Here is a 57671-nt window from a genome sequence, read left to right as displayed (position 1 = left end):
CCGGTGCCGAAGTCGTCGAGCGCGATCGAGACGCCGAGGTCGTTCAGTTCGTTGAGCGCCTGCACCGCGTGGCTGCCGCCGAAGACCGCAGTCTCGGTCACCTCGAGGGTGAGCCGGTCGGCCGCGAGCCCGGTCTCCGCGAGCGTCGCCGCGACGACCCGCGAGAAGCCGGGCTGCGCGAGCTGGCGGGCCGAGACGTTCACGCTCATCTTGTACGGCGCCTGCCCGCCCAGCTCGGAGTGCCAGGCGACGGCCTGCTCGCACGCCGTCCGCAGGATCCACTCGCCGAGCTCGACGATGAGCCCGTTGCGCTCGGCCGCCGGGATGAACTGGTCCGGCGGGACGAACCCGCGGACGGGGTGCGCCCAGCGGATCAGGGCCTCCACGCCCCGGACCCGGCCGTGCGGCAGGTCGACGATCGGCTGGTAGACCATCCGGAACTGGCCGGAGTCGAGGGCCACGCGCAGCTCCGCGCCGATGCGCGCCTGCTCGTCGGCCTCCTCGTCGAGATCCTCCGCGTAGCGGCAGTAGCCGTTGCCGGACTCCTTCGCCACGTACATCGCCACGTCGGCGCGGCGCAGCACCTCGAACGGGTTGGTGGTGCCGGTGCCGTCGGTGACCCCGATGCTGGCGTTGACCAGCAGCTCGTGATCCTCCACCCGGATCGGGGTGCGCAGCGTCTCGGACAGCCGGGCCACGGTGAGGTCGGCCGCCGAGTCCGTCGCCCCGGGCATCATGATCGCGAACTCGTCGCCGCCCATGCGCGCCACGAGCGCGTCCTCCTGCATGGCCGCGACCAGGCGGCCGGCGAGGACCGTGAGGAGCTGGTCGCCGACGGCGTGGCCGAGCCGGTCGTTGACGCCCTTGAAGTCGTCCAGGTCGAGCAGCGCGACCTGCACCGGCCCCGCACCAAGCGCCTCGCGCAGCGCCTGCTCCAGGCGCCGCCGGTTGGCGAGGCCGGTCAGGTCGTCCTCCATCGCGAGGTCCTCGAGCTGGTCCGCCTGCCGCTGGACCTGGGCGACGAAACCGCTCATCCGGAACACGACGAGCAGGAAGAGCACGACGGCGGCGGCCGCGATCGCCAGGCGGTCGATGTTGTCGCCGCCGATGCCGGGCACGAACAGCAGCGCGGGCGCCAGCAGCGAACTGACGGCCAGCGTGGCCAGGCGCGACCGGCCGACCCGGGAGTTGCCCGGCCGTTGCTGTGGTGTGCCGGCCGACCGCATCGACGGGTGCAGGGCGGCGGCGCCCCACGCCACGTACGAGAGCAGGAAGAAGGCGTTGAGCAGGCTGCTGTCGTCGTTCTCGGAATAGAGCGAGACGAGGGAGTAGCCCACGTCGCCGACGAGCAGGAGCACGCCGGCCAGGCCCAGCAGGTGCGCGCTCGCCGTGCGCCGCTCGGCGGAGGTGTACAGGCGGGCCAGCAGCGCCAGCAGGAGGACGTCGACCGCGGGATAGGCCACGCTGATGCCGCGCTCGAGCGCCGAGGCGGTCGAGTCGGCGGCGACCGGATGCATGACGAAGACCCAGAACACCAGGCCGAGCCCGGTGCCGATGACGGCAGCGTCGACCAGGCCGGCGAGATCCCGGCCGGTGCGCCCCCGCACCAGCAGGAGCAGGCCGACCACGAGCATCGGGTACGCGGCCAGGTAGAAGACGTCGGCGAACGAAGGGTACGGCTCCTCGTGGCGCACGAAGACGTAGTATTCCCAGGTCAGGTCCCCAAGGACCCAGGTGAGCTGTCCGGCGGCGAACCAGTACCACAGGGCCGGGCGCTCGGGACGGTGCAGCCGTACCCCGATCAGGATCGCGAGGCTCGCGGCGAGCCCGACCACGTTGTAGACGAGGTTTGAGGCGAGGCTGTCGGCCGGGAGCAGGAAGTAGCCGCCGGTCAGGGCCGCCCCCGCCACCAGCCAGATCCACCAGAGTCTGTTCTGCCGCACAAAATGCCATCGACCGTCGATGGGTTCAGCTGAGTCTTCCATGGCTCAGGCGACACCGGTCACGTCGGCACCGGGCAGGCGGGGCGCCGCGACGCGCAGCGGCGTACCCGCCGCTGTCCACGCCGCGAGCGCCCGGCCGACCCGAAAGTTCCACACGACTGGCAATCGGCGGTGACCCACGTCACCTGAGGGTTACACCGGCATCGCCCGTTCCACGATCGCCGCGGTGTCCGCGCCGCGGGGCAGCGTGCCGAAGGTGTGCCCCCAGTCGCCGCCGAGCCGGCTCGCGCAGAACGCGTCCGCCACCGCACCGGGTGCGTGCCGGACCAGCAGCGAGCCCTGCAGCACCAGGGCCATCCGCTCCACGATGCGGCGGGCGTCGGACTCCAGGTCGTCGCCGTCGCCGAGCAGCGCGGTCAGCCGCGCCGCGGCCGTGTCCAGGCGCTCGTCCGCGCCGGCGGCGGCGGCCACCTCGGCCCGGAACGCCTCCAGGCTGTCGGGGTCGCGGCGCATCGCGCGCAGCACGTCGAGGGCCTGCACGTTGCCGGAGCCCTCCCAGATCGAGTTCAGCGGTGCGTCGCGGTAGAGCCGCGGCAGGCCAGACTCCTCCACGTAGCCGTTGCCACCCAGGCACTCCAGGGCCTCACCGACCACGGCCGGCTGACGCTTACACACCCAGAACTTGGCGACCGGGACGGCCAGGCGGCTGAACGCGCGTTCCTGGGTGTCGCCGCGTACTCCTCGGTCGACGGCGCCGGCGAGGCGCAGCGCGAGCGCCGTCGCCGCCTCGGACTCCACGGCCAGGTCGGCCAGGACGTTGCGCATCAGCGGCTTGCCGATCAGCGGGCCGCCGAAGGCGGACCTGTGCCGGGCGTGATGCACCGCCTGGACCAGCGCGGCGCGCATCCCGGAGGCCGACCCGGTCACGCAGTCCAGCCGGGTCATCGCGACCATCTCGATGATGGTCCGCACGCCCTTGCCCTCGTCGCCGACCAGCCAGCCGACGGTGTCGTCGAACTCCGGCTCGCTGCTGGCGTTGCTGCGGTTGCCGAGCTTGTCCTTGAGCCGCTGGATGCGGAACGGGTTGCGCTCGCCGCCGGGCAGCACCCTCGGCACCAGGAAGCAGGAGAGCCCGGACGGCGCCTGCGCCAGCACCAGGAACAGGTCGCACATCGGCGCGCTGGTGAACCACTTGTGTCCGCGCAGCCGGTAGGTGCCGTCCCCGGCCGGCGTGGCGGTGGTCGAGTTGGCCCGGACGTCGGAGCCGCCCTGCTTCTCCGTCATGCCCATGCCGGCCAGCAGGCCGCGCTTGGTCGCGGGTGTGCGCAGGCCGGGGTCGTAGGCGCGGGCGGTCAGCAGCGGCTCGTAGACGGCGGCCAGCTCCGGCGCGTTGCGCAGGGCCGGCACGACCGCGTACGTCATCGAGACCGGGCAGGAGTGGCCGGCCTCGACCTGGCTCCAGGTGAACAGCCCGGCGGCGCGGGCGACGTGCGCGCCGGTCCGCCGGTCCGCCCAGGGGGCCCCGGCGAGGCCCTCGCACACCGCGACCTCCATGAGCCGGTGCCAGGCCGGATGGAACTCGACCTCGTCGACGCGGTGGCCGTAGCGGTCGTGGGTGAGCAGGCGCGGCTCGTGCCGGTTGGCCTCCTCGGCCCAGCGTTGCGGCTCGGCCTCCCCGCCCAGCTTGCCGAGGCGGTGCAGGTCGTCGACCGCCCAGCCGGCGCCCTCGCGGGCGACCCCCTCGAGCAGGGCGGCGTCGGCGGCGATGTCGTGGCCGGCCAGCGGGGGTGGCTGGTTCACGACCTCATGGGTAACGGGAGACATGCTCACAATCTAGGGCCGCGAGGGCCTCATGACGAGGGCGGGGACCAGGTCGCGGCCATCGCGGCGATGCGCTCGGCGACCCCGTCCGGGTCGACGACCTGATGCAGGTGCCGGCCGGGCATCCGCTCGACGGCCCACCCCCGCGCGGCGGCCTCATTCGCCACCTCCTCGTACGGCGGACCGAACAGCAGGTAGCCGCACGGCTGCCCGTCCCATCCCTCGGGCACCGGGATCTGCTGCTCGTAGTAGCTCAGCGGCAGCCGCGGCTGCTCGGCCTCGACGGCCTCGCGGGTCGCGACGTCCGGGAACATCGGGGCGACCTCGGCCTCGTCGTACCAGCTCGTCCACGGCGGCAGGACGCCGTCCTCGGCCTTCTCCCGCAGGAACTCCCGCTGCCCGGGCCCGGACACCGGGGTGGATCCCCGCCGCGCGGGCAGCGCCGCGTCGACGAAGAGGCACCCGGCGACCGGCCTGGTCAGCGCGGCGACGATGACGGGAACGAAGAGCCCGGCATTGCTGTGCGCGACCAGCACGACCGGCCGTCCCGCGGCGAGCGCGGCGACCCGCTCACCGACCAGGTCGGTGACCCGCGGCCAGAACGGCGGGGCGGACCGGGCGACGTCGAGCAGCGAGGGCACCACTGCGGTGGCGCCGCGCGCGGTGAGCCGCCCGGCGACCGGCGCCCACGTGCCGGGGCCGACCGATGGGCTGTGCACGAGAACGAAGGCGGCGTCCATGATGCACACGGTCCCGGAAACGGCCGGTCGTCGCCAGCGACACACGTGACGCCGTGAGCGAACACGTCGTGCGGGCGCGACGAAGCCCGGCACCCATGTGCGGGGCCGGGCTTCGTCGCGTGCGGATGGGTCAGCTGTCCTGGAGGTTCCGGTCGGCGAGCGAACGCGCCCGCTGCGGCCAGGTCGGCAGGCTCGCCGACGCGCGCATCCCGGCCGCCGAGATAGCGGCACGGAGTGCGGCCTCGTCGGCCGCGGCGAGCTGGGCGAACGTGGTGATGCCGGCGGTACGCAGCGCGCCGGCCATCTTCGGGCCGATGCCCTCGATGCGGGTGAGGTCGTCCGGGGTCGCCGTCTCGGCGGCCTCGGGCGCCCGCTGCGCCGGCACCGTCTCCGTCCGCGTCTCGACCGGCGCGTCGGCGACCGGCGCGGGGATCGGGAGCTCGGGGGCGGCCGCTGCGACGGGCGCCGGTTCCACGGCGGGCTCGGCCTCCGGCTCGGGCTCGGGCACGGTCTCGACGATGGCTGCCGGTGCAGCGGCGGCGGGCTCGGTCTCGGGCTCTACGACGGCTGCGGGTTCCGCGGCGGCGGGCTCGGCCTCGGGCTCGGGCTCCACGACGGCCGCTGGCTCCGCGGCGGGCTCGGCCTCCACGACGGCGGGCGCGGCCGCGCTGCCGGCGAAGCCGTTCTGGGCGCCGGTGGCGAGCAGGCGGGCCTGCTCCGGCCACGTCGCCAGGCCCGGGGCGGCGCGCAGGCCGGCCGACTTGATCGTGGAGCGCAGGCGCTCGACGTCCGTGTCGGCGAGCTCGCGGAAGGTGGTGATGCCGGCGGCGGCCAGGGCGGTCGCGATCTTCGGGCCGATGCCCTCGATGCGGACCAGCTTGTCGGGGGCCGTGACCTGCTCGGCCACGGGCTCGGGCTCGGCAGCCACGACCGGCTCGGGCTCCACGACCGGCTCGGGCTCGGGCGTGGTCTCCACGACGGGCTCGGGCGTGGTCTCCACGACGGGCTCGGGCTCCACGACGGGCTCGGGCTTGGTCTCCGCGACGGGCTCAGGCTCCACGACAGGCGCGGGTTCTGCGACGGGCTCGGGCTTGGTCTCCGCGACGGGCTCAGGCACCGCGACCGGCGCGGGCTCCGTGCTGGCCACGGGCTCGGCGACGGGCTCGGGCTTGGCGTCCGCGACAGGCTTGGCGTCCGCGACGGGCTCGGCGACCGGCTCGGCCTCGGAAGTCGTCGCGGCGACCGGCTCGCCGGTCGACGGCGCGCCGGCGGCGGGCGACTGGGCGGAGCGCCTGGCGGCGAGGATGCGACCCCGGACCAGCCAGCCCACGAACAGGCACACGAGCAGTGCGGCAACTATGGAAAGGAGCGATGCCACGGCATGCCTCCGAAGACAGGGATCGAGATGTAGCGCGCAGCTTTGCACATCTCGATCCCGCATCGACCATGGCGTGCCGTATTCGTGACCCCGAGCGGGTGAATTCGCCCGTCTGGTCAGGTGTGTGGCCTGAGCAGGGTGATCCGGTTCGCGCCCAGCTCGGTGACGTACAGGTTTCCGGTCGCGGTGTCCTGGGCGACGTCGAGCGGCTGGCTGAAGCCGGTCAGCCCGGCGAGGCCGGTCGTGCGGTTGCTCAGCGCGCCGCTCGGCGCGACGTCGAACGTCTCGATGTCCTGTCCCGCCGAGTAGCGGACCACCAGCAGTTTGCCGTCCAGCGCGCCGCCGCGGTACTCGATGGCGCCGTTGGCCGAGGCATGCAGGCCCGCGTCGTAGGTGCCGGCCAGGTCGAAGCCGGGGTCCGGCAGGGTGCCCACGGGGTACGCGCCGACCTGGAACGCGTCGGTGCCCGCGGTCGGGTTGCCCCCGGCCAGGACCCACTCGCAGCGCAGCGGGTTCGGGTGGCCGTAGTAGCGGCCCGGCTTCACGTCGAACACGTAGTCGGTCTCGGCGGTGGGCACATTGGTCAGCGCCGGCACGGCCGGCCCGGTGTAGCCGCGGCGGGCGCAGGACGCGGGCAGCGGCGTGGGGGTGGCGGGGGTGTTGCCGCCCGCCGCCGAGCCGTTGGTCGGCGCGTACAGGTGGCCGTTGCGGTGCCAGACCAGGTCGAACGCGTTGCGGACGCCGGTCGCGTGGATGGTCAGCGGCGCACCGGCGGCGTACGGGTCGTAGCCGCCGCCGTCCGCGGTCCGCACGTCGAACGGCGTACCGGTGAAGGCCGCCGGGTCGAGTCGCAGCACCGCCGCGCTGAGCAGCCGCTCGGGCCGGTTTCCCCAGGTGGAGTCGGCCGCGCCCATCGCGTTGTTGGCGCCCTGCGAGACGTACAGCGCGCCGTCGGGTCCGAAGGCCAGCGAGTTCGTCTCGTGGTCCTTGACCGAGCGTGGCAGGCCGACCACGACCGGCGCGTAGGTGCCCAGGCCGGGACCGCTGAGCCGGCCGATCCGGCCCGACCAGTCCGGCACGTTCAGCGGCCCGACGTACTCGTAGTTGTCGGTCACCCAGAGGTTGCCCGCCGGGTCGAAGGCCATGCCGATCACCGTGCGGGCCGGCGCGCCGGGCAGGCCCAGCGCCGCCGCGTTGTCGCGCACCGCGGTGATGGTCGTCGCCGCGCCGAGGGTGCCGTCGGCGTTGATCGCGAAGCGCAGGATGCGCCCGTCGAGGGTGCCCGCGTACAGGCGGCCGTCGGGGCCCTTGACCACCGTCGTGAAGGGTGCGCCGGTCGCGACGCCGACCACCTTGTCGAAGCCCGGGCCGCCGGGACCGCTGCCGGCCCCGGTCGTGAACACGATCGAGTACGGGGTGAAGGCCCGCCCGCTCACGTCCCGCACCCCGGAGCTCAGGGTGAACCGGTACGCCGTGTTCGCCGCCAGCGGGGAGTTCGGCGAGAGGTTGACGACGTCCCCGCCGCCGCTGGTGATCACGTTGGCGGGCACCGCCGCGCCGTCGCCGACCCGGGTCAGCGTCACCGTCGTGCCGTTCAGCGTCGCCTGGTCGACTCCGCCGCCCGGCAGCACCAGGTCCTCGACGACGCTGGTGGTCGGCGCCACGCCGGTGGCGCCGTTCGCGGGCGTGCTGGTCCGCACCCCGGGCAGGGCGCCGGCGCCCGGGACGCTGGCCACGTCCACATAGTTCAGCTTGGTGTTGGTGCCGCCGGCCGCGCTGAGCGTGAGCCGCCCGTCGGCGACCGTGACCGTCCGCGTCGCGATCGCGTGCCTGGTCGACGCGGCCGGCGCGAAGGCGGCGACGGCGTTCTGGTCCTCGATGCCGAGCCAGTGCACGCTGTCGAGCGCGGTGCCGGCGTCACCGACCGCGGCCGTCACCGTGTAGGTGCCGTTCGGCACGGCCGCCTCCCAGGAGCCGGGCGTGGTGACGCCCGCCGAGCCGGCGGGCAGCTGGGCGTGCACCAGCGTGGCGAGCCGCACGTCGCTCTGCCCGGCCGCCGGGTTCCGGTTGCGGCCGTTGCCGGCGAGGCTCAGCGGCGTCGTCGTGCCCGGCTGCACCCAGCCGTACCCGCGGGCGGCCGTGAACGCGTCGCCGGAGTCGCGCACGTAGCCGGCCGGTGGCGCGGTTGCGGCGTCGGAGAAGTTCACCCGCAGCGCGAAGGCCGCCGGAGTCGCGGTGACCGTCGCGGACCGCGCGGACTCGGCGCCGGCGGTGTCCACCGCCGTGACGGCATAGCCGTACGCGGTCCCGTTGCCGACCGCGGTGTCCAGCCACGACGCCCGGGTCAGCGGCGCCGGGCCGGAGACGAGCGCGCCGCCCCGGTAGACGCGGTAGCCGGCGATGTCGGCCGCGGTCGACGCCGTCCAGGCCACCGCGACCTGCGAGTCCCCGGGCGTCGCGGTCAGGCCGGCCGGTGCCGCGGGCGGCCCGACCCGGGCGATCTCCACGTAGCTCAGCTTGGTGTTGGTGCCGCCGATCGCGTCGATCGTCAGCCGGCCGTCGCCGACCGCCACGGTCGCGGTGGCGGTGCGGAACTCGGCCGCGGCGGTCGAGACGAACCCGGAGACCACGGCGACGCCCTCGGCCCGGATCGTGTGCGAGCTGTCGTACGCGGGCCGGTCGCCGACCGCCACGGTCACCTGGTAGCTGCCGGCCGGCAACGCGTACTCCCAGGCGCCCGGCGTCGCCACGCCGGCGCTGCCGCCGACGTCGCCGTACTGGAGGTGGATGAGGGTGTTGAGCCGCGGGTCGATGCCGGCCCGCGCGCGGTCGCGGGTGTTGCGGGTCAGGTCCAGCGGATCGTGGGTGCCGGCGACCACCCAGCCGGACCCGCGCGCCGCGTCGAACGCCAGGCCCGTGTCGGCGGTGTACCCGGCCGGCACCGCCGACGCCGCGGGCTGGAAGTCGACCTTGGCGACGGGCGTCAGGGCGGCCCGCGCGGGCGCCACCGAGGCGAACGGCGCGGCCAGCGCGAACAGGGCCACGATCCACAGACGACGATGCACGGCGATCCCCCAGACCGGTCCTCACCGGACCGGTGTCAAGCTCGCACGATCATCGCCCTGGGGAATCTGTCAGGAATCCGTCGAAGTCATTGCCGCAGCTCAGGCCGGGAGTCGTTTAGTCCGTGCCCGATCACTGCGCGGGAACACCGAGACCGGCCAAATGCGGAGATCAGCGGTGCCGCCGGGCGATCGCGTACAGATCGCGGGCCGGACCGATGAGCTGGTCGCCGGCCGGCCAGACCGCGCGCAGGTGCCGCTGCAGGAGCATCGGCGCCGGCACCGCGACAAGCGTCCCGGCGGCCAGCTCGGCGGTGACGGCCAGCGAGCTGAGCACCGCGGCGCCGCTGCCCGCCGCGATCGCGTGCTTGATCGCCGTCGTCGAGGACAGCTCCAGCAGCGGCGCCTCCGCCGCCAGCGGCCGCAGCGCCTCCTCGAACGCGCGCCGGGTGCCCGAGCCCGCCTCCCGCGACACCAGCGGGGTCGCGGCCAGCTCGGCCGGCGTGACGCCCCGCCGCCGCTTCGACCACGGGTGACCCGGCGCCACGACGACCACCAGCCGGTCGGCGGCGACGTCCTCGGCGTGCAGCCCGGCGGGCACGTCCGGGCCCTCGACGAAGCCCAGCTCCACCTCGCCCGCGATGACGGCCGCCGCCACCTCGGCGGAGTTCGCGGCCCGCAGCGTCACGCTCAGCCCGGGATGCCCGGACCGCAGCGCGACCAGCCACGCGGGCAGCAGATACTCCGCGACGGTCTGGCTGGCGGCGACCGCGAGGCGGCTCTCGTGGGTGGTGCGCAGCGCGGCGGCGCCCGTGGCCAGCGCGTCGGCCGCGTCCACGGCCGCCCGGGCCCAGTCGGCGACCAGGGCGCCCGTGCCGGTCAGCGTCGAGCCGCGCGGCGAGCGGTGCAGCAGGGTCAGCCCGAGCCGGCGTTCGAGCTCGCGCAGGCGGGCGCTCGCGGCCGGCTGGGAGATGCGATGCGCGGCCGCCGCGCGGCCGACGCTGCCCAGCCGGGCGACGCTGAGCAGCAGGTCGAACGGGGTGAGATCGGTGACCTGCGGCGGCAGAGGCATAACCGCAGCCTATGAGGCATGAGGGGCGGGACGGCTACCGGGGCGGCGCGGGAGACCGGACAGTGGGCATCATGACCGCCCTGCTGGAGCGACCGGCCCGCACCGTACCCACGATCGTGTTCGGCCCGAACTGGTTCGCCAGCGTGATGGGCACCGGCATCGTCGCCACGGCCGCCGCCGCCCTGCCGGTGCACGTGCCGGGGCTGCGCACCCTGGCCACGTACGTGTGGGCGCTGGCCGCGGCGCTGCTGGTCGTCCTGGTGGTCGCGGCGCTGCGGCACGCGACAACGTACGCGGACGACCCGGTCCTGGCGCAGTTCTGGGGAGCGCCGCCGATGGCGCTGATGACCGTCGGCGCCGGCGCGCTGCTGCTCGGCCGGGACTGGCTCGGCGAACCCGTCGCCGTCGCCGTCGACCTCGTGCTCTGGACGGTGGGCACGGTGCTCGGGCTGGTGGTCGCCGTCGCGGTCCCGTACCGGATGATGACCCGGCACCGCGTCGGGCCGGACGCGGCCTTCGGCGGCTGGCTCATGCCGGTGGTCTCGCCGATGGTCTCCGCCGCCGGCGGCGCGCTGCTCGTCCCGCACGTTCCGGCCCGGGCCGAGCTGCTGCTGGCCTGCTACGCGATGTTCGGGATCAGCCTGTTCGCGGCTGTCCTGGTGATCGGGCAGATCTGGGGCCGGCTGGTGCTGCACCGCGCCGGCCCCGCCCGGATGGTGCCGACGCTGTGGATCGTGCTCGGCCCGCTCGGACAGTCCGTCACCGCCGCGCACCTGCTCGGCCGCGCGTCCGATGGCGTGCTGGCCGAGCCTTACGCGACCGGCGCACAGCTGGCCGCCGTGCTCTACGGCGTACCGGCGCTGGGTTTCGCCCTGTTCTGGGCGGCGCTGGCCGCCGCGATCACCGTGCGGACCGCCCGGGCCGGGCTGCCCTTCTCGCTGACCTGGTGGAGCTTCACGTTCCCGGTCGGCACCGTGGCCACCGGCGCGAGCGGCCTCGCCCTGCGCACCGGCTCGGGCATGCTGGCCGCCCTCGCCGTCCTGCTCTACGCCGGGCTGGTCGCCGCCTGGGCGGTCGTGGCCGTCCGGACGCTGCGGGGGCTCCGGCGGGGTGACCTTCTGAAACCGGCGCCGACCGCGATAGGGTCTGAGCAGGCCCGCGTCGAGGAGTAGTGAGGGAGCCGGTTGGCCACGGACCTGCTCGCCGAGCTGGACGGCGCGCGCCGCCTGGCCACCGCAAACGACCGGCCCGACCTAGCCGAGCGGCTGGACCGGGCCGTCGAGCGCCTGCGCGCCGACGACGTCGCGGTCGCCGTGGTCGGCGAGTTCAAGCAGGGCAAGAGCACGCTGGTCAACGCCCTGCTGCGCACCGACATCTGCCCGGTCGACGCCGACATCGTCACCGCGGTCCCGACCGTGCTGCGCTTCGGCACGCCGCCGTCGGTCACCCTGCAGATCCCCGCCGAGGACGGCACCCTGAACCCCGTCGGCGTGCCGTTCGGCGACCTGCGCCGGCACGTCACCGAGGGCGCGCCCGCCGCCGACGGCGAGGCCGCCCCGCGCAGCGTCGAGGTTCGCCTGGACCGGCGGCTGCTCGGCGCCGGACTGTCCTTCATCGACACGCCCGGCGTCGGCGGCCTCGACTCCGCGCAGGGCAACCTCACCCTCGCCGCGCTCGCCACGGCCGGCGCGGCGCTCTTCGTGACCGACGCGGCGCAGGAGCTGACCGCACCCGAGGTCGACTTCCTGCGCCGCACCCTGGAACGCTGCCCGAACGTCTGCTGCGTCGTCACCAAGACCGACCTGCACGGCGAGTGGCGGCGCATCGTCGAGCTCAACGCCGGCCACCTCGCCAAGCAGGGGCTGGACGTGCCGATCATCGCCGTCTCGTCGTTCCTGCGGCTGCGGGCACAGGCCCGCGACAGCAGCGAGCTCAACACCGAGTCCGGCTTCCCCCGCCTGGTCGAGCTGCTGCGCCGCGACGTCCTCGGCACGGCCCGGGCCGGGATGCAGGCCGCGGCGCGCGCCGAGCTGGCGTTCGTCGTCGAGCAGCTGCGCGAGCGCGTGGCGGCCGAGCAGGCCGCGGCGGAATCGCCCGCCGCGGCGGCCGCGATCACCCACCGGTACGCGGAGCGCCAGCGCCGCACCCGGGCCCTGGGCTCCTGGCAGACCGTCCTCGGCGACGGCATCCAGGACCTCACCGCCGACGTCGACCACGACCTGCGCGAACGCCTGCGCGGGCTGCTGCGCAGCGGCGAGGAACTGCTCGACGAGTCCGACCCGCGTGACACCTGGCGCGACTTCCAGGCCTGGGCGGCCCGCGAGGCCACCGCCGCCGCCGTCGACAACCTGATGCTGCTGGTCACCCGCACCGAGCAGCTCGCCCGCGACGTCGCGGAACGCTTCGACCTCGAGTACGACAGCCTTGACGTCGACCTACCGTCCCCCGAGCAGGGCCTGGGCAAGGTCGGTGAGCTGGACGTCAACTTCCACAAGTCCGGCATGCAGCAGTTCCTCGGCGCGTTCACCGCCGCCCGGGTCACCTACGGCGGCTTCTACATGCTCGGCGCGCTCGGCGCGCTGTTCAACGTCGCCGTCGCCGCGCCGATCGGGCTGCTCGCCGGCATGACCCTGGGCCGCCGGCTGATCAAACAGGAGCGGGAACGCCAGATGCAGCAGCGGCGCCATCAGGCGAAGGCCGAGCTGCGCCGCTACGTCGACGACGTCACCTTCCACGTCGGGCGGGACTCGCGCGAGGCGGTCCGGCGTACCCAGCGGTTCCTGCGCGACGAGTTCGCGGCCCGGGCGGCGGCGGTCGACCGCTCCGCCGCCGCGGCCGCGGCCGCCGTACGCGAGACCGCCGCCCTGCCGGAGGCCGCCCGGCAGGAACGAGCCCGCCAGCTCGCGTCCCTGCGCGGCGAACTGGACCGGCTCAGATGAGCGCACCCACCCTGCTCTCGCAGGTCCGCGCGCTGCTCGACCGGGCGGGTGCGGAGACCGCCGATCCGGCCGTGCGCGTCGCGATCGCCGACGCCCGCCGACGCCTCGACGAGCCGCTGCGCGTCGCCATCGCCGGCAAGGTCAAGGCCGGCAAGTCCACCCTGCTCAACGCCCTGGTCGGCGAGGGCCTGGCGCCGACCGACGCGGGCGAGTGCACCCGGATCGTCACCTGGTACGCCGACGGCCCCACGTACGCGGTCACCGCGCACCTGACCGACGGCAGCACCGAGGCGCGGCCGTTCAACCGGGTCGACGGCGCGGTGCGGATCAGCCTCGGCCGCGCCGCCGAGCAGGTCGACCACCTCGAGGTGCGGGTACCCAGCGCAAGGCTGCGCCGGCACACCCTGATCGACACGCCGGGCATCGCGTCGCTGTCCACCGACGTGTCGCTGCGCACGATGGCGTTCCTCGACGCCGAGGGCGAGCGCGCCGCCAAGACCGACGCCGTCATCTACCTGCTGCGCCACATGCACGCCAGCGACGTCCGCTTCCTCGAGTCCTTCCACGGCGACGGCCTCTCCAGCGGCACCCCCGTCAACGCCGTCGGCGTGTTGTCGCGCGCCGACGAGATCGGCGGCGCCCGCCTCGACGCGATGGAGGCGGCCGCCCGGGTCGCCGGCCGGTACGCCTCCGACGAGCGGCTGCGCCGGCTCTGCCCGGTGGTCGTCCCCGTCGCGGGCCTGCTCGGCGCGGCCGGGGCGACCCTGCGCGAGGACGAGTACCGGACCCTGGCCGCGGTGGCCGCCGAACCCATGGCCGACGTGGTGGAGCTGCTGCTCACCGCGGACCGCTTCGCCACGTCGGCACCCGAGCGCCGCCAGGCCCTGCAACGGCTCGGCCTGTTCGGGGTGCGGCTCGCCGTTCGGCTGATCCGCGAGCGCAAGGTGCACGACTCCGCCGACCTGGCCGCGGCCCTGACCGAGCACAGCGGCATCGACCGGCTCCGCGAGGTCTTCACGGCCCAGTTCGTCGGCCGCAGCGAGGTACTCAAGGCCCGCTCCGCGCTGGCCGTGCTGGACGAGTTCCTCGCACCGGGCTCGCCGCTGGCCGCCGAGGCCGAGCGGATCCGGGCCAGCGCGCACGAGTTCGTCGAACTGCGGCTGCTGCACCTGGTCCGCTCGGGGCGCATGCCGGGCACCGAGGGGCAACTGGCCGACATGGACCTGCTGCTCGGCGGGGCGGGCGGCGCCGCGTACCACCGGCTCGGGCTGCCGGCGGACGCGCCACCGGCCCGGATCGCGACGGCGGCCCAGGCCGCGCTGGCCCGATGGCAGGGCGTGGCAGAGCACCCGTTCACGCCCCGGGAACTACGCACGGCCGCCCGCGCGGTCGCCCGCAGCTGCGAGGGCCTCCTCGCCGCCGTCTCCCAGTAGCGCAGGACCGGCCGTGACGACGAACGGCGTCGTCAGAGCCGGGCGGACACCTTCTCGGCGAGGTCGGTGACGCGGGCGACGTCGGCGGCCTATCGAGTTCACGGCTGAACTGCTTCGTTCTGACCGCGCCGGTCCGGTGGCCGGCCCCATCTAGTCGTCCGCGTACGTTTTCACCAGGACGCGGAGCATCTCCCGGGCCTGGGCGAGCGGCATCACCGACAACATCCGCTCGGCTGCATCTCCGCCGACGACCTGCGGAACCCGCAAGCTGCCCATCTGCTCCACGACGCGTTCCACGGCCGCCCGGTAGGGGCCCGCCAATTCGATCTCCCGGCGAAGCCGCTCCACCTCCCGCTCACCTTGCGTCTGAGTCGCGAGCCGGGCGACCTCGGCTTCCATGTGGACGATGCTGACAGCCGGCGATTGACGTTCCTGTCGCCGGATCTCCCTGATCAGCTCGACGTTGCGCCCGGCAAGGGTCCGTTGCAGATCGACGACCTCCGGTTCGTGTGCGACAGGTTCACCCACGGTCGTCTCGCCCGCGACGACACCCCAGGGTGTCAGCGCCTCACCTATCCTGCTCTCCAGCCGGGACCGCACCTCGCTGATGCCGAGGATGAAATCGATGATCTGGTACGCGCCGACCGCCTCTGCGAAGAAGCCGTCGACGGTGGCGCCGAGCACCCGACCGACGAAGCGCTGCACCGCCGCGCGACCGGCCGAGCGCGGCTCGGCGCGTTCGCCGTCTCCGAAGCGGCGGACGATCTCCGGCGCCGCCGACGCCGGAATTCTGATGGTCTGCGCCAGTTCCAGGGTGAGGCGGTAGCCCTGGATGACGACGGCTATCGGCTTGAGCGCGTGGTCAAGGCCGTCCTCGCGTACGGCGGAATGCTCCGTCCACTCGAGAAGCAACTCGCGTGTCGGGATGGTGGAGACGCGTGCGAACCACGGGTTGATCGCGTGGGTGCCCGGCTCCAGGGTTGCCGGGCGCGCCTGCCCCACGTCGAGCGCGACCACCACGCCGACGTTGCCCTCCGGGACCAGGACCTCGCGCAGGTCGTCGCGGGTGAGCCCGTGCCGGGCGAGCAGCTCCGGCCGGTCGACCGTGATCACCTCGAACAGATCCGGGTTGATGCTGTAGTAGGCGCCGCCCGGCAGATGGGCGAGCTGCCTGCCCCGTTCGCCCCCGCCGTCGAGGAACGCTGCCCCGTCCTGAAAGTGGTCGGCGCCCTCGACCCGCCTGCCGGGGTGCTCCGGAGATCGGGCAGCGCCGGCACGGGCGTCCACGAGGCCGATCGTTCCGGCCGGCACGTGGACCTGTGGAACGTAGCGCACGATGTACCGCAGCGGATTGAGCCAGCACCGGGTGCGCGGCGCAAGTGCGTTGGGCGGAGATCCGCCGCGGCTTCTCCGGCGTCGCACGATCCCCACGAAGCGGTCAGGGACGTCGACGAAGCCCGTCAGTCCTCGGAGGAATTCCGGAGACCTCGCGCCGCGCCGGGGATGGGACGGCGGGGTGGCGACCGCCTCGTCGGTGGCGACTGCGGACAGTTCGTTCAGCAACGCCGGCGAGGCGCCGTACTCGGCGAGCGTTTCCAGGAAGGAGTGCGTGACCGTCCCGGATCGGATGGGCGGCCGCAGCTCGTACCCCGGGAGGTCAGCGCCCATGCGAACCCCACCAGCCGGCGGGGGGAGCGCCGACGCGAGCCAGGCCGGTCGCCGCCCAATCCAGGATTCGGGAGATCTCCTCGCTCTCCAGATCGGCGGGTTTGAGCATGCCACTGACCAGGATGCAACCGTCCGGCCGTCCGGCGGCGTCGAACGTCGGGCTCGCGACGACGCCCTCGGGAACGCCCTCAGGCTGCGCCGAGCGGCGCAGCTGACCCCAGCTCAATCCCAGTCGCTCAGCCGCGCTCCGCTGGTTCCACGCGGCCGGGCCACGCCGCGTCGCCTCCCGGACGAACTCCCGCCACTCCATGGTCAGGATCATCTCCGTCGAGAAGGACGTGCCGACCACCCCGACGCCGATGCGCACATCGGTGGACAGGTCGGCGACCTCCGAGCCCGCCATGAACGCACCGATCAGGGACAGCCGCCGGCCCCGCACCCGCCGGCGCAGGCGGTAGTAGCGGACCGCGACGTTGTTGAACGGTGCACCCGTGGCTTCCACGACCCGGAAGGCCGTGCCGCTCAGCACGACGCGCAGATCGTTGTCGAACCTGCTGATCCGGCGCGCCTGGACAGCGCTGTTGACCGACCTCACCGCGTCGTAACAGACGGCCACCGCGACCACCGCCACGCTCATCCACTGCAACGCCGTTCGCTGCGCCCAGAACGAACGGCTGGGCAGCTCCAGCTGGGCGAGGGTGACCACCGCGCCGGCCGCGGCCAGGACGGCGGCACGGGCCAGCTGGACGATGAGCACCGCTGTATTGTGGACCACCGCGATACGCAGCGTAAACCTGGCAGGACACCGAACCGGCCAGGTGAGTCAAGGGCCGTCGCCCGCCGCGTCCTGGGGCAGCACGGACCAGGCCCGGCTCGCAGGCGGACCGCGTGCGAGCGGCGGCCGGCCGTGCTGTTCGCTCGCAATGAGACATTGCCGCGCACTCTCCTAAACCGGTTTGCGGGGGCCCGGTGGTTGCACGATCATCGCCCGATGGCCGTCGATTTCTCCGTCAAACCCATCCTCACCGGTGACAAGGTGAGGCTGCGGCCCTTCGCCGCCGGTGACTTTCCGGCGATCAGGGCCGCGCTGCTCGATCCGGAGGTCGTCCGGCTCACCGGCAGCCGGCCCGTGACCTGGGACCGGGAGACCGAGGAGCGGACCCGGGACTGGTACGACACCCGCGGCGCGCAGGACGACCGGCTCGATCTCGCCGTCGAGGACCGGGCGACGGGCGGCTGGGCCGGCGAGGTGGTCCTCAATCAGTTCGACCCGGACAACTCCTCGTGCAACTTCCGGGTCATGTTCGGCCCGGGCGGCAGGGACCGCGGGCTCGGCACCGAGGCGGTCCGGCTGACCGTCGGGTACGGCTTCGCGCGGCTCGGCCTGCACCGGATCGCGCTCGAGGTGTACGACTTCAACCCGCGGGCCCGCCGCGTCTACGAGAAGGCCGGCTTCGTCGCCGAAGGCGTGCTGCGCGACGCCCTGCGCACCCCCGAGGGCTGGGTGGACGCGACGGTCATGGCCATCCTCGCCGACGACTGGCGTGCGCTGCCGGAGGAGCGGCGGGCGCGGCTCGGCTGATCCGGGCGCGGCGGGTGCCCGCGCCCGGTCGGCTCAGGACCAGCAGGGGTGACCCTCGCGGGCGTCGCCCTGGGTGAGGGTCTCCTCCTGGCTGCCGTCCGCCTTCATTACGGTGATCTTCGGCTTCTCCAGCACGCCGCGGGTGAACGCCAGCCACTCGCCGCCCGGCGCCCAGGACGGGTCCATCTCCCGCTCCTCGTCGAAGGTCAGCTGCCGGGGGTCCGTGCCGTCGCTGTCGATGAGCCAGATGTCGGAGATGCCGGGCCCGGTGCCGTGGGTGTAGGCGATCGTCTCGCCGTTCGGTGACCACGCCGGGTCGTACGCGGGACCCTCGTCGCCCTTGGTGATCTGCTTGCCGGGCTCCTCGGGGTTCTCGACCGTCAGCAGGTAGATCTGCCGTTCGCCGTCGATCTCGGCCCAGTAGGCGATCGTCTTGCCGTCAGGGGACCAGGCGGGGTCGTCCTTGACGACGTTCGACGAGGTCAGCTGGGTCGGCTCGGACTCGCCGATCTTGATGACGAAGATCTGCGCCTTGCCGTCGACCTTGCGCATGAACGCGAGCTTGGTGCCGTCGGCGGACCAGGTGGTCCGGCCGCCGGTGACGTCGCCGATCACCTTCTTGGCGTTGCTGCCGTCGGCGTCCATCACCCAGATCTCGTTGGTGTCCCCGTCGAGTCTGCGGGTCAGGGCGAGCTTCTTGCGGTCCCGGGACCACTCGGGGAGCACGTCGTCGCCGTTGTCGGAGATCAGGGTGCGCTCCGGGCTGCCCGGGGTGAGCAGCTTGATGGCGGTCGTGCCCTTCGGCCAGTCCTCGCCGGTGTCGACGCGGATGAGCATGGTGTCCGTCGGATACGGCGGCGGCGGTGCGACCGACGGCGAGGCCGGGGGCTGTGCGCGGGTTCCGGTCTTCCCGTCGTCGCCGCGGTTCAGGGCGATCACGGCCGCCGTGGTGCCGGCGATGACGGCGAGAGTGAGGGCGCCGGCCATGATCAGGAGGCGGCCGTTGCGCCTCGGCGGCTCGTCCTCGCCCGCCCCCGGCGGCATCGGCGGGTAGGTGACGGGGGAGCCGGGCGCCACGGGCGGGGCCGTCCCGCCCGCCGGTACCGAGCCGAACGCCTGCGTGGTGAACGGCGGGCCGGGCGACGTCGGTGCCGCCCCGGGCACGGAGGCCGCGCCGCGCGAGAAGGCGACCGGCGTCGCCGAGCCGTAGGCGGTGCCGCCGCTGACCGGTTTGTCGGCGACGGGTGCGGCGTGCGGCTGGGCACCCGCGGCGGCCCGGCCGGGGACGACCGTGGTGGGCGGGCCGCCGGCCCCGGGCATGACCTGTGTCGCGGCGACGCTCGCGCCGTTCGCGCCGGGCTGGTGCGGCACCCCGGCCGGGGTGCCTGGAGCGGTCCGAGGCGCCTGATCGCTCGCGCCCGCGCCGGACGAGGGCCGCGGTGTCCCGGCGGCGCCCGGTGTGGCCGTTGCCGGTGCCGCTGCCGGGCCCGGGGCGGCGGCCGGAGTGGTCTGTGCCGGTGTCCCACCTGCGGCGGTGACCGGCATGGCCTGGGTGCCGGCGCCATCCGCGGCGCCACCCGCGGCGGCGGCCGGAGCGGCGCCGCCGCTGCCCGCTGCGGTCCGGGCGGCCGCCGTTTCGGCGGCGGGGGCCGGTGCGGTGACTCCCGCCGGCGTCGCCGCGGCGTTCGTGCCCGCCGGCGTTCCCGGCGCGGACTGCGGTGCCGTCTCCGTCGCGGTGCGCGGCCGGGTGGCAGGCGCGACCGCGGCGGCGAACGGCGAGACCCCACCGGTGATCAACGCCGTCGACACCGCGGCGCCCATCGCGATGCTGTGCTCCGGGTGCGGGTCGGCCACCACCGGCCGGTCGAACGCCGTCGACAGCAGCTGGCTGACCAGCGGAATCCGCGACGAGCCGCCGGCGAGCAGCACCGCGTCGAGCTCGCCCGGTGCCACCCCGGCCACGCGCAGCGCCCGGTGCATCGCCGTCACCGTGTCCTCCAGTGCGGGCGCGATCATCGACTCCAGCTCGGAGCGGTTCAGCCGGACCCGGGTGTGCAGCCCGGGCAGCGCCACCGGGATCATCACCTCGGTGTCGAAGGACAGCGCCTCCTTGGCCTCCACGCAGTCGCGGCGCAGCCGGGCCAGGGCCGTGATCACGTCCGGTTCGTCCGGGTCGAGGCCCTCGATCATGCCGCCGAGGACGCCGAGGACGTGCCCGAAGACCGCCTCGTCGAAGTCGGCGCCGCCGAGCTGCTCGACCCCCTCCGGCTCGCCGAGCAGCTGGAAGCCCTCGCCGTCGCGGCGCAGCACGGCCGCGTCGAACGTGCCGCCGCCCAGGTCGTACACCGCGACGGTCTCGCCCGGCGCGATCCTGCGGGCGGTCGCGTGCTGCAGCGCGGCGGCCTCGGGCTCGGTGCGCAGCAGTACCGGCCCGGTGTCGGCCAGCCGCAGGGCCTGGTCGAGCTGCTCGCGCTTGTAGGGCCCCCAGTTCGCCGGGTGTGTCACCGTCAGCACCGCCGGTGGGCCGGCCTGCAGCTGGGTGACCGTGTCGAGGACGTGGCGCAGCAGCTTGGCGGTCAGCGCGTGCGCCGAGAACGGCACCCCGCCGACCAGGATCGGCACCGGGTCGCCGATGCGGCGCTTGAACTCTCGCGCCAGCCGGCCCGGCTCGGTCTGCCCGCGGCGCTCGGCCGCCTCGCCGATGAGCAGGCCGCCGTCGGGGCGCACGAAGACCAGCGACGGGATCTCGGCCCGGCGTCCGCCCAGCCGGACGATCTCGACGCGCCCGTCGACGCGGACCGCCGCCGCCGTCTGGGTCGTGCCGAGGTCGACACCCAAGCCGTACTGCATCACCACAGCTCCAGACCTTAAGGGCAGCGCGCCAGCGGCGGCACCGCCGGACGGCCTGTGTCGGGGGTGGTCTTCACGGTGTGACCGTGCACTTGGGCGCCACCGCCCGCCACTGCGTGCAGAATTCCTGTGCCGCGCCGGGCGACGCGAACCCGTCGTGCAGCAGCACCCAGAATCCGGCGCCGTCGTCGGCGAGCTCGTCCGAGGCGAGGCTGTCGACCATCCGCAGGGGCATGCCCGCGGCGGCGAGCTTGGCGCGCTGGGCGTCGGCGGCCGCCCGTCCGCCGTCGGCGCCACGGTGCGGGAAGACGTCGACCAGGACGAACGGCCGCCCGACGGCCGCGGCCGCCACGGGTGCGGACGCCGCCGCGCTGGGCGGTGGGGCGGCGCGGTCGCGGCCGGGCAGCGGCATGCGCACGCCGGAGACGGCGACCGCGGCGGTGGCGCCGAGGGCGAGCACGACGGCGGCGGTCCCGGCGGCCCAGTTCGGCAGCCGTGGTCTGCGCGTGCCGGTCCCCACGGCGGTCAGCAGCGGCCGCCGGTCCTCCCCGGCGCCGTCGTGCACGGTGACGATCAGCGCGTACGGTCTCGGCGCGCCCACGAGGGGCCGGGTCGGCCTGGCCCGCAGGACGACCGAGAGCGACGCGCCCGCGTCGATCCGGGCGGCCTCGGGCCGCGCCTCGGCGCTGCCGCCCGGTGGGTCGAGCTTGGCGCTGATCCGCACGTCGGCGGCGAGTCCGCCGTCGTTGCCCAGGCGCAGGTCGAACGTCTGCGCGGCGCCGGGCCGCGGCGTCAGATCCCCGGTCACCGGCACCGGCAGTGCGACCGTGAGTAGCCCGGTGGCGAACCCCGCGGTCGCGCCGCTGGCGGTGTCCTCAGCGTGCACGGTGAACGGCACCAGCGACGCGCTCGGCGGCTGGTCGGCCGGGGCCTGCAGCACCACGTCGACGGTCGCCGTCGCGCCGGCGGCCAGCGTCGCGGTCGGCGGGTCTACCGAGGCCCAGCCGGAGGCGCGCCCGCGGGCGATGGTGATCCGGACGTCGCGCGCGGCGAGGCTCGGATTGTGCAGCGCGACCGGCACCCGGACCGCGACGCCCGGTGGCAGGGTCACGGGCGTCGCCGGCAGGGTCAGTTCCACGCCCATGATGGTTTCACCAGCGCGGTCACGGCAGGTTGGTCGGGTCGCCAACCTGACCGGCGCCGACCTGGCCGGCGGCCAGCTGGTCGGCGCCGAGCTGCTCCCCGCCGGGCAGCGGGGCCGGCTGCGGTGCGCCCGGCGCGGCGGTGCCGTGCAGCAGCGGGTTGTCCCGCGCGTCGAGCGGGTTCGATCCGGAGTTCACCTCGAGGGCGTCGCTGAAGCCGTCGGCGTCGCTGTCGCTGAGCCTCGCGTCCAGGCCGAGCACCCGCTCGAGGGCGTCGTCGAGGCCGTCGCGGTCGGTGTCGGCCTGCAACGGCGCGAGACTGCCGTCGAGGTGCCCGTCGGCGTCGCTGTCCGGCGAGCGCGGGTCGAGGCCCTGCGCCAGTTCGAACGCGTCGTTGAGCTGGTCGCCGTCGGTGTCGGCCTTGCGGGCGTCCGTCCGGTAGGTGACCATCTCCTGCGCGTCGGTGAGGTTGTCGCCGTCGGTGTCGGCGCGCAGCGGATCCATGCCCTGGCGGCGTTCGAGCGCGTCGCTTAGCCCGTCCCGGTCGCTGTCGGCGCCGCCCAGTTCGGGCGGCGGCAGGACGGCGGGCAGCGGGGCCGGTAGCGGGGTGGGCCCGGGCGCCGGCAGCGCGGCCGGGGTGGCGAGCGGGGTGCCGGTGCCGTCGGAGATGCCGGGCAGCACCGCCGCGTACTCGAAGCGGTTGGCCGCGTTCGACTCCCGCACGCCGGCCCGGCGGTTCGCGGCCTCGACCACCCGGCCGTCGCCGAGGCTGATCGCGACGTGCGCGCCCGGGGTCCGGCCGTCGCCCGGCCGCGGCTCGCGGTCGAAGGAGAAGAGCAGCGCGCCCGGAGTGTCCTTGGCCTCGGAGACCGGGATCAGCAGGCCCTTCTCCTTCAGGTGCAGGTATTGCGCGGTGGCGCCGTCCGGGATTGTCGTTCCGGCCTGATGCGCGGCCCACTGGGTGAATTCGGAGCAGTCGAAGACGTCCGGATCGTCGTCCTTCAGCTTCACCTCCGCGCCGAAGACATAACGGTCTCCGACCTGCGCTTTGGCGACCCGCAGGAATTCGTCGAGGGCCGCGTTGCCGCCGCCCTCCGCGGGTTGTACGAGATTGTTCGCCGTCCCGCCGGCGCGGTCGGCGGAGACCGTGTGGCCGTAGCCCGGCGTCCCGGACCAGACGCCGCGGCCCGGACCGTCCCCATAGGAGATCGCCGCGCTCTGCGCCTCCTCCCGGTGGCGCAGATAGCGGGCGCTGCTGCCACCGTGCGTGACCGTCCACGGTGAAATGTCCGCGCCGTGCCGGGAGACCTCGTAGGCCGCTTTCGCGTTGTCCTGTGGGTCGTAGAGGTTGTACTTGGCCATCAGGCCGGGGTGCGCGCGGCCGTTGATCTGCCACAGCCCGCGGGAGTCCTCGCCGTGCGGGTTGTGCGCCCTGCTGTTGCCACCGGACTCGGCAAGGGAGATCGCGGTCATCGTCGCGGCCTCGTCGGGGGTGAACCCGGCACGACGGGCGAAACCGTAGATCTGTTCCGCGGAGTATCTCGGCATTGCCCGAGCGTAGGGCCCCGGATCCACCGCTGTATAGCGTCATTCCGCTACCGTCCTGTGCGCAAGGCGACAGTGACGGAGTTGGATCTCCGACTAGACGAATGCCCTATTGTTCAGATCGACTTCACCGGCGCATCATGTGCCTGCGGTCGACCCGGGTTCACCGCTGATCTGGGGGGATCATGCTTTCAACAAGGCCGCCGACGGTGTGGATAGACGACAGCCACGCGATCGTCCGGCGGGGCATGGCGGCATGCCTGCAACAGGCCGACTTCGTCGTCCGGGGCGAGAGCTCGGCGCTGGCGCCGGCCCCGGTCGCGGCGGGCCTCGACGTGCTGGTCTTCGAGTACGTCGGCCCGACCCTGCGCCGCGCGGTCCGCATGGTGGAGGGCCGGACCACCCGGCTGGTCGCCACCGTCCGCGACGTCAACGAGCAGGCCGTTCGCGAGCTGGTCGACGCGGGCGTCGGCGCGGTCCTGCCGCACAGCACCCTCACCCCGGAGAACCTGATCGCCACCCTGCGCGCGGTCGTCGCGGGCTCGGTCGCGCTGCCCGGCGACCTGCTGGCGCGCCTGCTGCTGCACGTCACCCAGACCTCGAACCTCGGACCGACCGGGCTCAACACCCGGGAGCGCTCGGTGCTGCGGCTGCTCGCCGACGGGATGGACACCCGCGGCATCGCCGAGGACCTGTGCTTCTCCGAACGCACGGTGAAGAACGTCGTGCACGATGTGCTGACCAAGCTCAACTGCCGGACCCGCGCGCAGGCCGTCGCCGTGGCGACCCGCGAGGGTGTCATCTGACGTGTGGGCCCCGCTGGCGGACCCGCTGTTGCAGCGCGAGGCGCTGATCTGCCGCATGGCCGAGGGGCGGGCGCCCCGCGACTTCGCGGGTCTCTACGTCGGCGACGACGAGATCGACGGCCTGCTGGCGGGCCTGCCCGGCCTCGACGGCCCCGGCACGGACCGGGTCGCCGCGGTGCGGGCGATCGTCGCCGAGCGGATCGCCGCGGCGCGCACCGCGTTCGCGGCCGCGCTCGGCGGGTCGTCGCCGTTCGCCGCCCTGTGCCGCTCCGCCGGCCTTTCGGTGGGCGAGGCGGAGGTGCTCGCGCTGCTGGTCGCCGTCGAGCTGTCCCCGGCCCGGCAGCGGCTGGTCGCCTACGTACAGGACTCGGTGCAGCTGCCGAGGGTCACCCTGACGAGCCTGGCCAGGATCTTCTTCGAGGCGGACCACCCCGCCGACCGGGCGCTCGCGCCGGGGTCCGGGCTGCGCCGCGCCCGCCTCGTCCGGCTCGCGGGCGAGGGGCCCTGGGCGACGCTCACCGGCGAGCCCGCCGAGCGGCTGATCTGGCACCTGCGGGGCGACCCGGCGCCCGACCCCGCGCTCCCGGCGGGCACGGTCCTGGCCCCGGCGGCCGGAGCCGCGCCGAGCCGGCCGGGCGGGCTGCTCCTGGTGCACGGCGGCGACCGCGAAAGCCGGCTGCGCGCCGTGCGGTCCCGCTGGCCCGGCGCGGGCCTGCTGATCTGTGGCGCGACGGCGACCGACGCCATCGTCCGCGAGGCCACCATCGGCAACCTCGTCGTCGTGCTGCAGCTGGACGCGCCGCTGACCGCCGCCGACTCCGACGCGGTGGCCCGGGCCGGCCACCTGTGCTGGGCGTTGTCGTCGCCGGGGGAGCTGCCGCTGGAGAGCGTCCCGGCGCGGCCCTGGCAGGAGGTGCACGTGGCCGACGGGGAGGCCGACGCCGCCGACTGGGAGGCGCTGCTCGGGCGCGAGCCGGACCCCGCCTACCGGCTCAGCCGGGAGCAGCTGCGGCTCGTCGCCGCCGCGGCCGCCGCCGACTCGGGACAGCTCGCTCCCGCCGTACGGCGGCTCGCGGGTGGCCACCTCGACCGGGTGGCCGTCCGCATCAGGCCGCGCCGCACCTGGCCGGACCTGGTCCTGCCGGCCGACGAGGAGAGCCAGCTCCGCGAGCTCGCCGCGCGCCACCGCGGCCGGGAGACCGTGTACGGCAGGTGGCGGTTCAGCCCGGTGCCGTCGGTCGGCGTGGTCGGCCTCTTCGCCGGCCCCTCCGGCACCGGAAAGACCCTCGCCGCCGAGGTGGTGGCCGGCGACCTCGGGCTGGACCTGTACAAGGTGGACCTGTCGGCGGTGGTGAGCAAGTACATCGGCGAGACGGAGAAGAACCTCGAACGGATCTTCGGCGCCGCCGCCGCGGGCGATCTGGTGCTGTTCTTCGACGAGGCGGACGCCCTGTTCGGCAAGCGGTCCGAGGTCAGCGACGCACACGACCGGTACGCGAACATCGAGGTGGCGTACCTGCTGCAGCGGCTGGAGACCTACGACGGCCTGGTGATCCTGGCGACGAACCTGCAACGCAACATCGACCCGGCGTTCCTGCGCCGGATCTCGGTGGCGGTCGACTTCGTGGCACCCGAGGAGGCGGAGCGCCGGGCCATCTGGGCCCGTGCCTTCCCGGCGACGGCCCCGGTCGCGGACGTCGACCTGGACTTCCTGGCCCGCCAATTCAAGATCACCGGCGGGGTGATCAGCAACGCGGCCCTCGGCGCGGCCTTCCTGGCGGCGACCGACGGCGGCCCGATCACGATGCGCCACGCGATCCTGTCGGTGAAGCGCGAGTTCCAGAAGCTGGGCCGGCTGCGCACCGAGAAAGAGTTCGACCGCTACTTCGACCTGGTGAATCGAGACGCCGATGCTGCACCTGCTCGATGAGGCCCTGGAGGCCTTCCTGCGCGCCGAGGTCCCGCTGCCGGCCCGGGACGTGGACGTGGCCTTCGCCGCGCCGGACGGCGAATGGGCCGCGGCGCTGTCCTCGCGCCCGACGGTGGACCTGTACCTGTGGGACATCCGGCCGAACCTCGCGGAGCGCGACTACGGCGAGGTCATCGTCGAGGAGCCCGACGGCCGCCGGTTCCGCCGCGACCCGCTGCCCAGGGTGGACTGCCGCTACCTGGTGACGGCGTGGACGAGCGAGGTGCGCGACGAGCACTCGCTGCTCGGCGACGTCCTGTCGGCGCTGCTGCTGCACCCGGTGATCGGCAGCGAGCATCTGCAGGGCGCGTTCGCCGCGGTGCGGCCGCTGCCGAGCCTGCGGTTGCGCAGCGGGGACGGCTCGGAGAACTCGGACTTCTGGTCGGCGCTCGGCGGCCAGCTGAAGCCGGGGCTGGACCTGGTGGTGACGGTGACGATGGACGCGGCGATGCGCGCGACGGCGGGCCCGCCGACCGAGACGGTCACCGTCGGCGCGAACCTGCGGTAGGGGTTGCACCTTCGTCTGCACCGCCGCACCTTCTTCTGTCGCGGGCACGCGAGCAGGCTCGGCTGGTCGGCGGTGACCGGGGAGGTGCGCGCGATGACTCGGGTCCTGATGGGGGACTTCAGCGCACTGCACCGCCTCGGCCTGGAGGACATCCTGCGGATCGACGGCATCGAACTGATGGACACGGCCGGCACCGACGTGCTCGCCCGCCTGCTGGAGGCGCTGCCGGACGTGATCGTCCTCGACCTCGACAAGCGCGCCACCGAGGAGCTCGTGCACGTGATCGTGCACCGGTTCCCGGCGGTCAAGGTGGTCGCCTGCTCGTCGCGCCACCCGCTTATGCGGATCTTCCCGCCGCTGCACTACGGCGAGTTCTACGAATCCGATCTTGACCCCGCGCTGCTGGCCAGCGCGGTGCAGGCCTGACAGGGGGCTCTTACATGGCCGCGTCGTACGGCGCACCGGGCGTCTACATCGAGGAGCAGCCGAGCGGCTCCATGCCGATCGAGGGGGTGGGCACCGCCGTCGCCGCGTTCGTCGGCTTCACCGAGCGTTACGACGGCGAGCAGGGCGACCCCACCGACCCCGCCGGCGTGCGGCCGCAGCTCGTCACGAGCTGGCCGCAGTACGAACGGGTCTACGGCGGCTTCGTGCGCGGGGCGATGCTCCCGCACGCCGTCCGCGGCTTCTTCGAGAACGGCGGCAGCGCCGCGTACGTCTGCCGGATCCCCGGCACGAACGGTGCCGGCGGCGGTAACCCGACGCTCACCCTGCCCGCCGCCGACAATCCGGAGACGGCCAGCGTCAAGCTGTCCGCGGTGGACCCGGCCGCGCACCTCGAGGTCGAGGTCGTGCCGCCGCCCGCGCCCCCGGCCGACGGCGACGGCACGCCCGCCGAGTACACGCTGCGCGTCTACTCCGACGGCGCGCTGCAGGAGGAGCTCGGCGGCCTGCAGTTCAGCGGCCGCAGCGCCCGCGCGGTCGAGAGGACGGTCAACGAGCGCTCCAAGTTCATCCGGCTCGAGGTGCAGCCGCTGCAGGGTGCCACGCTGGCCGAGCGGACCCCGGCCGCCGGCCGCTACCCGCTCGAGGCGCCGCCCGTCTCCACGGTCTCGGTGACCCCGGCGGACCTGGTCGGCAACGAGAGCGAGCGGACCGGCTACCAGGGGCTGGCCATCGCCGAGAACGTCACAATGGTCGCGATACCCGACCTGGTCACCGTGGCCACCCGCGACGACGGCAGCCTCGACGAGGAGATGTTCCTCGGCGCGCAGAAGCAGCTCATCGACTTCTGCGAGGCCGCGCACAACAAGATGGCCATCCTCGACACGCCGCCCGGGCTCAACGCCTCCCAGGCCCTCGAGTGGCGCTCCCGGCTGGCCCGCGACTCGGCGTTCGCGGCGCTCTACTATCCGAACGTCGTGATCAGCAACCCGCTGGCCCGGCCCGGCGCCAACAACGGCGAGCTCTACCTGACCGTGCCCACCGCCGGGCACGTCGCCGGGGTCTGGGCCCGCACCGACGCCGCCCGCGGCGTGTGGAAGGCGCCGGCCAACGAGGCGGTGCGCGGCATCGTCCGGCTCGAGAACGACGTGACAAACGGCGAGCAGGACCTGCTCAACCCCGAGGGCGTCAACTGCATCCGGTCGTTCGGCAGCTACGGCACCAAGATCTGGGGCGCCCGCACGCTCGCCAAGACCGATCCCAGCTGGCGCTACATCAACGTGCGGCGGCTCTTCAACTTCGTCGAGGAGTCGATCCAGCGCGGGACCCAGTGGGCCGTCTTCGAGCCGAACGACTTCGACCTCTGGCAGCGGGTCAAGCGCAACATCACCTCGTTCCTGCGCGGCCTCTGGATGCAGGGCGCGCTGGTCGGCACCACGCCCGAGCAGGCGTTCTACGTGATGTGCGACGAGAGCAACAACCCGGCGTCCTCGGTGGACGAGGGCAAGCTCATCGTCGAGATCGGGATCGCCCCGGTGAAGCCCGCCGAGTTCGTCATCTTCCGGATCAGCCAGTGGCAGGGTGGCGGATCCGCGAGTGAGTAAGGGAGAGATCTGATGCCGGATTTGATGGCAACGTTCAACTTCGTCCTGGAGATCGGCGGAGTGGAGATGGCCAGCTTCCGCAAGTGCTCGGGCGTCGAATCCGAGACCGAGATCATCGAGTACAAGGAGGCGACGAAGGACGGCAAGATCCGAATCGCCAAGATGCCCGGCGCGATGAAGTGGAGCGACATCACCCTCGAACGGCGCATCGACGAGTCGAAGGCGCTCTGGGAGTGGCGCAAGCAGGTCGAGGACGGCGACATCGACACCGCCCGCCGCGACGGCTCCATCGTCATCAAGGACTCGATGAAGGCCGAGGTCGCCCGCTGGAACTTCGAGCGCGGCTGGGTCTCCAAGTGGACCGGCGCCGAGCTCGACGCCGGCAGCAACGAGGTGGCGACCGAGAAGGTGGTCATCACCCACGAGGGGCTGCACCGGGCATGAGCTTGCAGACAGAGTTTCCGTTCACGCTGCCCAAGGGGTATGTGGACGAGCACGGCACCCTGCACCGGACCGGGATCATGCGGCTGGCCTGCGCCCGCGACGAGATCGAGCCGCTGCGCGACGGCCGGGTCAAGGAGAACGAGTCGTATGCGACGGTCATCGTGCTCTCCCGGGTGGTCACCGAGCTCGGCACCGTGTCGCGGGTGACGACCAAGACGATCGAGTCGTTGTTCGTCAGCGACTTCGGCTACCTGCAGGACCTGTACCGGATCGTGAACTTCCAGGACCCGAGCATCCTCGAGGCCCTGGAGCCCGGCGCCCCTTTCCCCCGGACGTCAGTGGAGGTGGGCTAGGGCACTACGCCCACGACGAGCTGTGGCAGGAGATCGCCTTCCTGGCGTACCACCTGCACTGGGACCTCGACCGGCTGCTCGACCTCGAGCACGGCGACCGGATCCGGCTGCTGCGCGAGGTCGGCGGCCTGAACGAACGCGCATGGACAGGAGTGCAGGGTGGCTGAGGCGCACACCAAGGACCCGCCCTTCGTCGGCAACTTCGTCCTCGAGATCGACGGCGCGACGATCGGCGCGTTCACCGAGGTGTCCGGGCTGGCGGTCCAGCTCGAGGTCGAGGAGCTCGCGGAGGGCGGGCAGAACGCGTACACGCACAAGCTGCTCGGCCGGATGAAGTGGCCGAACCTGGTGTTCAAGCGCGGGCTGACCGACACGAACGCGCTGTTCGAATGGCTGCTCGAATGCTCGGGCGAGGGGCTGTCGGGCAAGAACAACGTGGTGAAGCCGCGCGACGGGAAGATCACCGTGATGGCGCCGGACCGCACACCGGTCCGCACCTGGACGATCGCCGAGGCGAAGCCGGTGAAGTGGACGGGACCGAAGCTGGCGGCCTCGTCGCGGGACCTGGCCGTCGAGGAGCTGGAGGTGTGCCACTGTGGCTTCCGCGCCTCGTAACAGGCTGTTCCGGGTGCTGCGCCTGCTGGTCCGCCGGCCGGCGCCGGGTCCGCGCGCCTCAGCCGGCATCACCGCGGACCTGCGAGTGCGTGCACCCTGGAACCTGGTCCATTGGTGGCAGCGTCGCCGAGGCCGCGTCGCGTCGCCGTCCAACCCGGTCGACGCCGACGCGCCGGTCCTGACCCGGCCGCTGTCGGTCCGCCGCCGGCCGCTGACCGCACGCCGCCGCGGCCCGGAGGTCGCACCCGGCCACGACCTGATCATGCGCCCACCTCCGATGCTCCCGGGCTCGGTCCACGCCCTTGCGCCGAGCCCGGGGTTTTCCGAGACCTCCCGGACGGGCATTTCAGGATCCTTTTCCCGGACGGGCGCACTGAAGTCCACACTGCACCGCGCGGCCGGACTGCCCGGACCGGGCCGTTACGCGGCCGCCGGGCTGGACAGCGTGGATCCGGTCGCGCTCACCGGAAGACCCACCCTCGCGCGGAGCCATGCGGCCAACGGCCCGACGCTGCGCCCGGGACACCAGCTGACCCCTCGACTGGTGCAGTTGACGCCTCCGCCGGTGCCGGGTGCCGCCCCAGTACAGGAAGTTGGACTCGCCGGTGGTGCGCCGCCGACCGAGCTGCCCTCCGCTGCTCCGGCGGTGCACCGGAGTCCGGCGCGGCGCTCGGCGACGCCCACGCGCGTGAAACCCGGTCGCGGCTTTGCGCCGACGGACCGGATGTCGGCGAGCCCGGCCGGTGGCGGTCTGGCGAAGCGGCCGGGCGACGAAGGCCTGGTGAGGCGGCCAGGTGGCGGCGGCCTGGCCAGGCGGCCGGGGGAGGGGCCGACCGTGCACAATCCGGTGCCGGCCGAGGACATGCGGGTGCTCGGGGGTGGTGGGCTGCCGCCCGGCAACGTGCCGGACCCGACCGGTGCCGTGCAGCTCAGCCCGGCGGTCGCGCGACGGCCCGGACCACGCACCCGGCCCGCGCCGCGCGGCATGGACTTCGCCGCCCCCGTACGGGAAAAGGTCCCGTTGTCTCCGGTCCTGATGTCTCCCCGGGCTCGCTGGGAGGCCGCAGTCGCCGCCCGGCCGCTGGAGGCCCCTCGTCCGTTGCCGAATGCGCTGCACGCGATGGCGGCGGCGATCAGCGGGCGGACCCGGGCGCCGCTCTTCACGACTGGTCCTGCCACCCGGAATGCGTTGGCTGCTGCCGGTGCGCTCGGCGCGACCACCGGCACCGTCGTCCACCTGCCGGCCGTGCCGACCACCGCCCCGGCCGCCGCTGCCGTCCTGGCGCACGAGCTCACGCACACGCGCAACCCGGTGCGCCGCCCCCGCTTCCTGCTCGGTGGCATGTCCGGCCTCCTGGACGACGACGAGCGCTCGGCGCTGGCCGCCGGCGCGGACCGGCTCAAGGCCGTGCCGGACGCGGCGGCCGGGATCGTGGACCGGCTGCCCGTGGGCGGCGGCATCGGCGCCGTCGGCGACGTGGCGACGCGGGCCGCCCGGGCGGCCGTCCTCGAGGCCACCGCGTCTCCGATCGCCGCGGCCACCGGATGGGCGCAGAACGCCCGCTCGACGGCGACCGAGGCGATGTCCACGGCGACCGGCATGGTCGACGGCGCGACCGACGCGGCGACCGGTGCCGTCGACGCGGCGACGGGTGCTGTTGATGCGGCGACCGGCGCGGTCGGCACGGCCGTGAACGCCGTCGGCACCGCCGCCTCCGGTCTGGCGGGTAAGGCGGCGGCCGCGCTCGACCCGGACAAGGTAGTCGAGATCGTGGAAGCCCGTCTGCTGCGGGAGATCGAGCGGCGCGGCGGCCGATGGGCGGGTGTCTTCTGATGGGCAATCCCGAGAAGGCCGTCCTGCGCACCGAGCTCAAGACCGAGATCCCGTTCCTGTTCAACCCGGCCGAGCTCACCATCACCAAGTCGAACAGCTGGCAGGCCTCGGAGAACAAGGGCGGCAACGCGCCGCAGCTGCGCTTCCAGGGCGGCCAGTCCGGCACCCTCGCGCTGAGCCTCACCCTCGACACGACAAGCGACGGCTCCGACGTCACCGTGCACACCAACAAGCTGCTCGACCTGCTGAAGGTCGACATGAGCCTGCCCGGCGCCGACCGGGCGCGCAACAAGGGCCGGCCGCCGTGGGTGGAGTTCCACTGGGGCAACCTGCACTCGTTCCGGGCGATCGTCGAGCGGCTGCAGATCAAGTTCACCTACTTCGCCAGCAGCGGCATGCCGCTGCGGGCCAAGGCGGACCTGTCGCTCAAGCAGTACGAGGACGAGGCCGTCCGGCCCCTGCAGAACCCGACCTCGCACACGCCGACGCTGCACAGCGTGCACCGCCTCGGCTTCGGCGAGACCCTGGACCGGGTCGCCGCCCGGCACTACGCGGATTCGACCCGGTGGCGGCTGATCGCCGACGCCAACAACGTGGTCGATCCGCTCGCGCTCGCCCCCGGGACGCTGCTGGTGATCCCCGAGCTGCCGGTGCGCCGCCGTGGCTGAGGCGACCCGCCGCCTCGACGGGGTGGTGCTGACCGTCGACGGTCGCCCGCTGCCGCCCGAGCTGTACCCGCGGCTCGTGCTGGTCCGCGTCGAGGAGTCGGTGCACCTGCCGGACTTCTTCACCGTGCACTTCGACGACCCGCACTTCGAGCTCTTCGACAGGGCCACCTTCACCCTCGGCACCCGGATGGAGATCGCCTTCCGGGCCGAGGGCGACCCCGTCGTGGTCACCGCCGGTGAGGTGACCGCGATCGTCGTCGAGCCGGGGGCCTCCGGGCGCCACGAGCTGGTGCTGACCGGGTTCGACCTGACCCACCGGATGGCCCGGGAGCCGAAGTCGCGCAGCTTCCAGCGGGTCACCGACGCCGACATCGCGGCCCGGATCGCCGGCGAGTACGGCCTCGACGCGGACATCGACGGCACCGGCGCCACCCACGACTACGTGCTGCAGGCCGGGGAGACGGACTACGCGTTCCTGCGCCGCCGGGCCGCCCGGATCGGCTTCGACGTGTGGGTCAGCGACCGCACGTTCTTCTTCAAGCGCGGCCCGCGGTCGGACGCGACCCCGCCGACCCTGAAGTACGGCGGCAACCTGAACGGCTTCACCGTCAGGTTCTCCGCGGCCGAACGCTGTGACGAGGTGCAGATCCGCGGCTGGGACCAGCTCGGCAAGCAGGCCATCGAGGGCCGCGCCGACGAGACCGACCCGGGCACCGACGCGCCGGCCGCCCGGGAGATGGCCGACGCGGCCCGGCGGGCGTTCGGCCGGGTGCGGCGCAACGCCGGCCAGTTCCCCGTCACCGACCAGTCGGAGGCGGACGCCCTGGCCTCGTCGCTGCTGCTGCGCGCGTCCGGCGAGGAGGTCGTGCTGCGCGGGCAGTGCGCCGGGGATCCGCTGATCGGCGCGGGCGCCCGGGTCCGGATCGAGGGGGTCGGCTCGCGGCTCACCGGCGGCTACCGGGTCACCGGCGTCGAGCACACGTACGGCGCCGGCAAGCCCTACCTCACGCGGTTCGTGTGCGGCGGCAAGGAACCCGGCGGGCTCGCGGACCTCACCGGCCCGGGCGGCGCGGGCGGCGACCGGCGCGGCTGGACCGGCCTGGTCGTCGGCATCGTCACCAACAACGACGACCCGGAGGGCCTGGGCCGGGTTCGGGTGCAGTTCCCGACCCTGTCCGCCGACGACGAGAGCGCCTGGGCCCGGCTGGCCACGCCCGGCGGCGGCGCGCAGCGCGGCCTGCAGTGGCTGCCCGAGGTGGACGACGAGGTCCTCGTGGGTTTCGAGCTCGACGACCACTCCCGGCCGGTCGTGCTCGGCGGCCTGTGGAACCGCAAGGACGGCCCGCCGGCGGGTACGGCCCGGGCGAAGGAGCGGTTCCTGGTGAGCCGGGGCGACTCGCGGCTGGTCTTCACCGACGAGCCGTCGCTGTCCGTCGGGCTCACCCTGGGCGGCAGCCCGTGCGCCCTGACGCTCGAGCAGGCCGAGTCGTCGCTGGCCGGCGACCAGAAGCTGGTCCTGTCCGCCACCCAGATCGAGATCAAGGCGACCCAGAAGCTCACGCTCAGCGGCGCCCAGGTCGAGATCGCCGCGTCCGGCCCGCTGACCGCGTCCGGCAAGCCGATCAGGCTGAACTGAGGAGGTACCGTGCCCCAGCCCGCCGCTCGCCAGAACGACCCGGTCACCGGGACCGATGTGCACATTCTGCTGGTGCCGTCGCCGGGCGGCCCGGTGCCGACGCCGACGCCGCTGCCGTTCACCGGGCAGCTGCTGACCGGGCTCTGTTCGGACGTGCTCGTCAACGGCCTGCCCGCGGCGGTGCAGGGCAGCGTCGCGCAGAACCTGCCGCCGCACCTCTGCCCGCCGCCGGCCACCTTCAGCCGCCCGCCGACCAATCAGGGCCGGGTCATGACCGGCTCGCCCACCGTGCTGGCCGGCGGCAGGCCGCTGGCCCGGATGGGCGACCCGGTCATGACCTGCAACGACCCCGCGGACCTGCCGGCGTGCACGATTACCGCCGGCTCGCCCGACGTGCTGGTGGGCTGAGCCGTGCGGCGCGACGACTTCATCGGCACCGGCTGGGCGTTCCCCGCCGCGATCTCGCGGACCGGGTCGGTGCGGCTGGTCAGCGGCGTCGACGAGATCGACGGCGCGATCCGGATGATCCTGTCGACGGTGCCGGGTGAGCGGGTGATGCGCCCCGAGTTCGGCTGCGCGATGTGGGAGCTGCTCTTCGCGCCGCTGACCGCCGGGACGCTCGGCCTGGTCGAACAGGCCGTCCGGGAGGCCCTCGAACGCTGGGAGCCGCGGATCGACCCGCAGTCGATCGTCGCCACCGCCCAGCCCGGCACCGCCACCGTCCAGATCGCGATCGCGTACCGGATCCGCGCCACCAACGACGTCCGGAACCTGGTCTTCCCGTTCTACACCATCCCCACCGAGGAGCCGGCCCCGTGAGTCTTCCCGCGCCCGATCTCGACGATCGTCGGTTCCAGGACATCGTGGACGAGGCGAAGCGGCGGATACACCGGCTCTGTCCGGAGTGGACCGATCACAACGTCTCCGACCCCGGCGTCGCGCTCGTCGAGCTCTTCGCCTGGATGACCGAGATGACCCTGTACCGGCTCAACCAGGTACCCGACCGGCTGTACATCAAGTTCCTCGAGCTGGTCGGCGTCGAGCTCTTCTCGGCCGTGCCGTCCCGCGCCGACCTGCTCTTCACCCTCACCGCCCCGCGCGCGGAGGTCGTCCGGATCCCCGCCGGCACCCAGGTCAGCACCGAACGCCGCGAGGACGAGGAGCCCGTCGTCTTCCTCACCGACTCCGAGCTGCGGGTCGTGCCGCCGGAGCTGATCGCCTGCGTCACGCACACCGGCGACCGGTACGCCGACCACTGGGAGGACCTGCGCCGCGAGGCCTCCTCGGTGCGGCTCTTCCCGAGCCTGAGCGCCGGCGAGGCCGTCTACTTCGGGCTGGCCGAGCCGGCGCCCGGCAACCTGCTGCGCCTGGACGTCACCACCGGGCCCGAGGGCGCCGGCGTCGACCCCCGCCGGCCGCCGCGCTGCTGGGAGGCCTGGGACGGGCACCAGTGGGCGGACGTGCGGATCCTCGGCGACACCAGCGCCGGCTTCAACAGCCCCGGCCAGGTCACCCTGCTGCTCCCGGCCCGGCACGAGGCCCTCGCCATCGGGTCGCGCCGGGCGCACTGGCTGCGCTGCCGGCTGGTGCAGGCCGCCGAGGGGCAGCCCGGGTACACCAACCCGCCCGAACTGGAGTCGCTGTCCGCGGTGGCGCTCGGCGGGGCCGTGCCCGCGCACCACGCCGAGCCGGCCCCCGCCGAACTGCTCGGCACCAGCGACGGTCGCCCCGGACAGGTCTTCGCCGTACGCCGGGCGCCCGTGCTGCCGCGCCGCCACGACGAGACCGTGCGGGTGGTGCTGCCCCGGCACGAGCGCACCGGCGAACCCGAGGAGCAGGAGTGGACCGAGGTCGCCGACCTCGCCGACGCCGAGGCGGACGACCGGGTGTTCACCTGGTCCGGCGCGACCGGCGAGATCCGCTTCGGCCCGCGCGTGCTCGACCGCGAGGGCCGGTCCTGGCAGCACGGCGCGATCCCGCCGATCGACGCGCAGATCTCGGTGACCGGCTACCGTTTCGGCGGCGGCCGGCGCGGAAACGTCGCCGCCGAGCGGCTCACCGTGCTGCACACGTCGATCCCGTTCGTGGCCGGGGTGACCAACCTCGACCCGAGCGCCGGCGGAGTCGACGCGGAGAGCGTGGAGAACGCCAAGGTGCGCGGCCCGCTGCTGCTGCGCGGCGGGCGCCGGGCGGTGACCGCCGAGGACGTGGAGCGGCTCACCCTCGACGCCGCGCCGAGCGTCGCCCGGGCACGCTGCCTGCCGCCGGACGCGCCCGGCGAACCGGCCCGGCTGCTGGTCGTGCCGCGGGTCGACATCGCGCCCGAGGAGCTCACCCTGGACGACCTGGCCCTCACGGACGAGCTCGAGGAGCAGATCAAGGCCTATCTGGAGCCGCGCCGGCTGCTCACCATGCGGCTGCGCATCGAGGCGCCGAGGTACCAGGGCGTCAAGGTCGTCGCGGAGGTGCGCGCCGGTCCGGGCGTCCGCACGGAGACGGTACGCGAACGCGCCGAGCGTGCCCTCTACGAGTACCTGAACCCGCTGACGGGCGGCCCGAGCGGGCAGGGCTGGCCCTTCGACACCGACCTGCGGCTCGGCGACGTGTACGGGGTGCTGCACGGCTCGTTCGGCGTGCAGGGTGTCGAGGCGGTGCACTTCTTCTCGGCCGATCTGCGCCGGCAACGAACCCTCGACCAGGTCGAACAGCGGCTCCGGCTGCTGCCCGCCGCGCTGTTCATGTCGTACGAGCACCGGGTGGTGGTGCAGCAATGAGCGAGCTTGCGAGCGAATCATCAACTCAGTACCAGACTCATGTCGTCGCCGGAGCGCCAGCGGAGGTGACGGCATGAGCGAGCTTGCGAGCGAATCATCAGCTCAGTGTCTGACTCATGTCGTCGCCGGAGCGTCAGCGGAGGTGGCGGCATGACCTGGTTGGTGGATCAACTGCCTCGGACGATGGCCACGGATCCGGTGCTGCGTGGCCTCGTGACCGCGTTCGAGGAGGTGGCCGACACGGTCCGCGAGCGCATCGACGGCATCGAGCACCAGATGGACACCGGCCTGGCCAGCCCCGAGATGCTGCAGTACCTGGGCTCCTGGCTGGGCGTGGAGCTCGAGCCGACCGACCCGCCCGAGTACCGGCGCTCGATGGTCCGCGAGGTCGGCCGGCTGCTCGGCTGGCGCGGCACCCGGTACGGCGTCGAGGCCCTGCTGGAGGCGGCGACCGGCGCCCGGGTAACCGTGACCGACACGGGCGGCGTGTACGGCCGCGCCGACGAGATACCGCCGGTGGACGCCGTGGTGGTCGTGCAGATGGACCACACCGGCCACCTCACGGAGCGCCAGGTGCTGGGCTTCCTGCAGAGCGAGCTGCCGCTCGGTGCCCGCGTACGCCTGGATGTGCGGTTCCAGCCGCGGCCGGCCCGCGGCCGGGCCCGCCCGGTCTCCGGGGAGGGCGGCGGCGATGGCTGACCGGCAACTGCCGTGCCCGGACTGCGGCTCCCCGGTGCGCCCGGACGTGGAACAGCTGTGCCCCCGCTGCGGCTACCCGCTGATGTTCCTGCGCCAGCAGCCGGCGGAGCACGACGCCCGTGCGGTGCCGCGCTCGCCGAACGAGCGCGACGACGGCACCGGCACGATGATGCCGGCGCCGGTGGCACGGACCCAGCGGACGGCACCCGCGCCGATACCGGGGCAGTACCCGTGCCCGCAGTGCGGTTACGGCAACGAGCCGGTCCGGATCCGCTGCGAACGCTGCGGCTACGAGCTGCGGGCGGCCCGCCCGCAGGCCGTGGTCCTCGGGCCGCCTCCGGCCCGGCCGCCGCACGCGCGCGGCGGCTGGGGCTGGGTCATCGCGGTGCTGGCGCTCGCGGCGATCGCGGTGCTGGCCCTGGTGGCGGTGCTGCTGTTCGCCTGAACTAGGGGGTGTCTCCGCGAGACACCCTCTAGCGCCGGGCCCGCCACTCGTCGGCCAGGATCGCGAAGATCAGCTCGTCGTGCCAGGCGCCGTCGAAGCGGACGCACTGCCGTAGGTGGCCCTCCTGGCGCAGGCCGAGCCGGCGCAGCGCCCGGGCGGAGGCCTCGTTGCCGGCGTTGGTGCCGGCGGTGACCCGGTGCAGTCCCATCCGGTCGAAGGCGAGGTCCAGCAGCGCGGTCGCGGCCTCCGCCGCGTATCCGCGGCCCTGCGCGTCCGGGTGCAGGATGACGCCGATCTCGCCGTGCCGGTGCTCGGCGCTGACCAGGCTCAGGTCGACCTCGCCGACCAGGCGGCCGGTGGCACGCTCCTCGGCGGCCAGGACCAGGCAGTCGCCGTCCACGGCCAGTCTGGTCATGGTCAGGCGCTGCCGGACCACATCGCGTACGCCGTCCAGGGTGGCCGGCGGCCAGTAGAGGTGGCGCAGCACCTCGGGCCGGCTCCGGAGGTCGAAGAGCGCGTCGGCGTCGGCGGTCCGGAACGGCCGCAGCAGCAGGCGGGGCGTGTTCAGGGGCTCCTCGAGGTCCAGCACCCGCACATGGTGGCGCGGATGAGCCCGAGGGGCACCCGGATTTCCGGTTCTCACCTGACGTATCGAAAGTGTTGACACCCCGTGACGCGAGCACCACCATATCTTCACCAGTCAATGGAAGCGCTCCCAAGGAGGAGACCCTCCCGTGATCCGTACCCTCGGTGCCGCCGTTCTGCTGACCGTGACGCTCACCGCCGTCGGGCCCGCGACCGCGGCCGCCGCCGACGAGGTCGAGCAGGTCGTCAACGGTGGCTTCACCGCCGGCACCGACCCGTGGTGGTCCACCGCGGGCATGCCGATCACCCTGCGCGACGGCCGCGCCTGCGTGGACGTTCCCGGCGGCACCACCAACCGGTGGGACGCCGCGGTCGGCCAGAACGACATAGACCTCGTCGCCGGCGAGACCTACCGCTACTCGTTCACCGCGACCGGCGACCCGGACGGGCACATCGCCCGCGCGATCGTCGGGCTCTCGGTCGCCCCGTACGACACATACTTCGAGGCCTCGCCGGCGCTGACCGTCGCGGGCGACACCTACTCGTACACCTTCACCTCGGCGGTGACCACCGCGCAGGCGCAGGTCGCACTCCAGGTCGGCGGCAGCGCCACCGCGTGGGGCCTCTGCCTCGACGACGTCTCCCTGGTCGGCGGCGTGCCGCCGGAGGTCTACGTGCCCGACACCGGGCCGCGGGTCCGGGTCAACCAGGTCGCCTACCTGCCGCGCGGCCCGAAGAAGGCGACGCTGGTCACCGAGGCCACGACCCGGCTGCGCTGGCAGCTCAGGAACGCCGCCGGGAAGACGGTCGCGCGCGGAGACACCGTGCCGCGCGGCGTCGACGCCTCCTCCGGCCAGAACGTGCAGTCGATCGACTTCGGCGGCTACCGCGGGCGCGGCACCGGCTACACGCTTGTCGCCGACGGCGAGACGAGCCGGCCGTTCGACATCGACGCCGCCGCCTACGAACGGTTGCGGCTCGACGCGCTGAAGTTCTACTACCCGCAGCGCAGCGGCATCGAGATCCGCGAGGACCTGCGGCCCGGCTACGCCCGCCCGGCCGGCCACGTCGGCGTCGCGCCGAACCTCGGCGACGACGCGGTGCCGTGCCAGAGCGGCGTCTGCGACTACACCCTGAACGTCACCGGCGGCTGGTACGACGCCGGCGACCACGGCAAGTACGTCGTCAACGGCGGCATCTCCACGTGGGAACTGCTCAACCAGTTCGAGCGCACCGCGGAGCCGGGCAGGCTCCGCGACGGCACCCTCGCCATCCCGGAGAGCGGCAACCGGGTGCCGGACATCCTCGACGAGGCCCGCTGGGAGCTGGAGTTCATGCTGAGCATGCGGGTGCCGGCCGGCAAGCCGCACGCCGGCATGGTGCACCACAAGATCCACGACGCCAACTGGACCGGGCTGCCGCTGCTGCCGCACCTCGACCCGCAGCCGCGCGAACTCCACCCGGTCTCGACCGCGGCGACCCTGAACCTGGCCGCCACCGCAGCGCAGGCCGCCCGCATCTACAGGCGCTACGACCCCGCGTTCGCGAAGCGGGCCCTCGCGGCGGCCCGGACCGCGTACGCGGCGGCGCTGGCCGAACCCGCGCGCCTCGCGCCGGCGTCCGACGGCGTCGGCGGCGGCCCGTACAACGACAGCAAGGTCGACGACGACTTCTACTGGGCGGCGGCCGAGCTCTACCTGACGACGGGGGAGAAGAGGTACGCCGACGACGTGCTGGCGTCGCCCGTGCACACCGCCGACATCTTCGGCCCCGGCGCCTTCGACTGGGCGAGCACGGCCGCGGCCGGCCGCCTCGACCTCGCCCTGCTGCCCAACCGGCTGCCCGGGCGGGCGGCGATCCGCGCCTCGATCGTCCGCGGCGCGGAGAAGTACCTGGAGATCCAGGCCGGGCACCCGTACGGCGTCCCGTACGCCCCGCCGAACAACATGTGGGACTGGGGCTCGAACAGCCTAATCCTCAACAACCTGGTCGTGGTCGCGGGCGCGTACGACCTGACCGGCCGCGACCGGTACCTCGACGCCGTGCTGGAGGGCATGGACTACCTGCTCGGCCGCAACGCGCTCAACCAGTCGTACGTGACCGGGTACGGGGAGGTCAGCTCACGCAATCAGCACAGCCGCTGGTACGCACACCAGCTCGAGCCGGCCCTGCCGAACCCGCCCCGGGGCTCGCTGGCCGGCGGCGCGAACTCGTCGATCCAGGACCCGTACGCGCAGAGCAAGCTGACCGGCTGCGTCGGCCAGTTCTGCTACATCGACGACATCCAGTCGTGGTCGACAAACGAGCTGACCATCAACTGGAACTCGGCGCTGGCCTGGGTGGCATCGTTCGTCGCGGACCAGACGTAGGCCACGCCTTAGACTCCTTTCATGATCGACGTCGGGAGGCCCGTGTGGCTTCTCGACGTCGACGGGGTCCTGAACACGGTCCGGCCCGGCTGGGGCGGTCCGCCGAGAAAGGCGCTGGTCTGGTCGGGCGCGGACAACACGTCGTACCTGATGCGCTGGGCGCCGGCCCTGATCGATCGCATCCGCGCGCTGCACGCCGCGGAGAAGGTCGAGCTCCGCTGGTGCACCACCTGGTGCCCGGATGCGGACCGCCTGGAGCGGCTCTGGCGCCTGCCGGAACTGGCCCGCGGCCTGCACGCCGACCCGATGCCCCGCGGTTCGGACTGCTGGCCGCTGAAACAGCAGGCGGCCCGGTCGGTCCTGGCCGAGGAGGGCCGCCGCCTGATCTGGACCGACGACGATGCCCTGCCGCCGCCGGGGCCGCAGCGCGAGGAGCTGACCGCGCGGGGCCGGGCCCTGCTGCTCGCGCCCCGGTCGGCGCGCGGGCTGCAGCCGGCCGACCTGGACCTGATCGAGAAGTTCGCCGAGGGCCGGCGCCTGCCGACCCACCGGGTGGCCGGCCGGCACCGGCACACCGTCGACTGAACGGATCGTCACCGCGCGGATTCGCACTGTTCGGTCGCCCACGGGCGGCGTGCCCACCAGCCGGGCCGCGATCGGCACCCGCGTTGTGTGGTCAGGCCGCGTTGTGTGGTCGGCCCGCGTTGTGTGGTCAGTCTGCGCTGTGCTGTCAGGCCGCGTTGTGCGGTCAGCCTGCGTTGTGTGGTCGGCCCGCGTTGTGCGGTCAGCCTGCGCTGTGCGGTCAGGCCGCGCTGCCCAGTGAGCCCGGGCGCCGGACGTCGGCCGTCCGGGCGGCGGCGCGGGCGTCCTGCGGTGCCACGCCGGGCCCGGTGTGCGCGTGCACCCGGTCGAACGTGGTGAGCCACCGGATCTGCTCCCGCGGCGGCACCCCGCACCCTCTGAGGAAAGCCACGAGGGTGTCGCGCCGTGAGGCGCCGGTGCCGGCGATGAGGTTGTAGACCGTGGCGCGGGAGATCGGTGTCCCGGCCTCCCGGCTACGCCGGGCGACGCTTTCGACGGATCTCCGGCGCGCGTGTATCAGCGCTTGTAGACGCCGCCCGAACTCAGCCGGTGTGACAGCACCGGTGGGATCCGCGGGGACCGCCGTGGTTTCGGCGCTCATCGCCCTCGCCTCTTCTTCGCGTTAGGGGAATGCAGCTCCAGCCACCGTCGATCTTTCAAGTGCGGCAGGCCGCGAACAAGTGCGCACCTGCGTACTAGTTTCGGGCTACCGGGACCCTGTCGAAGAGCTCGGCCGGTGAGGGCCGCGCCGTTCACCGGGCGGGATGCCGTCGCCGCCGGATCGCGCGCCCTCGGCGTACCGGAATTGCTTGAAGGAAATCCGCAGGCGGTGTCGGATCGGGGGAGAGGCGTTCGTTGCAGGGGTGAGCGGCCGCCCGCCGGGGGCGGCCCGAACCACAGGAGATGATCCGAGATGCAGTACCTGGTTTCCGTGATCGACGACGGCGCCGGCCTGGCCACCCCGACCGAGGAGGCCGCCATCGACGCGTTCAACGACCGGCTCCGGGCCGAGGGGCACTGGGTCTTCGCCGGCGGACTCGGGTCGCCGGACCCGGCCACCGTCGTCGACAACAGGGGTGGTGAGGCGGTGTTCACCGACGGACCCTTCCTGGAGTCGAAGGAGTACCTCGCCGGCTTCTGGATCATCGAGGCCGCCGATCTCGACGTGGCGCTCCGGCTCGCCGCCGACGGGTCGAAGGCCTGCAACCGGAAGATCGAGGTGCGGCCGTTCCTGGGCGGGTGAGCCCGATCGACGCCGGCGAGGCGGTCACCCGCGCCCTCCGCGAGGAGTGGGCGCGGGTGGTCGCCGCGCTGACCCGGCGTTTCGGCGACCTCGACATCGCCGAGGAGGCGGCGGCCGAGGCGTTCGCGACCGCCGTCGAGCGGTGGCCGGCCGACGGCGTCCCGCCCAACCCCGGTGCCTGGCTGACGACCACCGCCACCCGCAAGGCCATCGACCGGATCCGGCGCGAGAACAAGCGCCTCGACAAGCATAAGGAGGCCCGGTTGCTGTACGACGACCACCCGCCCGAGCCTCCCGGCGCCATCGACGACGAGCGGCTCCGGCTGATCTTCACCTGCTGCCACCCGGCGCTCGCGATGGAGGCCCGCATGGCGCTGACGCTGCGCATGGTCGGCGGCCTGACCATGCCCGAGATCGCCCGTGCCTTCCTGGTGCAGGAGTCCACCATGGGGCAGCGGATCACCCGGGCGAAGGCCAAGATCAAGACAGCCCGCATCCCGTACCGGGTGCCGTCCGCGGAGGATCTGCCGGCGCGCGTCTCCGGCGTGCTCGCCGTGCTCTTCCTCGTCTTCAACGAGGGCTACCTGGCGACCGGCCCCGGCACCGATCCGGTACGGCACGACCTGACCGCCGAGGCGATCCGGCTGACCCGCCTGATCCGTGCCCTCGTGCCGCAGGACGGTGAGGTGGCCGGGCTGCTGGCGCTGATGCTGCTCACCGAGGCCCGCCGCACCGCCAGGGTCTCCGCGACCGGCGAGCTGGTACCCCTCGGCGAGCAGGACCGCGGTGCCTGGGACGCGGCACTGGTCGCCGAGGGGCACCGGCTGGTGCGCGAGCGCCTGGCCACCGGGGTGGCGCCGGGCCGCTACCAGATCCTCGCGGCGATCAGCGCCGTGCACACCTCCGCCCGCGACGTGCGCGACACCGACTGGTCGCAGGTCGTCGCCCTCTACGACCAGCTCGTCCGCCTCGACCCCTCGCCGATCGTCGCCCTCAACCGGGCCATCGCGGTCGCCGAACTGGACGGCCCCGAGGTGGCACTGGCGGCCGTCGACCGCCTCGGGGACAGGCTGGCGGGCTACCACGCCTACCACGCGACCCGCGCCGACCTGCTGCGCCGGCTGGGCCGCAGCCAGGGGTCGCGCGCGGCGTACGACAGGGCCATCGAGCTGGCGGGCAACACCGCCGAGACCGCCTACCTGACCCGCCGCCGCGACCAGCTGGGGTAAGGCCGCAGCACCCCGGTCACGAAGCCGACCAGGTCCGCGCACCGCGACCCCGGCCTCCGCGAGAACCTGCCAGCGACCAGGTGCCGTTCGAAGCGCGACGCCGCCTGCATCCGCCACTCGTGCTCCGCGGGGCCCGCGGCCGCCCGTTCCAGATCGCGGCGCAGGCCGGCATGGATGGCGCTTACGATCCCGGCCGGTGGTCGCCGGCCGGTCATGGCGACGAAGTCGCTCACCCCCGGCCGGTAGTCACCCAGCGCGACGGATCCCTGGTGGTAAAGCCCCTCAACGAGTCCGGGCGCGAGCCGGTCGGCCAGCTCCAGGTAAGCCGCGCAGAACCGGGGAGACCCGTCATCCGACGTCGCGATCACCTCGCCACCCTGGGGCGTGTCCTGCCGGCCCGCGCCGGGCCCACCCTCCGCCTCGCGGCGCGGGCCGGGAGACCTGGACCTCGGCTCGGCAACGACAAGATCGGCCGTCTCCCCATAGGACGAGGGCCACCCGGAAGATGCCCGCGTGCGGTGGTTCTACGGCGCGAAAGTGATCGCGGTCAGCGCGACGGGCTCGGTCGCGGCGCCGTCGGACGAACGGGGCCGGACCAGGAGGAGGTCGATGCCGCCGTGCTTCGCGCCGTCGGGTGCCTTCAGGTCCCGCTTCACCTCGCGGGTGAGGTCGCGGTACACGACCTCCATCTCGAGGGCGTTCCTGGTCGCGGGCGTCAGCACGACCGAGCCCGCGGGCGCGTCCGGCAGGAAGTCGATCATCAGCGGGACGGTGTGGCATTTCGCCGGGTCGTCGGCCGAGGACGAGGTCAGGAACCTCTTGCCGTCGGGGTCGGTGACCACGGCCGCGCTCCGGGCGTCCTCGCAGCCGGGCACGGCCAGCGTGCCGGGGTCGGCCCCGGCCAGGAAGCCCTGGCTGCGGAAGGCGTCGCTGGCCAGCACGCCGTCGCCGGGTGCGGTCAGGTCGACCTCCCGCGCGCCGACGGTCGCGGGTGGTGCCGCGGACGGCGGCGCCGACGCGGCGGCCGACGGTGGTGGCGCGGCGGGTGCCGACGCGGCGGGCGGGGGAGCGGCCGCGGAGGACGCGGCCGGGGGAGGCGGCACGGCGGCGGTCGGCTGCGCGGCGGGCGGCTGATTCTGCTGTACGGCCGCGGGATCCGGATCCTCGTCGTCGCCCGCGCGGGCCAGCAGCGCGGGCACGGCGATCGCGGCCGCGAGCACGACGACGGCCGCGCCGATCCCGGCGACCTTGGCGAACTTCGAGGCGAACCGCGGCCGTTGCACGAACGTGGCGCTCGCGGTGGCGGGCACCGCGCCGGGCGTCTGCGGCGACGCGGCGATGGTAAGTTGCCGCTGCTTCTCCCTGTTCCACGGCAGCGGCGCTTGCACGCTGAGCAGCGCCTGCGCGGACGTCCCGGGAGGCAGGTCGACCATCTGCGGCTGGAACTCCGTCCGCACCCGGCGCTCCGGGTCTGTGGCGCCGAGGTGCAGGCGCACGGGTGCGTTGCCGCCGTTGGAGATCTCGACCGTGTACCGCCCGGCGCGCCCCCCGGTGACGACCTCGGGCGCGGCCCGCACGGTGACCTGGTCGACCGCGGCGAGATCCACCGGCACCTCGACGCAGCGGGACACGTCGTGCCGGTACTTCGAGCGGACCAGCGCGCCGAGCACGTAGGTCCCCGCCGGTGCGGGCGGCTGCACCGGCAGGGTGACGCGCACGGTCATGGTGGCGGACTCGGCCGGGCGCAGCTTGGCCACGTCCGGCTCGGCGCGCACGGTGGCGCCGTCCGGCAGGCCGAGCAGTTCGACCCCGTAGTGCTCGACGATGTCGCTGGCGTTGCGCACCGTGACGTCGAAGGCCAGGTTGTCGCCGGGTGCCGCGTCCGCCCGCTCGGGGACGACGGTCACCCGCAGGGGCAGGGTCATGGCGCCTCCCGATCGGGTTTGGAGCATGGTCATGTTCGCACCCTCCGGAGTCCCCGGACAACCACCCGCGCGTCCGATCGGCGACAGTGGACACCCCGGCGCCGCCTTTGGCCGAGGAGGCGGAATTCCGCCGGGCGAGGTGGGCTCACAGCTAACGGTTCTGCCGCCGCCGACCTTCCGGGTGATCAGCCCGCGCGCGGCGGTCGGGTCACGCAGACGAAGCGGGATACGGCCGTTCAGTGGTCGGCTGCCGGCATGGCCTGCCGGACGCGCTCCGCGAGGAGGCGGGTCTGCTCGTCGAAGAGCACGAGCCGGGCCACCTCCACGGCGGTCCCCTCGCCCTGCAGTGCCGTCAGCGCCTGGAGGATGGCGTCGTCCTTCGGCCAGCGGTACACGCCGGAGGAGATCAGCGGGAAGGCGACCGACCGCGCGCCGAGGCCGGCGGCGATCGCCAGCGAGTTGGCGTAGCAGCTGCGCAGCAGCGGGGAGCGGTCCTCGTCCGCGCTGAACACCGGCCCGACGGTGTGCACCACCCAGCGGGCGGGCAGCCGCCCGCCGGTGGTCGCCACCGCCTGCCCGACCCGCAGGCCGCGCCCGTACCGGCTGGCCCGCAGCGCCCGGCACTCCTCCAGGATCGCCGGGCCGCCCTTGCGGTGGATCGCCCCGTCAACGCCGCCGCCGCCCAGCAGCGACGAGTTCGCCGCGTTGACGACGACGTCGACGTCTTCGGCGGTGATGTCGCCCGTTGCCAGCTCGATCCGCACGTTTACCTCCGGCTGGGCACCCGCCGCCGGGTCGCGGTGGTCAGGCGGCGGTGGACAGGTCCTCGAGGGTGGCCCGCGCACCCCTGGTGTGCAGGGAGGCCAGCACCGAACGGTACGCCGATACGAACCGCTCGTTGTCGACCAGGTCCCCGAAGAGGTCCCGGTCACTGATGAAGGCCAGCGGGTCCTCGCGTGAGCGCCGCGCCCTGTCGACGAGGGTGTCCCGGAGCCGGTCGACCACCTCGATGGGCCGGCCCTGCTCGTCGACGCCCTCGGCGTAGCGGGCCCAGCTCGCCACGACGGCGGTGGCGCGCAGGATCTCGCCGCCGGTGTCGAGGTTGTGCCGGATCACGGGCAGCAGCCACTTCGGGATGCGGTCGGAGCTCTCCGCGCAGAGCCGCGCCACGGTGTCCTTCACCCGGGCGTTGGAGAACCGGTCGATGAGCTGGTGCCGGTACTCGTCCAGGTCGATGCCCGGCACCGGCGCCAGCGTCGGGGTCGCCTCGGTGTACATGTACGCCAGCAGGAAGTCCGCGAACAGCCGGTCCTGTGCGACGTCGTGCACCAGCCGGTAGCCGGCCAGGTAGCCGAAGTAGCACAGCGCCTGGTGGCTGGCGTTGAGCAGGCGCAGCTTCATCAGCTCGTACGGCTCGACGTCGGGGACGACCTGCACCCCCGCGTCCTCGAACGGCGGACGGCCGAGCGGGAACCGGTCCTCGAGCGCCCACTGTGCGAACGGCTCGCAGACCACCGGCCACGCGTCGTCGACGCCGAACCGCCTGCGTACCTCGTCGCGGTCGTCGTCCGTGGTCACCGGGGTGATGCGGTCGACCATGCTGTTGGGGAAGGCGACGTGCTCCTGGACCCAGGCGCCCAGCCCGGGGTCGAGCAGGGTGGCGAAGGCGACGAAGCTGCGGCGGGCGACGTGGCCGTTGCCCTGGATGTTGTCGCAGCTCATGATCGTGAAGGGTGCCAGGCCGCGTTCCCGGCGCCGGGCCAGCGCCGCGGTGATCAGGCCGAACGTGGTCCGTGGCGCGTTGCCGGGGTCCAGGTCGTGCCGCACGCCGGGGTCGTCGGCGAGGAAGTCCCCGGTGACCGCGTTGATGTTGTAGCCGCCCTCGGTGACCGTCAGCGAGACGATCCGCACGGCGGGGGAGGCCATCTTCTCGATCACCGCCTCCGGGTCGTCCGGCGCGAAGAGGTACTCCCTGATCGAGCCGATGACCCGCGGCTCGAGCGTGCCGTCGGGCGCCTTGACGACCAGGGTGTACAGCCCGTCCTGTGCGTCGAGGACCTCCTGCATGCGCCGGTCGGCCGGCATGACACCGACGCCGCAGATCGCCCAGTCCAGCGCCGCGCCCGCGTTCATCAGGCGATCGAGGTACATCGCCTCGTGTGCCCGGTGGAAGCCGCCGACGCCGAAGTGGACGATGCCGGTACGCAGCGCGCCGCGGTCGTAGGCCGGTGTTGGCAGGCCGTCCGGCAGGGACGACAGGTTCTTGGCATTGAGCGGCAACATCGTTGTTTCCTCCCAGCGCTGACGGGTCGGGCGATCCCAGCATTACGTGGGCCCGCGCGTCGGGCACCTCGTACCAAGATCTTTCTCACTGTCCGTCAACACGGGCACACGGCCCGGTGGCAGGAAGCCACCGGGCCGTGCGGAAGGGCCGTACCGGCTACCGGATCAGACCGGCACCGCCGGCGCGAGCTTGCCGCCGGTCATGTGCCGCAGGTACGCGGGCAGCGTGAGGAACTCCGGGCAGGTCCGCTCGGAGAGCAGGACCGTGAGCAGCGTCCGGGCCTGCCCGTAGCGCCGTGCCGAGTCCTCGTCCAGGGCACCCGTCTCGGCCAGCACGTCGAGCTCCTCGCGCAGCATCCGGGTGACCAGGCCGGCCGTGACCGGCACGCCGTAGTCGGTCGGGGTGCCCGTCGAGATCCACTGCCAGAGCTGGGTCCGGCAGATCTCGGCGGTCGCCGCGTCCTCCATCAGGCCGCCGAGCGCCACCGCGCCGCGACCGCCCAGCCAGGCCGCCACGTAGCGCAGCGCCACGCTGACGTTGGTCCGGAGCGCGACCTCGCTGACCGTGACGGCGGTGGACCGCACGTCCAGCAGTTCCTTGGCCGTGACCCGGACGTCGTCGCGCTTGCGCACGATCTGGTTCGGCTCGAAGCCGAGCCACTGGTCGAAGACCTCCTTGCAGGTCTCGACCAGGCCGGGGTGCGCGACCCAGGAGCCGTCGAAGCCGTCGCCGACCTCGCGCCGCTTGTCCTGGCGGACCTGGTTCAGCGCCCGCTTCGCGGCCACCGGGTCGCGGCTCGGCACGACGGCGGCCATGCCGCCGATCGCGTGAGCCCCGCGCCGGTGACAGGTCTTGACCAGCAGTTCCGTGTACGCCCGCATGAACGGTGCCGTCATCGTCACCTGCGAGCGCTCCGGAAGCACCACGTCCGGGCGGTTCTTGATCATGCTGAACAGGTAGTCCCACCGGCCCGCGTTGAGCCCCGCCGAGTGCTCACGCAGCTCGTAGAGGATCTCGTCCATCTCGAAGGCGGCCGTGATCGTCTCGATCAGCACCGTCGCGCGGATCGTGCCGCGGGGGATCCCCAGCAGGTCCTGCGCGAAGACGAAGACGTCGTTCCACAGCCGCGCCTCGAGGTGGCTCTCGAGCTTGGGCAGGTAGAAGTACGGGCCGCTGCCCCGGTCGATCTGCTTCTGCCCACAGTGGAACAGGTACAGCCCGAAGTCGAACAGCGACGCCGAGACCGCCCGCCCGCCGATGCGCACGTGGCACTCCGGCAGGTGCCAGCCGCGCGGCCGCACCATGATGGTCGGCAGGTCGAGTCCGACCTTGTACTCCCGGCCGTCAGGTGCGGTGTAGTCCAGTTTGCCGTCCAGCGCATCGCGCAGGTTGCGCTGACCTGAGACGACATTGTCCCAGGTCGGCGCGGTGGCATCCTCGAAGTCGGCCATCCACACCTTGGCACCGGAGTTCAGCGCGTTGATCGTCATCTTGCGCTCCGGCGGGCCGGTGATCTCCACCCGCCGGTCCGTCAGGTCCTCGGCGGGGGGTGCCACGGACCAGGTGTCGTCGATGCGGATCTGCTTGGTCGACTCGAGGAAATCCAGCTCCGTGGTGCGGACCGTGCGGCGCCGCCGGCGCCGTTCGAGGAGCTGGACCCGTCGCGCGCCGAACTCCCGGTCCAGTGCCACGACGAATTCGATCGCTTCGGGGGTGAGGATGTCGGTGTAGTCGGACGACGCGACGGTGACGGTTTCCATCAGAATTGCTCCGCTTCGGTCGAGCCGGACAGCGCGGTGGTGGAGCTCTCCGGGTTCAGCGCCGTCGAGACGGCGTCGAAGTAGCCGGTGCCGACCTCAGCCTGGTGCTTGGTCGCCGTGTAGCCGTTGGCCTCGGCCGCGAACTCGGCCTCCTGCAACTTGACGTACGCGCTCATGCCGGTCTCGCCGTAGCCCTTGGCCAGCTCGAACATCGAGTGGTTGAGGGCGTGGAAGCCGGCGAGGGTGACGAACTGGAACTTGTAGCCCATCGCGCCGAGCTCCTTCTGGAACCGGGCGATGTCGGCGTCGTCGAGGTTGCGCTTCCAGTTGAACGACGGCGAGCAGTTGTACGCGAGCATCTTGCCCGGGTGCTCCTTGTGCACGGCCTCGGCGAACGACCGGGCGAACTCGAGGTCCGGCTTGCCGGTCTCGCACCAGATCAGGTCGGCGTACTCGGCGTAGGCGACACCGCGGGCGATCGCGGACTCCGGGCCGCTGCGCACCCGGAAGAAGCCCTCGGCCGTGCGCTCGCCGGTCAGGAACGGCTTGTCGCGCTCGTCCACGTCGGTGGTGAGCAGGTCCGCCGCCAGGGCGTCGGTGCGGGCGATGATCAGGCTGGGCACGCCGGCCACGTCCGCGGCGAGGCGGGCGGCGTTCAGCGTGCGGATGTGCTGGGCCGTCGGGATCAGCACCTTGCCGCCGAGGTGGCCGCACTTCTTCTCCGAGGCGAGCTGGTCCTCCCAGTGCACGCCGGCCGCGCCCGCGGCGATCATGGCCTTCATCAGCTCGAACGCGTTCAGCGGGCCGCCGAAGCCGGCCTCCGCGTCGGCGACGATCGGGGCCAGCCAGTCCCGCTCGTTCTTGCCGGCGGCGTTGTCGATCTGGTCGGCGCGCAGCAGCGCGTTGTTGATCCGGCGCACCACCGCCGGCACCGAGTTCGCGGGGTAGAGGCTCTGGTCCGGGTAGGTGTGCCCGGACAGGTTCGCGTCCGCCGCCACCTGCCAGCCGGAGAGGTAGATCGCCTTGAGCCCGGCCCGGACCTGCTGCACGGCCTGGCCGCCGGTCATGGCGCCGAGGGCGTTGATGTAGTCCTCGTTGTGCAGCAGATCCCAGAGCCGGCGGGCGCCCCGCTCGGCGAGGGTGTGCTGCTCCTGGACGGTGCCACGCAGCTTGACGACGTCCTGCGCCGTGTAACTGCGGCGCACGCCCAGCCAACGGGGATCGCCGGCCCACGCCCGAGTGAGGTCCGCGGCGGTACCGCCCCTGACTTCGGTCAGCTGATCAGTCATGTGAATAGCCCTTCGTGCTTTGCTTTGGTGCCTTGGTGGAAGAAGTTCACTGTCACGCAGGGTGCAAGCCCTCCAGAAGGCAGATGTGAGGAGAAGAATCGAGAATCTTCTGCTAGCGTCAAAACCTATGACGGCTTCACCTTCGGACGCCACGGTCGATCTCGTGACACTGGGGCAGCGGCTGCGGCATCAGCGCCGGGCCAAGGGCATGACCCTCGACCAGCTCAGTGCGGCGGTCGGCCGGGCGCCCTCGCAGCTCTCGCTGATCGAGAACGGGAAACGGGAGCCGAAGCTCAGCGTGCTTCAGGCGATCGCGGGCGCTCTGGGCGTACAGATGCAGGATCTGCTGCGACCGGAGGCGCCGAGCCGGCGCGCCGGGCTCGAGATCGAGCTCGCCCACTTCCAGCGGGAACAGGCCTATGCGGCGCTGGGCCTGCCGACGGTCCGCGGCGGGCGGCGGCTGCCGGCCGACGCGCTCGAGTCGCTGATCGGCCTGCACCGCGAGCTGACCCGGCTGCTGACCGAGCAGAGCGCCACCCCGGAGGTGGCCCGCCGGGCCAACCAGCAGCTGCGCGTCGAGATGCGCGAGCGCGACAACTACTTCGAGTACATCGAGCAGGCCGCGGCGAACGTGCTGCAGTCGGTGCGGCACACCACCGGCCCGCTGTCGCAGCGCGGCATCCTCGACATCGCCGCGCAGCTGGGCTTCTCGTTGCACTACGTCAGCGACCTGCCCGGCTCGGCACGCTCGGTGACCGACCTGCGTAACCGCCGGATCTACCTGCCGCAGGTGGCCAGCGGCAAGGGCCACGACCCGCGCGCGGTGGTGCTGCAGACGCTCGGGCACTTCGTGCTCGGCCACAACGACCCGGGCGGCTACCGCGACTTCCTGCGCCAGCGGGTCGAGGTGAACTACTTCGCGGCGGCGCTGCTGATGCCGGAGAAGTTCGCGACCGAGTTCCTGCGCGACGCCAAGGCGGACCGGGCACTCGCCATCGACGACTTCCGCGACGCGTTCGGCGTCTCCTACGAGACGGCGGCGCACCGCTTCACCAACCTGGTGACCCACCACTTCGGCATCCCGGTCCACTTCGCCCGGGTGCACGAGAGCGGCACGGTCTACAAGGCGTACGAGAACGACGACGTCCGCTTCCCGACGGACGTGACCGGGGCGATCGAGGGCCAGCACGTGTGCCGCAAGTGGGCGTCACGCACCGTGTTCGCCGCCGACGACCCGTACTCGTCGTTCTACCAGTTCACCGACACCGGCTCCGGCACGTACTGGTGCACGGTGCACGTGGAGTCGACCCGCTCGGGCGAGTTCTCCGTGACGGTGGGCACGCCGTACGAGCACGCGCGCTGGTTCCGCGGCGGCGACACCACCCGGCGTACCGTCTCGAGCTGCCCGGACCCGAACTGCTGCCGCCGCCCGCCGGCGGAGCTGGTCGAGCGCTGGGGCGGGCAGGCCTGGCCCAGCGCCCGGGTCCACTCGCACCTGCTGGCGGCGCTGCCGCCGGGCACGTTCCCCGGCGTCGACGCGCAGGACGTCTACGAGTTCCTGCAGCGCCGCTCGCTATGACGCGGCCGCCGGGGACGCGGTGATCAGCAGGACCTCGATCGGCGCGGCGACCGCGCCGTCCGGGCCGACGAACCGGGCCATCGCGGTGCGGCACCCGGCCACGACCCGGTCGTGCACCGCCGGGTCGACGCCCGCCGCGATCGGCAGCAGCTCGGCCGTGAGGAAGGTGTCGAGGCAGTCCGTCCGGGTCGCGTCCAGCCACGTCCCGCGCTCCTCGACGCGCAGGCCGGCCGCCGCGAACTCCTCCGGCCGGCCGGCGCCGAAGTAGCCGCCGATCAGCGAAACGGCCTCGGGGCCGGCGTGCCGGGCCACCACCTCGGTCAGCGCCACGTAGCCCGGGCTGGCGGCCAGCCGCCCCGGCACCTGCACCACGACGCGCCCCCGCGGGCCGGCCACCCGGCCCATCTCCCGCAGCGCGGCCACCGGGTCGGCGAGGAACATCAGCGCGGCCTGCGACGCCACCACGTCGAACGAGGCGTCGCGGAAGGGCAGGGCGCCCGCGTCGCCGATCAGCCAGGACAGGTCCGGCCGGAGTCGGCGGGCCACGGCGAGCATCGCCTCGCTGCGGTCCAGCCCGACGACGGTGCCGCCGGGCCCGGCCCGGCCGGCGGCGGTCCGCGCCACGATGCCGGTGCCGCACCCGACATCGAGGAACGACGACCCGGGTACGGGCGCGGCGGCGGACACCAGCCGTCGCGCCCAGCCGGCGAAGAGCGCCGGCACGAACGTCGACTCGTAGAAGTCGGCGGCCTGCGCCGACAGTGCATAGGTCTGTTCGGACATACCGCTACGCAACCACCGTCCGCACGGGGGAGATAGTTCGAAGAACGAACTTCCCCTGCCCGGCCGCGGGGCGCAGGGTGAGGGGATGCGAGGCTACGGGCAGTACTGTCCCCTGGCGCTGGCCGCCGAGGTCTTCGCCGAACGCTGGACGCCGATCATCATCCGGAACCTCTCGCTCGGCTGTACCCACTTCAACGAGATCCTCGACGGGGCGCCGGGGCTGTCGCGCAGCGTGCTGTCCCAGCGGCTGCGCCTGCTCGAGCGGACCGGTGTGGTCGGCCGGGCGCGGGCCGGCAGGTCCACCGCGTACCACCTGACCGTCAGCGGTCAGGAGCTCGCCGGGGTCTGCCTGGCGCTGGGCGCCTGGGGCGCGCGCTGGCGTGAGGTCCGGCCCGAGGACCAGGATCCGTACCTGGCACTGTGGACCATGTCCCGGATGATCGACCCGGCCACGCTGCCGCGTCCGCGGGTGGTGGTCCTCTTCCACGTCACCGGCCACTGCGCGCCGAACCGCTTCTGGCTGGTCCTGACCGCCGCCGGCAACGAGGTCTGCGTCAGGGCGCCGGGCTACCCCGAGGACGGCCAGGTCACCACGGATGTCGCCGGCCTGATCCGCTGGTACGCGGGTGAGGCGACCCTGGCCGCGTTGCGGCGCGGCGGCGGCATGACGGTGCAGGCGCCGGGCTGGCTGGTCCGGGAGCTGGCCGGCTGGGGAACGCTCAGCCCGTACGCCCGGGCCGGCTGAGGGGGCCGCCGGGCCGGTGCGGGATGTAGTCCTCCAGTAGGGCGGGGGTCAGGCCGGCCCGGTGTATCGCGCGCAGGGCGGCCAGGAAGTCCTTCACGAACGCCGGGCGGAAGTGCATCAGGATGATGTCGCCGCGCTTGACCGTGCGCCCCTCCTGGTAGCGGACCTTTCCCCGGTGGACGGTCTCCTTCCACATGAAGGCCGCGTCGATTCCGCAGTCGTGCGCGGCGCGCAGCGTGGTGGCGTCCCGGGCGCCGAACGGCGGCCGGAACAGCACCGGCCGCCGTCCGTACCGGTCGCCCAGCCGGTCGGCCGAGCCGCAGATCTCGCGGCGCTGGAACGCGTACGGCCGGCCCCGCAGCTCGGTGTGGGTGATCGTGTGCGCCTCGATCACCGCGCCGTGCTGCTGCAGCCGGGCGAAGTACGGCTCGTCGTCGCGGATCGCGTCGGTGGTGAGGAAGAGGGTGACCGGGACGCGCGCGGCCGCGAGCAGCTTCGGCGCCTCGGGTGACCGGACGAAGCCGTCGTCGATGGTGAGGAACGCGACCGGCTGGTCGGTCGGTATCCGCGACAGGTACGGCACGCTCCCGGATTTCGGCAGCGTGATGGGCCGCGGCGGCGGGGCCGGCGGGAAGACCGGGATGTCGGAGAGGGCCCAGCCGACCGGCGGCGGCGACGGAGGCGCGGGCGGGACCGCGGGAGCCGGGCCCCGGCTCGCCGCCGGGCTCGAAGAGGCGGCCGGCTTCGGCGGCGCGGCCGCCTGCGTCCCGTGCCGGCCGGTGGAACAGGCGGCGGCCGGCAGCACGGCGAGAGCGGCGATCAGGGCGAGGGCTCGGCGGGTCAAGATCACGCTGGCAAGCTAGCAACGCCCTCAAAGCGCGCAGCGCAGGCAAATCGGTACGGAACGCGATCACGGCTGGTAAGGCATCGAAAATCTTCGTTAGCTCTATTTACTGTTAACAAGCTTTAACTTATGTTGAACGAACAGCCAACGGAGCTTTCCCATCGGGTGATGTCTATGCCCGCGGCAGGCCGGGAGCCCCCACCCCGGCCTGCCGGCCCCCCATGAAGAGGAGCGCTTCATGAGACGAAGACTCACCCTGCCGATGCTGACCGTGGCCACGGTCGGCGCCTCGTTGTTCATCGCCGTGTCACCCGCCTCGGCGCACGGCTACATCTCCTCACCCCCCAGCCGCCAGGCCAACTGCGCCAGCGGCGCGGTGGCCAACTGCGGCGACATCATCTACGAGCCGCAGAGCGTCGAGGCGCCCAAGGGCTCGACGCAGTGCAACGGCGGAGGCAGCCGCTTCGCCGTGCTCAACGACAACAGCAGGAACTGGCCCGCCGCGTCGGTCGGCCAGTCGGTGACGTTCAACTGGGTGCTCACCGCCCGGCACGCCACCAGCACCTGGGAGTACTTCATCGGCGGCACCAGGCTGGCGGTGTTCAACGACGGCGGCGCGCAGCCCGGCGCCACCAAGTCGCACACGGTCGGCATGGGTGGCTTCAGCGGCCGGCAGACCCTGCTGGCCAGGTGGAACATCGCGGACACCGCCATGGCGTTCTACTCCTGCGTGGACCTGAACATCGGCGGTGGCGGCGGCAACCCGCCGCCGACCACCCCGCCGACGAACCCGCCCACCAACCCCCCGACGACGTCGCCCACGACGCCGCCGCCGGCCGGTGGCACCTGGCGGGCCGGCACCGCGTACGCGGTCGGCAACGTCGTCACCTACGGCGGCGCCTCGTACAGCTGCCGGCAGGCGCACACCGCGCTGGCCGGCTGGGAGCCGCCGAACGTTCCGGCCCTCTGGGCCCGGATCTGACACGCACCATCGGACGGGTCCACCGCCGCCGGCGTGGACCCGTCCGGCTTTCCGCACCGGGAGGTTCTTCGTGCGCCGCCTCTTCGCCGCCGTGCTGCTGCTCGTCGCCCTGGCGGGCTGCTCCGCCGAGGCGGACCCGCCGCCCGCCTTCAACTCCACCGACGTGATGTTCCTGCAGATGAGCCTCGACTACATCGGACAGGGCGACCCGGTGGTGGCGCTGGCCGAGCGGCGCGCCGGCGACCCGCGGGTGCGGGCCCTGGCGATCGAGCTGCGGGGCCAGTGGCAGGGCGAGTCCGCGACGATGCGGCGCTGGCTGGACGGCTGGCAGCAGTCGCCGTCGGCGGATCCCGCGGCGGGTGCCCACGCGGGCCACGGCGACCTGCACTCCCTGCGGCCCGCCGACCTCGCCGAGCTGGAGGCCGCCAAGGGCGCCGACTTCGACCGTACGGCGGTCAGCCTGCTCCTCGGGCACCTGCACAACTGCGTCGAGGTGACCAGGATGGAGGCGACCGGCGGGCGGTACCCGCCCGCGAAGGCGCTCGCCGAGACGATGACGAGGCAGCGCCAGCAGCAGATCCAGCGGATGCTCGCACTTGCGGCGTAATCCTTTTCAGCATCCGTCCACCCCTGCTTGAAGCTTCAATTTCGCAGTACGATGATGCGCGTGAGCGTCGAATCCGCCGGATCGCCCCGCTGGCTGAGCGCGGGCGAGCTGCACGCCTGGCTGCCCATCGGCGGCCTGCTCCTCAAGCTGCCGGCCGCCCTGGACGCGCAGACGCTGCGCGATTCCGGCCTGAGCCACTTCGAGTACCTCGTGCTCGCGAGCCTCTCCGAGGCGCCGGAACGCACCCGCCGGATGAGCGAGCTCGCCGCCCTGGCGAACGGCTCGCTGTCCCGGCTCTCGCATGTGGTGAAGCGCCTCGAGAAGCGGGGCTGGATCGAGCGCAAGGCCTGCCCGTCGGACGGCCGCTACACCAACGCGGTGCTCACCGCGGACGGCTGGGAGAAGGTCGTGGCCAGCGCGCCCGGGCACGTCGCGGCGGTCCGTGCGCTGATCCTCGACGCCCTGTCGCCCGCGGAGATCGAGCAGTTCGGCGAGATGGCCCGGCGGATCCTCGACCGCCTCGACCGCCTCGACCCCGGAGACGCCCGCACCGCGTTCCCGGGCTGACCGATATCGTCACCGGCATGGCTGAGCTGATCGCGCCCACCGCCCGCCTGCACCGCGCCTGGCTGGAGTCCCGGGACGAGTGGGGGCACGGCGTGCACCAGGACGGTGCCGGCCTGCGCGCCGACGACGAGGTCGACACCCCGGAGGCCTTCGCCGCCTGGGTGCGCCGCCTGCTGGGCGAGTCGGACCCGGCGATCCCGCTACCCGAGGGCCGGGTGCACTGCACCTACTGGTGGATCGTCGAGGACGACGAACTGCTGGGCGCGATCGCGCTGCGCCACGAGCTCAACGACTTCCTCCTGCGCGCCGGCGGTCACATCGGCT

At 73.3% G+C, this 57671-nt stretch carries 51 protein-coding genes and 1 pseudogene (2 of these 52 cut by a window edge); 31 read left to right on the top strand and 21 right to left on the bottom strand.

The window, feature by feature from the left end; all coding sequences use genetic code 11:
- The 6 genes from AB0B58_RS17720 to AB0B58_RS17695 form a co-directional block, all read right to left on the bottom strand.
- Window positions 1-1943, bottom strand: partial view of a bifunctional diguanylate cyclase/phosphodiesterase gene (locus tag AB0B58_RS17720; protein ID WP_360224519.1) — the 5' portion only. Its footprint begins 286 nt before the window's first position; 1943 of the gene's 2229 nt are visible here — the first part of the coding sequence; it begins with the start codon at window positions 1941-1943; its stop codon lies beyond the left edge, outside the window.
- A gap of 192 nt (window positions 1944-2135) precedes the next feature.
- A complete protein-coding gene (locus tag AB0B58_RS17715) occupies window positions 2136-3767 on the bottom strand; it encodes an isovaleryl-CoA dehydrogenase (RefSeq protein ID WP_360224517.1) in 1632 nt (543 codons plus the stop codon).
- Between the two features lie 26 nt (window positions 3768-3793).
- The gene (locus AB0B58_RS17710; RefSeq protein ID WP_360224515.1) at window positions 3794-4504 is read right to left on the bottom strand and encodes an alpha/beta hydrolase; all 711 of its coding nucleotides are present in this window, start codon (window positions 4502-4504) and stop codon (window positions 3794-3796) included.
- Window positions 4505-4634: 130 nt separating this feature from the next.
- On the bottom strand, window positions 4635-5882 hold the full coding sequence (locus AB0B58_RS17705; RefSeq protein WP_360224513.1) for a helix-hairpin-helix domain-containing protein: 1248 nt from the start codon (window positions 5880-5882) through the stop codon (window positions 4635-4637).
- Between the two features lie 116 nt (window positions 5883-5998).
- Entirely contained in the window at window positions 5999-8947 is a 2949-nt protein-coding gene (locus AB0B58_RS17700; RefSeq protein ID WP_360224511.1) for an Ig-like domain-containing protein, read from the bottom strand.
- Between the two features lie 169 nt (window positions 8948-9116).
- Window positions 9117-10016, bottom strand: a complete 900-nt coding sequence (locus tag AB0B58_RS17695; RefSeq protein WP_360224509.1) for a LysR family transcriptional regulator — start codon at window positions 10014-10016, stop codon at window positions 9117-9119.
- Between the two features lie 71 nt (window positions 10017-10087).
- On the opposite strand from AB0B58_RS17695, the gene AB0B58_RS17690 reads away from it, so the two are divergent.
- From AB0B58_RS17690 to AB0B58_RS17680, 3 genes are read left to right on the top strand one after another with little or no spacing between them, the layout of a single operon-like run.
- Window positions 10088-11188 (top strand): TDT family transporter, encoded by a 1101-nt coding sequence (locus AB0B58_RS17690; protein WP_360224507.1) that lies wholly within the window; start codon window positions 10088-10090, stop codon window positions 11186-11188.
- 12 nt (window positions 11189-11200) lie between these two features.
- Window positions 11201-12955 (top strand): dynamin family protein, encoded by a 1755-nt coding sequence (locus tag AB0B58_RS17685; RefSeq protein ID WP_360224505.1) that lies wholly within the window; start codon window positions 11201-11203, stop codon window positions 12953-12955.
- Window positions 12952-14388 (top strand): dynamin family protein, encoded by a 1437-nt coding sequence (locus AB0B58_RS17680; protein ID WP_360224503.1) that lies wholly within the window; start codon window positions 12952-12954, stop codon window positions 14386-14388. Before AB0B58_RS17685 ends, AB0B58_RS17680 begins: the two co-directional genes overlap by 4 nt.
- 150 nt (window positions 14389-14538) lie before the next feature.
- On the opposite strand, the gene AB0B58_RS17675 is transcribed toward AB0B58_RS17680, so the two are convergent.
- Entirely contained in the window at window positions 14539-16056 is a 1518-nt protein-coding gene (locus AB0B58_RS17675; protein ID WP_360224501.1) for an SPFH domain-containing protein, read from the bottom strand.
- Window positions 16046-16813, bottom strand: a complete 768-nt coding sequence (locus AB0B58_RS17670) for a hypothetical protein (RefSeq protein WP_360224499.1) — start codon at window positions 16811-16813, stop codon at window positions 16046-16048. The genes AB0B58_RS17675 and AB0B58_RS17670 overlap by 11 nt, the downstream gene beginning before the upstream one ends.
- A 234-nt stretch (window positions 16814-17047) precedes the next feature.
- On the opposite strand from AB0B58_RS17670, the gene AB0B58_RS17665 reads away from it, so the two are divergent.
- Window positions 17048-17638, top strand: coding sequence for a GNAT family protein (locus AB0B58_RS17665; protein WP_360224497.1), 591 nt, complete (start codon window positions 17048-17050; stop codon window positions 17636-17638).
- Window positions 17639-17671: 33 nt separating this feature from the next.
- Here AB0B58_RS17665 and AB0B58_RS17660 read toward each other — a convergent pair whose 3' ends face one another.
- From AB0B58_RS17660 to AB0B58_RS17650, 3 genes are all read right to left on the bottom strand, one after another.
- Window positions 17672-20488, bottom strand: a complete 2817-nt coding sequence (locus AB0B58_RS17660) for an Hsp70 family protein (RefSeq protein WP_360224495.1) — start codon at window positions 20486-20488, stop codon at window positions 17672-17674.
- 73 nt (window positions 20489-20561) lie between these two features.
- Window positions 20562-21626: a hypothetical protein gene (locus AB0B58_RS17655; protein WP_360224493.1), complete on the bottom strand. Its 1065-nt coding sequence runs from the start codon at window positions 21624-21626 to the stop codon at window positions 20562-20564.
- 25 nt (window positions 21627-21651) lie between these two features.
- Window positions 21652-23178, bottom strand: a complete 1527-nt coding sequence (locus tag AB0B58_RS17650) for an NlpC/P60 family protein (RefSeq protein WP_360224491.1) — start codon at window positions 23176-23178, stop codon at window positions 21652-21654.
- Between the two features lie 182 nt (window positions 23179-23360).
- Between AB0B58_RS17650 and AB0B58_RS17645 the strand changes: the two genes are divergently transcribed.
- From AB0B58_RS17645 to AB0B58_RS17565, 17 genes and pseudogenes are all read left to right on the top strand, one after another.
- A complete protein-coding gene (locus AB0B58_RS17645) occupies window positions 23361-23981 on the top strand; it encodes a response regulator transcription factor (protein WP_360224489.1) in 621 nt (206 codons plus the stop codon).
- Window position 23982: 1 nt separating this feature from the next.
- Complete coding sequence (locus tag AB0B58_RS17640; RefSeq protein ID WP_360224487.1) at window positions 23983-25911, top strand: ATP-binding protein; 1929 nt, start codon at window positions 23983-23985, stop codon at window positions 25909-25911.
- Complete coding sequence (locus AB0B58_RS17635) at window positions 25892-26458, top strand: DUF4255 domain-containing protein (protein WP_360224485.1); 567 nt, start codon at window positions 25892-25894, stop codon at window positions 26456-26458. The genes AB0B58_RS17640 and AB0B58_RS17635 overlap by 20 nt, the downstream gene beginning before the upstream one ends.
- 93 nt (window positions 26459-26551) lie before the next feature.
- The gene (locus AB0B58_RS17630) at window positions 26552-26884 is read left to right on the top strand and encodes a hypothetical protein (protein ID WP_360224483.1); all 333 of its coding nucleotides are present in this window, start codon (window positions 26552-26554) and stop codon (window positions 26882-26884) included.
- 14 nt (window positions 26885-26898) lie between these two features.
- Window positions 26899-28506 carry a phage tail sheath C-terminal domain-containing protein gene (locus tag AB0B58_RS17625; protein WP_360224481.1) on the top strand — a complete coding sequence of 536 codons (1608 nt, stop codon included), beginning with the start codon at window positions 26899-26901 and terminating at the stop codon, window positions 28504-28506.
- A gap of 12 nt (window positions 28507-28518) precedes the next feature.
- Window positions 28519-28950, top strand: coding sequence for a phage tail protein (locus AB0B58_RS17620; protein ID WP_184993462.1), 432 nt, complete (start codon window positions 28519-28521; stop codon window positions 28948-28950).
- Window positions 28947-29303: a hypothetical protein gene (locus AB0B58_RS17615; RefSeq protein ID WP_184993464.1), complete on the top strand. Its 357-nt coding sequence runs from the start codon at window positions 28947-28949 to the stop codon at window positions 29301-29303. Before AB0B58_RS17620 ends, AB0B58_RS17615 begins: the two co-directional genes overlap by 4 nt.
- Before the next feature lie 17 nt (window positions 29304-29320).
- Window positions 29321-29470 (top strand): annotated as a pseudogene (locus AB0B58_RS17610) (DUF6760 family protein); the annotation flags it as partial.
- Window positions 29463-29918 carry a phage tail protein gene (locus AB0B58_RS17605; protein WP_360224478.1) on the top strand — a complete coding sequence of 152 codons (456 nt, stop codon included), beginning with the start codon at window positions 29463-29465 and terminating at the stop codon, window positions 29916-29918. The pseudogene AB0B58_RS17610 and the gene AB0B58_RS17605, both read left to right, overlap by 8 nt.
- A 781-nt stretch (window positions 29919-30699) precedes the next feature.
- On the top strand, window positions 30700-31752 hold the full coding sequence (locus AB0B58_RS17600) for a DUF4157 domain-containing protein (RefSeq protein WP_360224476.1): 1053 nt from the start codon (window positions 30700-30702) through the stop codon (window positions 31750-31752).
- The gene (locus AB0B58_RS17595; RefSeq protein ID WP_184993470.1) at window positions 31752-32420 is read left to right on the top strand and encodes a LysM peptidoglycan-binding domain-containing protein; all 669 of its coding nucleotides are present in this window, start codon (window positions 31752-31754) and stop codon (window positions 32418-32420) included. The genes AB0B58_RS17600 and AB0B58_RS17595 overlap by 1 nt, the downstream gene beginning before the upstream one ends.
- The gene (locus AB0B58_RS17590; protein ID WP_360224473.1) at window positions 32413-34056 is read left to right on the top strand and encodes a VgrG-related protein; all 1644 of its coding nucleotides are present in this window, start codon (window positions 32413-32415) and stop codon (window positions 34054-34056) included. Before AB0B58_RS17595 ends, AB0B58_RS17590 begins: the two co-directional genes overlap by 8 nt.
- Window positions 34057-34065: 9 nt before the next feature.
- Entirely contained in the window at window positions 34066-34464 is a 399-nt protein-coding gene (locus AB0B58_RS17585) for a PAAR domain-containing protein (RefSeq protein WP_360224471.1), read from the top strand.
- A gap of 3 nt (window positions 34465-34467) precedes the next feature.
- Entirely contained in the window at window positions 34468-34875 is a 408-nt protein-coding gene (locus AB0B58_RS17580; protein ID WP_360224469.1) for a GPW/gp25 family protein, read from the top strand.
- A complete protein-coding gene (locus AB0B58_RS17575; protein WP_360224467.1) occupies window positions 34872-36830 on the top strand; it encodes a putative baseplate assembly protein in 1959 nt (652 codons plus the stop codon). Before AB0B58_RS17580 ends, AB0B58_RS17575 begins: the two co-directional genes overlap by 4 nt.
- A 150-nt stretch (window positions 36831-36980) precedes the next feature.
- The gene (locus tag AB0B58_RS17570; RefSeq protein WP_360224465.1) at window positions 36981-37529 is read left to right on the top strand and encodes a phage tail protein; all 549 of its coding nucleotides are present in this window, start codon (window positions 36981-36983) and stop codon (window positions 37527-37529) included.
- The gene (locus AB0B58_RS17565; RefSeq protein ID WP_360224463.1) at window positions 37522-37974 is read left to right on the top strand and encodes a hypothetical protein; all 453 of its coding nucleotides are present in this window, start codon (window positions 37522-37524) and stop codon (window positions 37972-37974) included. Before AB0B58_RS17570 ends, AB0B58_RS17565 begins: the two co-directional genes overlap by 8 nt.
- A 28-nt stretch (window positions 37975-38002) precedes the next feature.
- Here the strand turns inward: AB0B58_RS17565 and AB0B58_RS17560 are convergent, their stop codons facing one another.
- A complete protein-coding gene (locus AB0B58_RS17560) occupies window positions 38003-38563 on the bottom strand; it encodes a GNAT family protein (protein WP_360224461.1) in 561 nt (186 codons plus the stop codon).
- A gap of 181 nt (window positions 38564-38744) precedes the next feature.
- On the opposite strand from AB0B58_RS17560, the gene AB0B58_RS17555 reads away from it, so the two are divergent.
- Together AB0B58_RS17555 and AB0B58_RS17550 are read left to right on the top strand one after the other, a co-directional pair.
- Window positions 38745-40928, top strand: coding sequence for a glycoside hydrolase family 9 protein (locus AB0B58_RS17555; protein WP_360224790.1), 2184 nt, complete (start codon window positions 38745-38747; stop codon window positions 40926-40928).
- Window positions 40929-40949: 21 nt separating this feature from the next.
- Entirely contained in the window at window positions 40950-41513 is a 564-nt protein-coding gene (locus tag AB0B58_RS17550) for a hypothetical protein (protein ID WP_360224459.1), read from the top strand.
- A gap of 217 nt (window positions 41514-41730) precedes the next feature.
- On the opposite strand, the gene AB0B58_RS17545 is transcribed toward AB0B58_RS17550, so the two are convergent.
- Window positions 41731-42111, bottom strand: coding sequence for a helix-turn-helix transcriptional regulator (locus tag AB0B58_RS17545; protein ID WP_360224457.1), 381 nt, complete (start codon window positions 42109-42111; stop codon window positions 41731-41733).
- 312 nt (window positions 42112-42423) lie between these two features.
- On the opposite strand from AB0B58_RS17545, the gene AB0B58_RS17540 reads away from it, so the two are divergent.
- Together AB0B58_RS17540 and AB0B58_RS17535 are read left to right on the top strand one after the other, a co-directional pair.
- Window positions 42424-42753, top strand: coding sequence for a YciI family protein (locus tag AB0B58_RS17540; protein ID WP_360224455.1), 330 nt, complete (start codon window positions 42424-42426; stop codon window positions 42751-42753).
- Window positions 42750-43982: a DUF6596 domain-containing protein gene (locus tag AB0B58_RS17535; protein ID WP_360224453.1), complete on the top strand. Its 1233-nt coding sequence runs from the start codon at window positions 42750-42752 to the stop codon at window positions 43980-43982. The genes AB0B58_RS17540 and AB0B58_RS17535 overlap by 4 nt, the downstream gene beginning before the upstream one ends.
- Here AB0B58_RS17535 and AB0B58_RS17530 read toward each other — a convergent pair.
- The 6 genes from AB0B58_RS17530 to aceA form a co-directional block, all read right to left on the bottom strand.
- The gene (locus AB0B58_RS17530) at window positions 43949-44350 is read right to left on the bottom strand and encodes a hypothetical protein (protein WP_360224451.1); all 402 of its coding nucleotides are present in this window, start codon (window positions 44348-44350) and stop codon (window positions 43949-43951) included. The genes AB0B58_RS17535 and AB0B58_RS17530 overlap by 34 nt on opposite strands.
- A 156-nt stretch (window positions 44351-44506) precedes the next feature.
- Window positions 44507-45907, bottom strand: a complete 1401-nt coding sequence (locus AB0B58_RS17525) for a hypothetical protein (RefSeq protein ID WP_360224449.1) — start codon at window positions 45905-45907, stop codon at window positions 44507-44509.
- Window positions 45908-46143: 236 nt separating this feature from the next.
- A complete protein-coding gene (locus AB0B58_RS17520) occupies window positions 46144-46671 on the bottom strand; it encodes an O-acetyl-ADP-ribose deacetylase (RefSeq protein ID WP_360224447.1) in 528 nt (175 codons plus the stop codon).
- A gap of 40 nt (window positions 46672-46711) precedes the next feature.
- Window positions 46712-48190, bottom strand: coding sequence for a mannitol dehydrogenase family protein (locus tag AB0B58_RS17515; RefSeq protein WP_360224445.1), 1479 nt, complete (start codon window positions 48188-48190; stop codon window positions 46712-46714).
- A gap of 165 nt (window positions 48191-48355) precedes the next feature.
- Window positions 48356-49951 (bottom strand): malate synthase A, encoded by a 1596-nt coding sequence (gene aceB / locus AB0B58_RS17510; protein ID WP_360224443.1) that lies wholly within the window; start codon window positions 49949-49951, stop codon window positions 48356-48358.
- Window positions 49951-51240: an isocitrate lyase gene (aceA, locus tag AB0B58_RS17505; protein WP_360224441.1), complete on the bottom strand. Its 1290-nt coding sequence runs from the start codon at window positions 51238-51240 to the stop codon at window positions 49951-49953. Before aceA ends, aceB begins: the two co-directional genes overlap by 1 nt.
- A 127-nt stretch (window positions 51241-51367) precedes the next feature.
- On the opposite strand from aceA, the gene AB0B58_RS17500 reads away from it, so the two are divergent.
- The gene (locus tag AB0B58_RS17500) at window positions 51368-52819 is read left to right on the top strand and encodes an XRE family transcriptional regulator (RefSeq protein WP_360224439.1); all 1452 of its coding nucleotides are present in this window, start codon (window positions 51368-51370) and stop codon (window positions 52817-52819) included.
- Here AB0B58_RS17500 and AB0B58_RS17495 read toward each other — a convergent pair.
- Entirely contained in the window at window positions 52814-53602 is a 789-nt protein-coding gene (locus AB0B58_RS17495) for a methyltransferase domain-containing protein (protein ID WP_360224437.1), read from the bottom strand. The genes AB0B58_RS17500 and AB0B58_RS17495 overlap by 6 nt on opposite strands.
- An 85-nt stretch (window positions 53603-53687) precedes the next feature.
- On the opposite strand from AB0B58_RS17495, the gene AB0B58_RS17490 reads away from it, so the two are divergent.
- A complete protein-coding gene (locus AB0B58_RS17490; protein WP_360224435.1) occupies window positions 53688-54347 on the top strand; it encodes a helix-turn-helix domain-containing protein in 660 nt (219 codons plus the stop codon).
- On the opposite strand, the gene AB0B58_RS17485 is transcribed toward AB0B58_RS17490, so the two are convergent.
- Entirely contained in the window at window positions 54322-55197 is an 876-nt protein-coding gene (locus AB0B58_RS17485; protein ID WP_360224433.1) for a polysaccharide deacetylase family protein, read from the bottom strand. The two genes, AB0B58_RS17490 and AB0B58_RS17485, sit on opposite strands and share 26 nt — an antisense overlap.
- A gap of 232 nt (window positions 55198-55429) precedes the next feature.
- Between AB0B58_RS17485 and AB0B58_RS17480 the strand changes: the two genes are divergently transcribed.
- The 4 genes from AB0B58_RS17480 to AB0B58_RS17465 form a co-directional block, all read left to right on the top strand.
- Window positions 55430-56173, top strand: a complete 744-nt coding sequence (locus tag AB0B58_RS17480) for a lytic polysaccharide monooxygenase (RefSeq protein ID WP_360224431.1) — start codon at window positions 55430-55432, stop codon at window positions 56171-56173.
- Between the two features lie 70 nt (window positions 56174-56243).
- Window positions 56244-56780: a DUF305 domain-containing protein gene (locus AB0B58_RS17475; protein WP_360224429.1), complete on the top strand. Its 537-nt coding sequence runs from the start codon at window positions 56244-56246 to the stop codon at window positions 56778-56780.
- 54 nt (window positions 56781-56834) lie between these two features.
- Window positions 56835-57347: a MarR family winged helix-turn-helix transcriptional regulator gene (locus AB0B58_RS17470; protein ID WP_360224427.1), complete on the top strand. Its 513-nt coding sequence runs from the start codon at window positions 56835-56837 to the stop codon at window positions 57345-57347.
- 17 nt (window positions 57348-57364) lie between these two features.
- Window positions 57365-57671, top strand: partial view of a GNAT family N-acetyltransferase gene (locus tag AB0B58_RS17465; protein ID WP_360224425.1) — the 5' portion only. The gene runs 227 nt beyond the window's last position; 307 of the gene's 534 nt are visible here — the first part of the coding sequence; it begins with the start codon at window positions 57365-57367; its stop codon lies beyond the right edge, outside the window.

It is taken from the genome of Actinoplanes sp. NPDC049118, assembly GCF_040648555.1.
In the GTDB taxonomy this organism is placed as follows: domain Bacteria; phylum Actinomycetota; class Actinomycetes; order Mycobacteriales; family Micromonosporaceae; genus Actinoplanes.
The sequence above is the reverse complement of the archived record's forward strand: the minus strand, read 5'-3'. Positions and strand labels throughout refer to the sequence as shown.

Coding starts and splice junctions, on each gene's coding strand:
- AB0B58_RS17715 (WP_360224517.1), bottom strand. CDS start 3,767: ATGTCTCCCGTTACCCATGAGGTCGTGAACCAGCCACCCCCGCTGGCC.
- AB0B58_RS17710 (WP_360224515.1), bottom strand. CDS start 4,504: ATGGACGCCGCCTTCGTTCTCGTGCACAGCCCATCGGTCGGCCCCGGC.
- AB0B58_RS17695 (WP_360224509.1), bottom strand. CDS start 10,016: ATGCCTCTGCCGCCGCAGGTCACCGATCTCACCCCGTTCGACCTGCTG.
- AB0B58_RS17690 (WP_360224507.1), top strand. CDS start 10,088: ATGACCGCCCTGCTGGAGCGACCGGCCCGCACCGTACCCACGATCGTG.
- AB0B58_RS17680 (WP_360224503.1), top strand. CDS start 12,952: ATGAGCGCACCCACCCTGCTCTCGCAGGTCCGCGCGCTGCTCGACCGG.
- AB0B58_RS17675 (WP_360224501.1), bottom strand. CDS start 16,056: ATGGGCGCTGACCTCCCGGGGTACGAGCTGCGGCCGCCCATCCGATCC.
- AB0B58_RS17665 (WP_360224497.1), top strand. CDS start 17,048: ATGGCCGTCGATTTCTCCGTCAAACCCATCCTCACCGGTGACAAGGTG.
- AB0B58_RS17660 (WP_360224495.1), bottom strand. CDS start 20,488: ATGCAGTACGGCTTGGGTGTCGACCTCGGCACGACCCAGACGGCGGCG.
- AB0B58_RS17650 (WP_360224491.1), bottom strand. CDS start 23,178: ATGCCGAGATACTCCGCGGAACAGATCTACGGTTTCGCCCGTCGTGCC.
- AB0B58_RS17645 (WP_360224489.1), top strand. CDS start 23,361: ATGCTTTCAACAAGGCCGCCGACGGTGTGGATAGACGACAGCCACGCG.
- AB0B58_RS17635 (WP_360224485.1), top strand. CDS start 25,892: ATGCTGCACCTGCTCGATGAGGCCCTGGAGGCCTTCCTGCGCGCCGAG.
- AB0B58_RS17630 (WP_360224483.1), top strand. CDS start 26,552: ATGACTCGGGTCCTGATGGGGGACTTCAGCGCACTGCACCGCCTCGGC.
- AB0B58_RS17625 (WP_360224481.1), top strand. CDS start 26,899: ATGGCCGCGTCGTACGGCGCACCGGGCGTCTACATCGAGGAGCAGCCG.
- AB0B58_RS17620 (WP_184993462.1), top strand. CDS start 28,519: ATGCCGGATTTGATGGCAACGTTCAACTTCGTCCTGGAGATCGGCGGA.
- AB0B58_RS17615 (WP_184993464.1), top strand. CDS start 28,947: ATGAGCTTGCAGACAGAGTTTCCGTTCACGCTGCCCAAGGGGTATGTG.
- AB0B58_RS17595 (WP_184993470.1), top strand. CDS start 31,752: ATGGGCAATCCCGAGAAGGCCGTCCTGCGCACCGAGCTCAAGACCGAG.
- AB0B58_RS17570 (WP_360224465.1), top strand. CDS start 36,981: ATGACCTGGTTGGTGGATCAACTGCCTCGGACGATGGCCACGGATCCG.
- AB0B58_RS17565 (WP_360224463.1), top strand. CDS start 37,522: ATGGCTGACCGGCAACTGCCGTGCCCGGACTGCGGCTCCCCGGTGCGC.
- AB0B58_RS17550 (WP_360224459.1), top strand. CDS start 40,950: ATGATCGACGTCGGGAGGCCCGTGTGGCTTCTCGACGTCGACGGGGTC.
- AB0B58_RS17545 (WP_360224457.1), bottom strand. CDS start 42,111: ATGAGCGCCGAAACCACGGCGGTCCCCGCGGATCCCACCGGTGCTGTC.
- AB0B58_RS17540 (WP_360224455.1), top strand. CDS start 42,424: ATGCAGTACCTGGTTTCCGTGATCGACGACGGCGCCGGCCTGGCCACC.
- AB0B58_RS17525 (WP_360224449.1), bottom strand. CDS start 45,907: ATGACCCTGCCCCTGCGGGTGACCGTCGTCCCCGAGCGGGCGGACGCG.
- AB0B58_RS17515 (WP_360224445.1), bottom strand. CDS start 48,190: ATGTTGCCGCTCAATGCCAAGAACCTGTCGTCCCTGCCGGACGGCCTG.
- aceB (WP_360224443.1), bottom strand. CDS start 49,951: ATGGAAACCGTCACCGTCGCGTCGTCCGACTACACCGACATCCTCACC.
- aceA (WP_360224441.1), bottom strand. CDS start 51,240: ATGACTGATCAGCTGACCGAAGTCAGGGGCGGTACCGCCGCGGACCTC.
- AB0B58_RS17500 (WP_360224439.1), top strand. CDS start 51,368: ATGACGGCTTCACCTTCGGACGCCACGGTCGATCTCGTGACACTGGGG.
- AB0B58_RS17495 (WP_360224437.1), bottom strand. CDS start 53,602: ATGTCCGAACAGACCTATGCACTGTCGGCGCAGGCCGCCGACTTCTAC.
- AB0B58_RS17490 (WP_360224435.1), top strand. CDS start 53,688: ATGCGAGGCTACGGGCAGTACTGTCCCCTGGCGCTGGCCGCCGAGGTC.
- AB0B58_RS17480 (WP_360224431.1), top strand. CDS start 55,430: ATGAGACGAAGACTCACCCTGCCGATGCTGACCGTGGCCACGGTCGGC.
- AB0B58_RS17470 (WP_360224427.1), top strand. CDS start 56,835: ATGCGCGTGAGCGTCGAATCCGCCGGATCGCCCCGCTGGCTGAGCGCG.